General features: G+C 69.0%; 49 protein-coding genes, 1 tRNA gene and 1 pseudogene (1 of these 51 running past the window's edge). 33 read left to right on the top strand and 18 right to left on the bottom strand.

Annotated features, from left to right (window positions below; genetic code table 11):
- The 3 genes from BM066_RS06725 to BM066_RS06715 form a co-directional block, all read left to right on the top strand.
- On the top strand, window positions 1-938 hold the end of the coding sequence (locus tag BM066_RS06725; protein WP_255367502.1) for a TonB-dependent receptor. The gene continues 2188 nt to the left of window position 1, outside the view; only the last 938 of its 3126 coding nucleotides appear in the window; its start codon lies off the left edge, out of view; its stop codon occupies window positions 936-938.
- A gap of 201 nt (window positions 939-1139) precedes the next feature.
- Entirely contained in the window at window positions 1140-2234 is a 1095-nt protein-coding gene (locus tag BM066_RS06720; RefSeq protein ID WP_255367501.1) for an endo-1,4-beta-xylanase, read from the top strand.
- Window positions 2235-2334: 100 nt separating this feature from the next.
- Window positions 2335-3345 (top strand): cupin-like domain-containing protein, encoded by a 1011-nt coding sequence (locus BM066_RS06715; protein ID WP_089925694.1) that lies wholly within the window; start codon window positions 2335-2337, stop codon window positions 3343-3345.
- A 14-nt stretch (window positions 3346-3359) separates the two neighbouring features.
- Here the strand turns inward: BM066_RS06715 and tpiA are convergent, their stop codons facing one another.
- Together tpiA and BM066_RS06705 are read right to left on the bottom strand one after the other, a co-directional pair.
- On the bottom strand, window positions 3360-4115 hold the full coding sequence (tpiA, locus tag BM066_RS06710; RefSeq protein ID WP_255367500.1) for a triose-phosphate isomerase: 756 nt from the start codon (window positions 4113-4115) through the stop codon (window positions 3360-3362).
- 47 nt (window positions 4116-4162) lie between these two features.
- Window positions 4163-6013, bottom strand: a complete 1851-nt coding sequence (locus BM066_RS06705) for a phosphoenolpyruvate carboxykinase (GTP) (RefSeq protein WP_089925890.1) — start codon at window positions 6011-6013, stop codon at window positions 4163-4165.
- Window positions 6014-6403: 390 nt separating this feature from the next.
- Here BM066_RS06705 and BM066_RS06700 point away from each other — a divergent pair, with 390 nt between their 5' ends.
- Window positions 6404-7162: a 3-keto-disaccharide hydrolase gene (locus BM066_RS06700; protein WP_089925887.1), complete on the top strand. Its 759-nt coding sequence runs from the start codon at window positions 6404-6406 to the stop codon at window positions 7160-7162.
- A 93-nt stretch (window positions 7163-7255) separates the two neighbouring features.
- Here the strand turns inward: BM066_RS06700 and BM066_RS06695 are convergent, their stop codons facing one another.
- Entirely contained in the window at window positions 7256-8269 is a 1014-nt protein-coding gene (locus BM066_RS06695) for a LacI family DNA-binding transcriptional regulator (RefSeq protein ID WP_089925691.1), read from the bottom strand.
- 181 nt (window positions 8270-8450) lie between these two features.
- On the opposite strand from BM066_RS06695, the gene BM066_RS06690 reads away from it, so the two are divergent.
- From BM066_RS06690 to BM066_RS06670, 5 genes are read left to right on the top strand one after another with little or no spacing between them, the layout of a single operon-like run.
- On the top strand, window positions 8451-9719 hold the full coding sequence (locus BM066_RS06690; RefSeq protein ID WP_089925689.1) for an MFS transporter: 1269 nt from the start codon (window positions 8451-8453) through the stop codon (window positions 9717-9719).
- A 29-nt stretch (window positions 9720-9748) separates the two neighbouring features.
- Window positions 9749-10711 carry a sugar phosphate isomerase/epimerase family protein gene (locus BM066_RS06685; RefSeq protein ID WP_369823230.1) on the top strand — a complete coding sequence of 321 codons (963 nt, stop codon included), beginning with the start codon at window positions 9749-9751 and terminating at the stop codon, window positions 10709-10711.
- Window positions 10711-11892, top strand: a complete 1182-nt coding sequence (locus tag BM066_RS06680) for a Gfo/Idh/MocA family protein (protein ID WP_089925683.1) — start codon at window positions 10711-10713, stop codon at window positions 11890-11892. Before BM066_RS06685 ends, BM066_RS06680 begins: the two co-directional genes overlap by 1 nt.
- Window positions 11889-12944: a sugar phosphate isomerase/epimerase family protein gene (locus BM066_RS06675; RefSeq protein ID WP_089925680.1), complete on the top strand. Its 1056-nt coding sequence runs from the start codon at window positions 11889-11891 to the stop codon at window positions 12942-12944. Before BM066_RS06680 ends, BM066_RS06675 begins: the two co-directional genes overlap by 4 nt.
- A 21-nt stretch (window positions 12945-12965) precedes the next feature.
- Complete coding sequence (locus BM066_RS06670) at window positions 12966-13328, top strand: c-type cytochrome (RefSeq protein WP_089925678.1); 363 nt, start codon at window positions 12966-12968, stop codon at window positions 13326-13328.
- Between the two features lie 24 nt (window positions 13329-13352).
- On the opposite strand, the gene BM066_RS06665 is transcribed toward BM066_RS06670, so the two are convergent.
- Window positions 13353-14213 (bottom strand): 3-keto-disaccharide hydrolase, encoded by an 861-nt coding sequence (locus BM066_RS06665; protein ID WP_089925884.1) that lies wholly within the window; start codon window positions 14211-14213, stop codon window positions 13353-13355.
- 185 nt (window positions 14214-14398) lie between these two features.
- Here BM066_RS06665 and BM066_RS06660 point away from each other — a divergent pair, with 185 nt between their 5' ends.
- The 3 genes from BM066_RS06660 (at window position 14399) to BM066_RS06650 (ending at window position 17773) form a co-directional block, all read left to right on the top strand.
- Window positions 14399-16156, top strand: coding sequence for a GMC oxidoreductase (locus BM066_RS06660; protein WP_089925675.1), 1758 nt, complete (start codon window positions 14399-14401; stop codon window positions 16154-16156).
- Window positions 16156-16722 (top strand): gluconate 2-dehydrogenase subunit 3 family protein, encoded by a 567-nt coding sequence (locus tag BM066_RS06655; protein ID WP_304441204.1) that lies wholly within the window; start codon window positions 16156-16158, stop codon window positions 16720-16722. The genes BM066_RS06660 and BM066_RS06655 overlap by 1 nt, the downstream gene beginning before the upstream one ends.
- Window positions 16723-16816: 94 nt before the next feature.
- Window positions 16817-17773, top strand: coding sequence for a 2-hydroxyacid dehydrogenase (locus BM066_RS06650; RefSeq protein ID WP_089925879.1), 957 nt, complete (start codon window positions 16817-16819; stop codon window positions 17771-17773).
- A 46-nt stretch (window positions 17774-17819) separates the two neighbouring features.
- Here the strand turns inward: BM066_RS06650 and BM066_RS06645 are convergent, their stop codons facing one another.
- Entirely contained in the window at window positions 17820-18662 is an 843-nt protein-coding gene (locus tag BM066_RS06645) for a fumarylacetoacetate hydrolase family protein (RefSeq protein ID WP_089925672.1), read from the bottom strand.
- 351 nt (window positions 18663-19013) lie between these two features.
- Between BM066_RS06645 and dusA the strand changes: the two genes are divergently transcribed.
- Complete coding sequence (gene dusA, locus BM066_RS06640) at window positions 19014-20018, top strand: tRNA dihydrouridine(20/20a) synthase DusA (RefSeq protein WP_089925670.1); 1005 nt, start codon at window positions 19014-19016, stop codon at window positions 20016-20018.
- Window positions 20019-20021: 3 nt separating this feature from the next.
- Here the strand turns inward: dusA and BM066_RS06635 are convergent, their stop codons facing one another.
- Window positions 20022-20522, bottom strand: a complete 501-nt coding sequence (locus BM066_RS06635) for a TIGR02281 family clan AA aspartic protease (protein ID WP_089925667.1) — start codon at window positions 20520-20522, stop codon at window positions 20022-20024.
- A 280-nt stretch (window positions 20523-20802) separates the two neighbouring features.
- Here BM066_RS06635 and BM066_RS06630 point away from each other — a divergent pair, with 280 nt between their 5' ends.
- Window positions 20803-21162, top strand: coding sequence for a hypothetical protein (locus BM066_RS06630; RefSeq protein ID WP_089925664.1), 360 nt, complete (start codon window positions 20803-20805; stop codon window positions 21160-21162).
- Here BM066_RS06630 and BM066_RS06625 read toward each other — a convergent pair.
- A complete protein-coding gene (locus BM066_RS06625; RefSeq protein WP_369823229.1) occupies window positions 21159-21422 on the bottom strand; it encodes a DUF1289 domain-containing protein in 264 nt (87 codons plus the stop codon). The genes BM066_RS06630 and BM066_RS06625 overlap by 4 nt on opposite strands.
- A gap of 103 nt (window positions 21423-21525) precedes the next feature.
- Here BM066_RS06625 and BM066_RS06620 point away from each other — a divergent pair, with 103 nt between their 5' ends.
- The 5 genes and pseudogenes from BM066_RS06620 to BM066_RS25880 all read left to right on the top strand — a co-directional run bounded on the left by BM066_RS06620 (window position 21526) and on the right by BM066_RS25880 (window position 25948).
- Window positions 21526-21891, top strand: a complete 366-nt coding sequence (locus BM066_RS06620) for a hypothetical protein (RefSeq protein ID WP_089925661.1) — start codon at window positions 21526-21528, stop codon at window positions 21889-21891.
- 61 nt (window positions 21892-21952) lie between these two features.
- The gene (locus BM066_RS06615) at window positions 21953-22834 is read left to right on the top strand and encodes a nicotinate-nucleotide--dimethylbenzimidazole phosphoribosyltransferase (protein WP_089925658.1); all 882 of its coding nucleotides are present in this window, start codon (window positions 21953-21955) and stop codon (window positions 22832-22834) included.
- Between the two features lie 136 nt (window positions 22835-22970).
- Complete coding sequence (locus tag BM066_RS06610; protein ID WP_089925655.1) at window positions 22971-24185, top strand: acyl-CoA dehydrogenase family protein; 1215 nt, start codon at window positions 22971-22973, stop codon at window positions 24183-24185.
- A gap of 207 nt (window positions 24186-24392) precedes the next feature.
- Entirely contained in the window at window positions 24393-25550 is a 1158-nt protein-coding gene (locus BM066_RS06605; protein WP_089925652.1) for an acyl-CoA dehydrogenase family protein, read from the top strand.
- Between the two features lie 253 nt (window positions 25551-25803).
- Window positions 25804-25948: pseudogene (locus BM066_RS25880) on the top strand (hypothetical protein).
- A 63-nt stretch (window positions 25949-26011) separates the two neighbouring features.
- On the opposite strand, the gene BM066_RS06600 reads toward BM066_RS25880, so the two are convergent.
- Together BM066_RS06600 and BM066_RS06595 are read right to left on the bottom strand one after the other, a co-directional pair.
- Window positions 26012-26326, bottom strand: a complete 315-nt coding sequence (locus BM066_RS06600) for a CC_3452 family protein (RefSeq protein ID WP_089925649.1) — start codon at window positions 26324-26326, stop codon at window positions 26012-26014.
- A 72-nt stretch (window positions 26327-26398) separates the two neighbouring features.
- Complete coding sequence (locus tag BM066_RS06595; RefSeq protein ID WP_089925873.1) at window positions 26399-27028, bottom strand: LOG family protein; 630 nt, start codon at window positions 27026-27028, stop codon at window positions 26399-26401.
- Between the two features lie 115 nt (window positions 27029-27143).
- On the opposite strand from BM066_RS06595, the gene BM066_RS06590 reads away from it, so the two are divergent.
- The 5 genes from BM066_RS06590 to BM066_RS06570 all read left to right on the top strand — a co-directional run bounded on the left by BM066_RS06590 (window position 27144) and on the right by BM066_RS06570 (window position 31095).
- Window positions 27144-27962, top strand: coding sequence for a hypothetical protein (locus BM066_RS06590; RefSeq protein ID WP_089925646.1), 819 nt, complete (start codon window positions 27144-27146; stop codon window positions 27960-27962).
- Window positions 27963-27967: 5 nt separating this feature from the next.
- Window positions 27968-29848: an ABCB family ABC transporter ATP-binding protein/permease gene (locus BM066_RS06585; RefSeq protein WP_089925643.1), complete on the top strand. Its 1881-nt coding sequence runs from the start codon at window positions 27968-27970 to the stop codon at window positions 29846-29848.
- Window positions 29849-29918: 70 nt separating this feature from the next.
- Window positions 29919-30245: a hypothetical protein gene (locus BM066_RS06580; protein ID WP_089925640.1), complete on the top strand. Its 327-nt coding sequence runs from the start codon at window positions 29919-29921 to the stop codon at window positions 30243-30245.
- Window positions 30246-30382: 137 nt separating this feature from the next.
- Entirely contained in the window at window positions 30383-30565 is a 183-nt protein-coding gene (locus tag BM066_RS06575; RefSeq protein WP_089925636.1) for a hypothetical protein, read from the top strand.
- A 92-nt stretch (window positions 30566-30657) separates the two neighbouring features.
- A complete protein-coding gene (locus BM066_RS06570; protein WP_089925633.1) occupies window positions 30658-31095 on the top strand; it encodes a VOC family protein in 438 nt (145 codons plus the stop codon).
- A 170-nt stretch (window positions 31096-31265) separates the two neighbouring features.
- On the opposite strand, the gene BM066_RS06565 is transcribed toward BM066_RS06570, so the two are convergent.
- Together BM066_RS06565 and BM066_RS06560 are read right to left on the bottom strand one after the other, a co-directional pair.
- The gene (locus tag BM066_RS06565) at window positions 31266-31700 is read right to left on the bottom strand and encodes a hypothetical protein (protein WP_089925630.1); all 435 of its coding nucleotides are present in this window, start codon (window positions 31698-31700) and stop codon (window positions 31266-31268) included.
- Window positions 31701-31788: 88 nt separating this feature from the next.
- Window positions 31789-32865 carry an alkene reductase gene (locus BM066_RS06560; RefSeq protein ID WP_089925627.1) on the bottom strand — a complete coding sequence of 359 codons (1077 nt, stop codon included), beginning with the start codon at window positions 32863-32865 and terminating at the stop codon, window positions 31789-31791.
- Window positions 32866-33092: 227 nt separating this feature from the next.
- On the opposite strand from BM066_RS06560, the gene BM066_RS06555 reads away from it, so the two are divergent.
- On the top strand, window positions 33093-34037 hold the full coding sequence (locus BM066_RS06555; RefSeq protein ID WP_089925624.1) for a DUF808 domain-containing protein: 945 nt from the start codon (window positions 33093-33095) through the stop codon (window positions 34035-34037).
- Between the two features lie 82 nt (window positions 34038-34119).
- Here BM066_RS06555 and BM066_RS06550 read toward each other — a convergent pair whose 3' ends face one another.
- The 5 genes from BM066_RS06550 to BM066_RS06525 all read right to left on the bottom strand — a co-directional run bounded on the left by BM066_RS06550 (window position 34120) and on the right by BM066_RS06525 (window position 39423).
- Window positions 34120-34725, bottom strand: coding sequence for a sigma-70 family RNA polymerase sigma factor (locus BM066_RS06550; RefSeq protein ID WP_089925622.1), 606 nt, complete (start codon window positions 34723-34725; stop codon window positions 34120-34122).
- A gap of 81 nt (window positions 34726-34806) precedes the next feature.
- Window positions 34807-35454, bottom strand: coding sequence for a DsbA family oxidoreductase (locus tag BM066_RS06545; RefSeq protein ID WP_089925870.1), 648 nt, complete (start codon window positions 35452-35454; stop codon window positions 34807-34809).
- Window positions 35455-35806: 352 nt separating this feature from the next.
- Window positions 35807-35881, bottom strand: a tRNA-Asn gene (locus tag BM066_RS06535).
- 207 nt (window positions 35882-36088) lie between these two features.
- The gene (locus BM066_RS06530; protein WP_089925619.1) at window positions 36089-38338 is read right to left on the bottom strand and encodes a beta-glucosidase; all 2250 of its coding nucleotides are present in this window, start codon (window positions 38336-38338) and stop codon (window positions 36089-36091) included.
- A gap of 62 nt (window positions 38339-38400) precedes the next feature.
- Window positions 38401-39423: a LacI family DNA-binding transcriptional regulator gene (locus tag BM066_RS06525; RefSeq protein ID WP_089925617.1), complete on the bottom strand. Its 1023-nt coding sequence runs from the start codon at window positions 39421-39423 to the stop codon at window positions 38401-38403.
- A 677-nt stretch (window positions 39424-40100) separates the two neighbouring features.
- On the opposite strand from BM066_RS06525, the gene BM066_RS06520 reads away from it, so the two are divergent.
- From BM066_RS06520 to BM066_RS06485, 8 genes are all read left to right on the top strand, one after another.
- Entirely contained in the window at window positions 40101-43178 is a 3078-nt protein-coding gene (locus tag BM066_RS06520) for a TonB-dependent receptor (protein ID WP_089925614.1), read from the top strand.
- A gap of 152 nt (window positions 43179-43330) precedes the next feature.
- Window positions 43331-44869: a tryptophan halogenase family protein gene (locus BM066_RS06515; protein WP_089925611.1), complete on the top strand. Its 1539-nt coding sequence runs from the start codon at window positions 43331-43333 to the stop codon at window positions 44867-44869.
- A 10-nt stretch (window positions 44870-44879) separates the two neighbouring features.
- Window positions 44880-46394, top strand: a complete 1515-nt coding sequence (locus BM066_RS06510; RefSeq protein ID WP_089925609.1) for a tryptophan halogenase family protein — start codon at window positions 44880-44882, stop codon at window positions 46392-46394.
- 336 nt (window positions 46395-46730) lie between these two features.
- Entirely contained in the window at window positions 46731-48110 is a 1380-nt protein-coding gene (locus tag BM066_RS06505) for a DUF6880 family protein (RefSeq protein WP_089925606.1), read from the top strand.
- 115 nt (window positions 48111-48225) lie between these two features.
- Window positions 48226-48798 carry a protein-L-isoaspartate O-methyltransferase family protein gene (locus BM066_RS06500; protein WP_089925603.1) on the top strand — a complete coding sequence of 191 codons (573 nt, stop codon included), beginning with the start codon at window positions 48226-48228 and terminating at the stop codon, window positions 48796-48798.
- 142 nt (window positions 48799-48940) lie between these two features.
- Complete coding sequence (locus BM066_RS06495; protein ID WP_089925867.1) at window positions 48941-50449, top strand: TolC family outer membrane protein; 1509 nt, start codon at window positions 48941-48943, stop codon at window positions 50447-50449.
- Between the two features lie 118 nt (window positions 50450-50567).
- Window positions 50568-51098, top strand: coding sequence for a pole-organizing protein PopZ (locus tag BM066_RS06490; protein WP_089925600.1), 531 nt, complete (start codon window positions 50568-50570; stop codon window positions 51096-51098).
- Window positions 51099-51248: 150 nt separating this feature from the next.
- Window positions 51249-53975 (top strand): valine--tRNA ligase, encoded by a 2727-nt coding sequence (locus BM066_RS06485; protein ID WP_089925597.1) that lies wholly within the window; start codon window positions 51249-51251, stop codon window positions 53973-53975.
- 302 nt (window positions 53976-54277) lie between these two features.
- Here the strand turns inward: BM066_RS06485 and BM066_RS06480 are convergent, their stop codons facing one another.
- Window positions 54278-54679: a hypothetical protein gene (locus BM066_RS06480; protein ID WP_089925594.1), complete on the bottom strand. Its 402-nt coding sequence runs from the start codon at window positions 54677-54679 to the stop codon at window positions 54278-54280.
- A gap of 125 nt (window positions 54680-54804) precedes the next feature.
- Window positions 54805-56037 (bottom strand): serine hydrolase domain-containing protein, encoded by a 1233-nt coding sequence (locus BM066_RS06475; RefSeq protein WP_089925591.1) that lies wholly within the window; start codon window positions 56035-56037, stop codon window positions 54805-54807.
- Between the last annotated feature and the right edge of the window lie 509 nt (window positions 56038-56546).

Genomic DNA, 56546 nt, shown 5'->3' with positions numbered 1-56546 from the left:
CGGCTCACGCCAAGTTCGAATACTGGCTGCCCAGCTTCAACCTGAAGGTGGCCATGCAGCACGGGGTCCAGCTGCGCTTCGGCCTGTCCAAGACCCTGACCCCGCCCGAGATCGGCCTGACCCGCAACTACTACAACCTGGCGCTCAATACGAACGCCGACGGGATCAGCAACGGCATGCCCACGGGCAACGTCACGGTCGGCAATCCCTTCCTCAAGCCCACCCAGGCCAAGAACATCGACGCCTCGGTGGAATGGTACTTCGCGCCAGTCGGCTCGCTGACCTTCGCGGCGTTCTGGAAGGAACTGACCGACGTCGCCACCAACACGACCGCCCGCGTGCCGTTCACCAACAACGGCGCCACCTTCGATGTCCTGGTCACCACGCCCGGCAACGCCGAGCAGAAGGCCCACGTCAAGGGCTTCGAAGTCGCCTACCAGCAGTTCTACGACTTCCTGCCCAAGCCGCTGGACGGGTTCGGCATCAACGCCAACTACAGCTACATCGACAGCAAGGGCGTGCCGCAAAGCACGCTGTCGGCGACCGATCCCGACGTGGCCGCCGGCCGCGTCTCGACGGTCAACACCGCGCTGCTGCCGCTGCAGGGCCTGTCCAAGCACAACGCCAACCTCGCGGCCATCTACGAGAAGGGTCCGATCTCGGCTCGCCTGGCCTACAACTGGCGTTCGGACTTCCTGCTGACGGTCCGCGACGTGATCGTGCCCTTCGCGCCGATCATGAACGAGGCCACCGGCCAGCTGGACGGTTCGCTGTTCTACACCCTCAACCCGAAGGTGAAGATCGGCGTGCAGGGCGTGAACCTGACCAACGAGGTCACCAAGACCACCCAGGTCCTGAACGACCAGCTGCTCAAGGCCGGGCGGTCGTGGTTCATGAACGACCGGCGCTACACCTTCGTGGTCCGCGCCAGCTTCTAGATCCCGAGGCGACCCGGCCGGACCTCGTCCGGTCGGGTCGTCCAGGGCGCATGTCCTTCGACCGTCCGCGGGCGAGGGCTTCTATCCCAAAACTCGCCGCGCAACGTTCCTGACGTTGCGCGGCGTTCTTGAGAGGGCTTCGCCGTGACGTCTCGCCGTTCATCGTTTTCCAGGCGCGGCTTCATCGGGAGCGGCGCCGCCGTGGCGGCCGTCAGCGCGGTTCCGGGCCTGGGCCTGGCCGCCGATCGGTCCTTTAGCCCGTCTCTCGCCGCCCTGGCCCGCGCCAAGGGCCTGCGGTTCGGTAGCGCGGTCGGGATGGGCACGTTCAACGATCCCCGCTATCGCCAGGTGCTGATCGACGAGTGCGGCGTGCTGGTCCCCGAGAACGAGCTGAAATGGTACGTCCTGCGTCCCGACGCCAAGACCTTCGCTTTCGGGCGGGCCGACCGGATCGCCGCCTTCGCCAAGGCCCACGACATCGCTCTGCGCGGCCACACCCTGCTGTGGCATCACCCGAAATGGTTCCCGGCCTGGCTCAACGCCTACGACTTCGGCCAGGGTCCCGCCGCCGCCAAGAACGCCCAGGCCTTGCTGGTCGATCACATCGACAAGGTCGTGGCGCACTATCCGCAGATCGCCTCCTGGGACGTGGTCAACGAGACCATCGACCCTAAGGACGGCTCGATCCGCCGCACCGTCTTTTCCGACGCCATGGGCCAGGAACAGACCCTGGACGTCGCCTTCCACGCCGCCCGCGCCGCCGCGCCCAAGGCCCGGCTGGTCTATAACGACTACATGGGCTGGGAGGCCGGCAACGAGGCGCACCGGGCCGGTGTGCTGAAGCTGCTGGAAGGCTTCCGCAAGCGCGGGACGCCGGTCGACGCCCTGGGCGTGCAGAGCCATCTGGGCACGGAAGATCCGGCCGCGCCCGGCAGCCTGGGCCGGCCCCAGGAAAAGGCCTGGCGCGCCTTCATCGATGAGGCGACCGGCATGGGTTACGACCTGCTGATCACCGAGTTCGACGTCAATGACCAGAACCTGCCGGCCGACATCGCCGTCCGCGACGCGGACACGGCCGCCGTGGCCAAGGCCTATCTCGACCTGATGCTGGACTACCGTCAGACCAAGGAGGTTCTGGCCTGGGGCATGGTCGACAAATATTCCTGGCTGCAGGGCTTCACGCCGCGCAAGGACGGCCTAGCCATGCGCGTGACGCTCTATGACGACGCCTACCGGCCCAAGCCGTTGCGTGAGGCGGTGGCGGCCGCCTTGCGGTCGGCGCCGGCGCGGGCTTGATCCGCCGGGCGACGAACCGGCCTACCGTCTCGACTTCGCTTCGCGCTATCTTGGGCGCCCATGAGCGGTCGATCCGCCAACTGTTGCTCCTAGGCGCCGCATGAGCCTGTCCTTTCCGCCCCTGGAAGAGCGTTCGAACGTCACGCGGGAGGCGCTGCGGGGCGAGATCGTCCCCGCCTACCGGCCCGTGGTGCTGCGCGGCTTCGCGGCGGACTGGCCGGCGGTCCGGGCCGGCCTGGAGGGCCCCGAGGCCGTGGCGGCCTATTTGAAGGGCTTCGACGCGGGCGCGACGGTCGAGGCCTTCGTCGGACCGCCGGAGATCGACGGCCGCTTCTTCTACGGCGACGCCGAGCGGGCGTTGAATTTCGAGCGGCGACCGGGCGGGATCTCGGCCATCCTCGACGACCTGCTGGCCCTGGGCCAGGAGGCGCGGCCGCCGTCGGTCTATGTCGGTTCGACCCTGACGTCCGGGGTGCTGCCCGGCTTCGCCGAGGCCAACCGTCACGATCTGCTGGCCGTGCCGGTCGAGCCGCGCATCTGGTTTGGCAACGCGGCCACGGCGCAGACCCATTACGACATGGCCGACAACATCGCCGTGGTGGTGGCTGGGCGCCGGCGCTTTACCCTGTTTCCACCCGAGCAGACGGCCAACCTCTATGTCGGGCCGCTGGACTTCACCCTGGCCGGCCAGCCGATCAGCATGGTCCGGCTCGACGACCCCGATCTAGACCGCTATCCGCGCTTCGCCGAGGCGGCTCGGCGGGGCCTCGCGGCCGAGCTGGAGCCCGGTGACGCCCTCTACATCCCCACCGCCTGGTGGCACCACGTCCAGTCGCTCGACAGCCTCAATGTGCTGGTCAACTACTGGTGGCGCGACCTGCCGCCCGAGGCGGGCTCGGCGTTCGAGGTGCTGGTCCATGGCCTGCTGGCGGTGCGCCACCTGCCCAAGTCGCGGCGCGACGCCTGGCGGGCGATCTTCGATCACTACTGGTTCGAGGCCGACGGCGATCCCGCCGCCCACCTGCCCGAAGAGCGCAAGGGCGTGCTGGGGCCGTTGACGCCGCGCCTGGCCCAGAGCATCCGCGCCTATCTCAAGCAGGCCCTCAAGTGAGGTGAGGCCGCGCCTCAGGCGTGGGCGATGATCGGCAGGAAGGTCTCGGCCGTCAGGCTGGCGCCGCCCACCAGCACGCCGTCGACGTTCGGAGTGGTCAGGATCTGCGCCGCATTGGCCGGGGTCACCGAGCCGCCGTATAGCAGCCGGACGCGGTCGCCGGCCGGGCCCAGGGCCGCGCGGCAGGCCTGGCGCAGCACCGCGTGCATGGCGGCGATGTCGTCCCCCGTGGCCGAGCGGCCCGTGCCGATCGCCCAGATCGGCTCGTAGGCCACCGACAGCCAGTCGCCGTCGGCGTCGGCCGGCAGGCAGTTCTCCAACTGGGCGCGGACCACCGCCTCGGCCTGGCCGGCCTCGCGGACGTCCAGCGCTTCGCCCACGCAGAGGATCACCGACAGGCCATGCCGGCGCGCGGCCTGCGCCTTGCCGCGCACCTCGGCGTCGGTCTCGCGGCGGCCGGCCCGGCACTCGCTGTGGCCGACGATGGTGAAGGCCGCGCCGGCGTCCTTGACCATCGGCGCCGACAGGCAGCCGGTGTGGGCGCCCTTGTCGGCCGCATGGATGTCCTGGGCCCCGACGTGGATCGCGCCGGCCGCCTGCCAGGCGGCGGTGATCAGGGTCGCGGGGACGGCCACCCCGACATCGACGGCGGGCGTATCGCGCGCCGCCGCGTCGATCGCGCTCAGGACGGGCAGGGCGGCCAGGTTGCCGTGCATCTTCCAGTTTCCGACCACGAACTTGCGGGCGGGCTTATCCATGGCGACGTGCATTCGGTCTCCATGCGCCGGAGCGCTTGTGTCTTGAAGGGGACGGGTGGTCAGGCCTGCTCGAGCACCCTGGCGGGATGGTCCACGCGGGCCAGCCGTTCGCCCAGGGCGTCCAGCTGGGCCCACAGGGCGGGCGGCAGGCGATCGCCGAACTGGGCGTAGGCCTCGGGGATCAGAGCGGCCTCGGCGCGCCAGATCTGCGGATCGACGGTCAGCAGCAGGTCCAGCTGGGCGTCGGTCAGGTCCAGGCCCGTCAGGTCCAGGCCGTCGCGGGCGGGCAGGCGGCCGATCGGGCTGTCGACCGCGCCGGCCTGACCCTCCAGGCGGTCGACGATCCACTTCAGCACGCGACTGTTCTCGCCGTAGCCCGGCCAGACGAACCTGCCGCGCTCGTCCTTGCGGAACCAGTTGACGAAGTAGATGCGCGGCAGCTTGGCCGGATCGGCCGAGGCCCCGACCTTCAGCCAGTGGTCGAAATAGTCGCCCATGTTGTAGCCGCAGAACGGCAGCATGGCGAAGGGATCGCGGCGCAGCGCGCCGATGCTGTTCTCGGCCGCGGCCGTGCCTTCCGAGGCGACGTTGGAGGCCAGGAACACGCCGTGCTCCCAGTCGAAGGCCTCGGTGACCAGCGGCACGGCCGAGGCGCGGCGGCCGCCGAACAGGATGGCCGAGATCGGCACGCCGGCCGGGTCCTCCCACTCGTCGGCGATGACCGGGCACTGGCCGGCGGGGACGGCGAAGCGGGCGTTCGGATGGGCGGCGGGCTCGCCCAGCTCCGGCGTCCAGGCCTGGCCCTTCCAGTCGGTCAAGCCTTCGGGCGGGTGCTCGGTCAGGCCCTCCCACCAGACGTCGCCGTCAGCGGTCAGGGCGACATTGGTGTAGATGCAGTTGGCGTGCAGGGTGTCGACGGCGTTGCGGTTGGTCTTGACCCCGGTGCCCGGCGCGACGCCGAAGAAGCCGGCCTCGGGATTGATCGCGTACAGCCGGCCGTCGGCCCCGAACCGCATCCAGCAGATGTCGTCGCCGATTGTCTCGGCCTTCCAGCCGGGCAGGGTGGGCTGCAGCATGGCCATGTTGGTCTTGCCGCAGGCGCTGGGGAAGGCGGCGGCCACATAGCGCGCCTGGCCGGCCGGCGAGGTCAGCTTGAGGATCAGCATGTGCTCGGCCAGCCAGCCCTCGTCGCGGGCCATCACCGAGGCGATGCGCAGGGCGTAGCACTTCTTGCCCAGCAGGGCGTTGCCGCCGTAGCCCGAGCCGTAGGACCAGATCTCGCGGCTTTCGGGGAAGTGCACGATGTACTTGTCGTCGTTGCACGGCCAGGCGACATCGGCTTGGCCCTCGGCCAGCGGCGCGCCCAGGGTGTGCAGGGCCGGCACGAAGAAGCCGTCCTCGCCCAGGGCGTCCAGCGCCGCCTGGCCCATGCGGGTCATCACCCGCATCGAGACGGCGACATAGGCGCTGTCGGTGATCTCGACGCCCAGGGCGCTGATCGGCGACCCCACCGGGCCCATCGAGAACGGCACGACATACATCGTGCGGCCCCGCATGCAGCCGTCGAACAGGCCGTTCAGGGTCTGGCGCATCTCGACGGGATCGCGCCAGTTGTTGGTCGGGCCGGCCTCGGCGGGGTCCTGCGAGCAGATGAAGGTGCGGCTCTCGACGCGGGCGACGTCGCGCGGGTCCGAGGCGGCGTGGAACGAGTTGGGGCGGAGGTTCGGGTTGAGGCGCTTCAGCGTGCCCAGGGCGACCAGTTCGTCGGTCAGGGCGGTCCATTCCGCGTCGGAGCCGTCGCACCAGTGGACGGCCTTGGGCTTGGTCAGGGCGGCGACCTCGTCGACCCAAGCCAATAGACGCGCGTGTTTCGTCGGGGGCGCGTTGGCGCCCGGCCCTAGGTTCTGCATGATTCCGTCCTGCTGCAAGCTGGCGAGACTGTCGCTCGCCTTGGCGCGCACCATAGCGTCGCGGACCGGATGGAAAAGCCCAATGTTTTCAATGACAACGTTGTCGGCGAAAATTGAGGCGCAATTGGCTGCTCGCGCGGCATGTTTTCACGCCTGGCGCCCGATTATGAGGAAGATGATCCATTGGTGAAGCTTCGTGGCGTCGAAATGCTCACGCTTCAAGCCTGTCCAGGGGAGAATCGAAGCGCCGGAAATTCAGTCGGGCCAGCGTCGTGAACTCCGGCGGCCCGGGCCTCTGGCGGACTTGGTCCGGGCGTCTATGGTGGCGGCGCCTTTCCCATGGAGCGACGACCGGACATGAAGCCGAAGCCTCTCATTCTCACCGCCGCGATGCTGGGCCTTGGCGCGCTCTTCGCCGGTTCGCCGGCCCTGGCCCAGGCCAAACCGGAAGACACCGAACTGTGGACGCCGACGCCGGCGGTGGTCACCCCGGCCAAGGAGCCCGGCGGCGCGCCGTCGGACGCCATCGTGCTGTTCGACGGCGGCGACCTGAAGGAATGGGTCGCGACCCAGGACAAGTCGCCGGCCGGCTGGGCCGTGGCGGACGGGGTGCTGACCGTCGACAAGACGCGGGGCAACATCGAGACCCGACGCAGCTTCCGCGACTATCAGCTGCATCTGGAATGGCGTATTCCGGCCGACATCACCGGCTCGGGCCAGGCGCGGGGCAACAGCGGCGTCTTCCTGGCCTCCACCGGCCCCGGCGATCGCGGTTACGAGCTCCAGATCCTCGACCCCTACCAGAACCCGACCTATGTGAACGGCCAGGCCGCCAGCCTCTACAAGCAGCATCCGCCGCTGGTGAACGCGGGGCGCAAGCCGGGCGAGTGGCAGGTCTATGACGTGGTCTGGCGGGCGCCGGTGTTCGGACCCGACGGCGCGCTCGTCACGCCGGCCAGCGCGACCGTGCTGCACAACGGAGTGCTGGTGCAGGACGGGGCCGTCTTCGCGGGCGAGACCGTCTATATCGGCAAGCCGCCGTCCCAGCCCTTCGCCGCCGCGCCGATCAAGCTGCAGGCCCACGGCGACCCCAGCGCGCCGATCAGCTTCCGCAACATTTGGGTTCGCGAACTGCCGCCCAGGCCCTAGAACGCTGACCTGATGCAATCAGGTCGGCGTTCTAGATCTTTGTTTTAACGCATTTTCTTCACGCGAACCGGCGCCCACTTCGCTCGAAATGCCCTAGCCAGGGCTGGCCGGCGGAGCCGTGCTGGACCGCACGACGAGGCGGTGGGGCAGAGTGACGTTCTGCAGGCTGCTGGTGCGGTCGGCCAGGATGTCGAGCAGCAGCCGGACCACCTCGTGGCCGATCTGCTCCATCGGCTGGCTGACCGTGGTCAGTTGCGGGCTGAGATACTGCGCGAAGCGGATGTCGTCGAAGCCGACCAGCGACACGTCCCGGGGACAACTCAGGCCGCGCCGGCGGATGGCTTCGATCGCGCCCATGGCCATCTCGTCGCTGAAGCAGAAGATGGCCGTGGGCGGCCCGGGCTGGTCGAGCAGTTCGCCGGCCTGGCGCACGCCCGATTCGATCGAGAAGTCGCCGATGGCCATGCGCAGCGCGCTGGCCCGGCCCCGACGCTGGGCCGCCGCCAGGACCCCGGCCAGGCGGTCGCTGCTGATCGGGCTGACCAGCGGACCTGTGACGACGCCGACCCGCGTATGGCCCAGGCCGTAGAGGTGCTCCATGACCTCCGCGGCGGCGCCCTCGTTGTCGATATGGGCGCTGGAGACCGCCAGGCCGGGACGAAACTCGCAGCCGTTGACGATCGGCGTCCGCGGGCCCTTGGCGGCGACCATTTCGGCCAGGACGTCCGGCAGGCGGTGGCCCAGGAAGATCAGGCCGTCGGCTTCCTTGCGCCGGAACATCGACGCGTACTGCTCCTCGCGCGCCTCTTCGTGGCGGGTGTCGCCCAGCAGCACCGAATAGCCGGCCGCCAGCGCGGCCTCCTCCACGCCCCGGATGACCTGCGAGAAGAACGGGTTGGAGATGTCCGGCACGGTGACCAGGATTTTCTCGGTCCGCAGGGTCCGCAGACTCTTGGCGGCGAAGTTGGGCTCGTAGCCGAGGCGGGTGACCGCCTCCATCACCTTCTTGCGCGTGGCTTCCAGCACCAGTTCGGGCGCGCTGAACACCCTCGAAACCGTCGCGGTCGAGACTCCAGCGTCCAGAGCGACATCTTGAATGGTGGCCATCGGCTCGACACTGGCGGCAAGCCAGGCCCTTGGCAAGGCGCAGCTCTCCCGCTTCGGGGCGCCGTTGGGCAGTTGCCGCCTTGACGGACCCCTGTTATCGATGATTTCGATTACATGAGCGCGAGGGCGGCCCAAACGGGTCGAAACCCCGCCGCCAATCCTGGTCGGGGAGGCCAGAACCATGACGACGCGCCTGCGGCTCTTCCTGATGATGGTGCTCCAGCTGGCGATCTGGGGCGCCTGGGCGCCGAAGATCTTTCCCTACATGGGAATGCTGGGCTTCGCGCCCTGGCAGCAGTCGCTGGTCGGCAGCGCCTGGGGCGTGGCCGCCGTGGTCGGGATCTTCTTCTCCAACCAGTTCGCCGATCGCAATTTCGCGGCCGAGCGCTTCCTGGCGGTCAGCCACCTGATCGGCGGCTTGGCCCTGGTCGGGACGGCGCTGTCGACCAGCTTCTGGCCGTTCTTCGCCTGCTACCTGATCTTCAGCCTGGTCTATGTGCCGACGTTGTCGGTGACCAACTCGATCGCCTTCGCCAACCTGCGCGACCCGGCGGCGGACTTCGGCGCGGTGCGCATGGGCGGGACGGTGGGCTGGGTGCTGGTCAGCTGGCCCTTCGTCTTTCTGCTGGGCGCCCACGCCGGCGCCGAGCAGGTGCGGTGGATCTTCCTGGTCGCGGCGATCCTATCGTTCGCCTTCGCCGGCTATGCCCTGACCCTGCCGCACACGCCGGCCCGCAAGGACGCGCCGGGGATCGACAACCTAGCCTGGCGACGGGCCCTGAAGCTGCTGGCGGCGCCATTCGTGCTGGTGCTGTTCCTGGTCACCTTCATCGATTCTGTGATCCACAACGGCTACTTCGTGATGGCCGACGCCTTCCTGACCAACCGGGTCGGGATCGCCGGCAATCTCAGCATGGTGGTGCTGAGCCTGGGCCAGGTGGCCGAGATCCTGACCATGTTCCTGCTGGGCCGCGTGCTGGCGAAGCTAGGCTGGAAGATCACCATGATCGTCGGCGTGCTGGGCCACGCCGCCCGCTTCGCGGTCTTCGCCTTCTTCGCCGACAGCGTCCCGGTGATCGTGGCCGTGCAACTGCTGCACGGGATCTGCTACGCCTTCTTCTTCGCCACCGTGTACATCTTCGTCGACGCGGTGTTCCCCAAGGACGTCCGCTCCAGCGCCCAGGGCCTGTTCAACCTGCTGATCCTGGGCGTCGGCAATGTGGTGGCCAGCTTCCTGTTCCCGACCCTGGTCAGCCGCCTCAGCCATGCCGGCGCCGACGGGGCCGCGGTGGTCGACTACACCAGCCTGTTCCTGGTTCCCACCGGCATGGCCCTGGCGGCCGTGCTGCTGCTGGCCCTGTTCTTCAAGCCGCCGACCCGGGCCCCGGTGGCCGAGGGCGAGGCCGAAGACGACGCGCCCGTCGCCGCGGCCAGCCCGGCCCAGCCCTAGCCATGCTCCTCCAGAAAAAGGAAAGCCTCGTGCGCTCAACAGCTTGCGAAACCCGAGCCTCGGCCGCCGATCTTTCGCGGCGCAGCCTGCTGGCGGTCGGCGCGGCCAGCCTGGGCGCGGCCTATGGCGGTCTGGCCGGCGCGGCGGAGAAGCCGTTCTTCCAGCGTCGCGACCTGCCGCTCGGCATCCAGCTCTACACCCTGGGTCCGGACCTGCAGAAGGACCTGGACGCCCAGCTCGCCACCGTGGCCAGGATCGGCTTCAAGTCGGTGGAGCTGGCCGGCTATCTGGGCCGCACCCCGGCCGAGCTGCGGGCCGCCTTCGACAAGGCCGGCCTGGTCTGCCGCAGCGCCCACATCTCGCCCAAGGGCGCCAGCGGCCCCAGCTTCAGCGGCGACCTGGCCAAGCTGGCCGACGACCTGCACGTGATCGGCGTGAAGGCGGCGATCATGCCGATCCTCTACATCCCGGACCGCCTGGGCGGCGCCGATCTGCGCCAGGCCGGCGCCCAGATGACGGCCGACGACTGGAAATGGAACGCCGACTTCCTGAACGAGAAGGCCGCCGTCCTGAAGAAGGCGGGCGTCGCGACGGGCTATCACAACCACAATTTCGAGTTCGCGCCGCTCGGCGAGACCAACGGCATGGAGATCCTGCTGAAGGGCACGGATCCCAGCCTCGTCACCTTCGAGATGGACGCCGGCTGGGTGACGGCGGCCGGCCAGGATCCGTTCGCCCTGCTGAAGGCGCACCCCGGCCGCTTCACCCAGATGCACGTCAAGGACATCAAGGCCACGACCAAGGCCAATTTCGAGCTGCGGCAGGATCCAACCGAGGTTGGCGGCGGCATGATCCCTTGGCCCAAGCTGCTGCCCGCCGCCTACGCCGCCGGGGTCCGGGGCTTCTATGTCGAGCAGGAGCCGCCGTTCGCCCATAGCCGGCTGGAATCGGCGAAGATCAGCTTCGACTACCTGGCGAAAGTGACGGCCTGATGAGCGGACGGACGCCCTTGCGGCTGGCCATGGTCGGCGGCGGTCCCGGGTCGTTCATCGGGCCGGTACACCGCATGGCCGCCGAGCTGGACGGCCGGATCCGGCTGGTGGCCGGCGTGTTCAGCCGCGATCCGGCGAAGAACGCGGCGGCCGCCGACGGCTGGGGCGTGGCGCGCGATCGGGTCTATCCCGACCATCATGCGATGATCGCCGCCGAGCGGGCGCGTGACGATGGCGTGGACCTTGTCGCCGTCGTCACGCCCAACCACCTGCACTTCGACGTCGCCGCCGCCGCCCTGCGCGGCGGCCTGCATGTGATCAGCGACAAGCCGGCGACCCTGAACCTGGCCCAGGCCCGGGAGCTGGCCGACATCGTTGCGGCGTCGGGCAAGCTCTACGGCCTGACCTACACCTATACGGGCTATCCGATGGTCCGCGAGGCGCGCGAGATCGTGGCGCGCGGCGACCTGGGCGCGGTGCGCAAGGTGGTCGTCGAATATTCGCAAGGCTGGCTGTCGCGGCCCCTCGAGCGCGAGGACAACAAGCAGGCCAGCTGGCGCTCGGACCCGGCCCAGTCGGGCGTCGGCGGCTGCATCGGCGACATCGGCGTCCACGCCTTCAACATCGCCGAGTTCATCACCGGCGACCGCGTCGAGCGCCTGTGCGCCGACGTCGCCACCGTGGTCCCGGGCCGGGGCCTGGACGACGACTGCAACGTGCTGCTGCGCTTTGCGGGCGGCGCGCGCGGCGTGCTGATCGCCTCGCAGATCTCGGCGGGCGCGCGCAACGGCCTGAAGATCAGCGTCTATGGCGAAACGGGCGGCCTGACCTGGTCGCACGAGCGGCCCAATGAACTGACGCTGGACTGGCTGGACGGACCCAGCCAGGTGCTGCACGCCGGCTCGGCCTATCTGGGCGCGGGCGCCCGGGCGGTCACGCGGCTGCCGACCGGTCACCCGGAAGGCTTCATCGAGGCCTTCGCCAACATCTATCGCGACTTCGCCGACGCGATCGCCGGACAGGGCGACGGCCGGCTCGTGCCGGACATCGCCGAGGGCGTGCGCGGCATGGCGTTCGTCGAGCGCGCCGTGGCGGCCAGCCAGGCCGAGGCCGGCTGGGTGTCTCTGGCCGCCCGCCCGGCCGAGCCCGGCGGGGTCATGCAGGAAGGAGAGGGGCGATGAAGACGCTCAAGGGACCGGCGATTTTCCTCGCCCAGTTCATCGGCGACAAGCCGCCGTTCGACAAGCTGGAGACGATGGCCGCCTGGGTCGCCGATCTCGGCTATGTTGGCGTGCAGATGCCGACAGGCGGGGCGGACTCGTTCTTCGACCTGGCCCTGGCCGCCGAAAGCCAGGCCTATTGCGACGACATCGCCGGGATGCTGGCGGGCCACGGTCTGCAGATCACCGAGCTGTCGACCCATCTGCAAGGCCAACTGGTCGCCGTGCATCCGGCCTATGACGAGCTGTTCGACGGCTTCGCCCCGCCGGAGCTGCGCGGCAAGCCGGCGGAACGCCAGGCCTGGGCGGTGGGGCAGATGAAAGCCGCCGCCGTGGCCAGCCGGCGCCTGGGCCTGAACGCCCACGCCACCTTCTCCGGCGCCTTGGCCTGGCCATACTTCTACCCCTGGCCGCAGCGCCCGGCGGGCCTGATCGAGGAGGCCTTCGCCGAGCTGGGCCGCCGCTGGAAGCCGATCCTCGACGCGTTCGAGGAGGAAGGCGTCGACGTCTGCTACGAGATCCATCCGGGCGAGGACCTGCACGACGGGGCCACGTTCGAGCGTTTCCTGGACGAGGTGGGCGGCCATGCGCGGGCCAACATCCTCTACGATCCCAGCCACTTCGTGCTGCAGCAGCTGGACTATCTGGGCTATATCGACCGCTATCACGAGCGGATCCGCGCCTTCCACGTCAAGGACGCCGAATTTCGTCCTTCGGCCCGATCCGGCGTCTATGGCGGTTACCAGGGCTGGGTCGACCGGCCGGGCCGCTTCCGGTCGCTGGGCGACGGGCAGGTGGACTTCAAGGCGATCTTCTCCAAGCTGGCCCAGTACGACTTTCCCGGCTGGGCGGTGCTGGAATGGGAATGCGCCCTCAAGCACCCCGAGCAGGGGGCCCGCGAGGGCGCGCCGTTCATCCGCGACCACATCATCCGGGTCACGGACAAGGCGTTCGACGACTTCGCCGGCAGCGCGCCCGACGCCGGTCGCAATCGCCGGCTAATAGGTCTCTAACCTCCCGAGGAACACGTTCCGATGAAGTATCCGCTTATCCTCGCCGCCGCCTTCGTCGCGACGGCGACCAGCGCCGCCGCCGCGCCGCCTTCGGGCCAGCAGGTGTTCGAGCAGCGCTGCTCGGTCTGCCATTCGCTCCAGCCGGCTCCGGGCAAGATGGGGCCGCCCCTGGCCGGGGTGGTCGGCCGCAAGGCGGGCACGGCCCCGGGCTACGCCTACAGCAACGCGCTGAAGGCCTCGAACATCACCTGGACCCCCGAGCAGTTGGACGCCTTCGTCAAGGCGCCGGGCAAGACCGTTCCCGGCACCAAGATGCTGCTGGGCGCGCCGGACGCCGAACAGCGCGCCGCCGTGATCCAGTATCTGGGCTCCCTCAAGAAGTAGTCCTTAAGGGAGCCCAGGACGGCTTCAGCGGGCCGTCAGTTCCTGGATCTCGATGTCCTTGAACTCGATCGGGTGGCCCTCGCTCTGCAGGGCGATGTAGCCCTCGGTCACCGGCTGCGCGCCCCGGGCGAGGATGTAGGGCTTGGCTCCGCCGGCGACCGTGTCGTCAGGATCCAGGGTGACGTCCGCATAGCGGTGGATGGTCACGCCGTTGATCTTCTCGGTGATCGCGCCGCTGGGCAGGACTTCCAGCTCGGCCTTGACCCAGGTTCCGTTGGGAACCGTCGGGGCGTTGGCCGGCGGCGTGCAGTGCTCTTTGACCTTGGCGCCGTCCATGGTGATGGTGGTGCCCGGCGTGCAGACCGCGCCGGTGGGGCGGGGCGCGTCGCCTTCCTTGCCCAGCAACTGGAACTCGACCGAGACGGGGAAGGGCTGCTCCACCGTCATGCTCTGGGGGCTCTGGCTGGCGAACATGATCCCGCTGTTGCTGCGCGCCCAGGCCGGCGTGTCCGGCAGGCCGCCCTCGGTCAGGAAGCGGTAGGTCAGGCGCAGGCGATAGGCCTTGAACGGCGTCTTGTAGAACAGGTGCCCGAACTGCCCGTCCAGCTTGTCGTAGCCGGCGTAGGAGACCCGGATCGCGCCATGGTCGACCACGAAGGTCTGGCGATAGTTCTCGCCCGAGGGATGTTTCGCGACCTTCGGCGTCCAGCCGTCCAGGCTTCGCCCGTCGAAGAGCGAGCGCCACGGCCCGGCCTTCACCTCTTCGGCGCTGGCATGGACGCCGGCGCCAAGGGCCAGGCAACCCAACAACGCCCCCGCGGCGAGACCCGGCGCCGAGGCGCGGCGCTTTCGAACGGACTGGCGAACGGACTGGCTCGGTTTCATCATGGCTCTTCCTGTTGCTCCCTCATTCGGCTTCGACGGTTTTCGCATGAAACCGCGAGCTTTCTTGCAATGTAACCCATTTCATGGAAGCCTCCAGGCAACAATGAAGGGTCGCCGAAGTCGGCGCGCCGCGCTGCGAGGGCAGCGGGCGCGAGTCCGTCAGGCGCGCCAAGCGGGGAGTAAACATGGCCAATCTCAACGGTCGCGCGCGCAAGAAGAACACCTATGATGCGATCGTCGTCGGCAGCGGCATCACCGGCGGTTGGGCGGCCAAGGAGCTGACCCAGAAGGGGCTCAAGACCCTGGTCTTGGAGCGTGGCCCGATGGTCCGCCACCTGGAGGATTATCCCACCGCCACGATGGATCCTTGGCAGGCCAAGTACCCGCAGGGGCAGCTGCCGCCGGACGAACTGGCCGCCCACTACCCCGTCCAGCGCCGCACCGGCTACACGCTGACCGAATACACCAAGCACTTCTTCGTCCGCGACGACCAGAACCCCTACACCGAGGAAAGCCGCTACGACTGGATCCGCGGCTACCAGGTGGGCGGGCGGTCGCTGACCTGGGGGCGCCAGAGCTATCGCCACAGCCCGATCGACTTCGAAGCCAACGCCCGCGAGGGAATCGGCGTCGACTGGCCGATCCGCTACGAGGAGCTGGCGCCCTGGTACGACCATGTCGAGCGGTTCATCGGCGTCTCGGGCCAGCGCGAGGGCCTGCCCCAGCTGCCCGACGGCCAGTACCAGCCGCCGATGGAGATGAACTGCGTCGAGAAGGCCTTCAAGGCCAAGTCCGAGGCGCGATTCCCCGAGCGTCGAATCACCATGGGCCGGACCGCCCACCTGACCGAGCCTACCGAGGAGCAGCTCAGCCTCGGCCGGACCAAGTGCCAGTACCGCAACATGTGCATCCGCGGCTGCCCGTTCGGCGGCTATTACAGCTCCAACTCCGGAGGGCTGGTGGCGGCCGAGCGCACCGGCAACCTGGTGATCCGCCCCGGCTCGATCGTCACCTCGCTGATCTATGACGAGAAGGCGGGCAAGGCGACCGGCGTGCGCATCCTGGACGCGACGACGCGCCAGGAGGAGGAGTTCTACGCCGACGTCGTGTTCCTGTGCGCCTCGGCCTTCAACTCGGCCTGGATCATGATGAACTCGACCAGTTCGCGGTTCCCCAACGGCTTCGGCAACGGCAGCGACCAGCTGGGCCGCAACGTCATGGACCATCACCTGGGCGTCGGGGCCAGCGCGGAGGCTCCCGAGTTCGCCGACATGTACTATTCGGGCCGCCGGCCCAACGGGATCTACGTGCCGCGTTTCCGCAACCTGGGCGACGCGGCCACCAAGCGCAGCGACTATCTGCGCGGCTTCGGCTACCAGGGCGGCGCCAGCCGGCCGGGATGGGACCGCGACCTAGTCAGGCCCGGCGGCGAGGTCGCGGGGCCCCGGGGCTTCGGGGCGGCGCGCAAGGCGGCCCTGAGCCAGCCCGGCCCGTGGTACATGGGGTTGGGCGGGTTCGGCGAGATCCTGCCCTACGAAGACAACCGGATCACCCTGAACCACGACAAGACCGACGAGTTCGGCCTGCCGACCCTGTCGATGAACGTCACGATCCGCGAGAACGAACTGGCCATGCGCCGCGACATGCAGACCGCCGCGGCGGAGATGCTGGAGGCGGCGGGCTTCAAGAACGTCCGGGGGTACGACGGAGGCTATGCGCCGGGGCTGGGCATCCACGAGATGGGCACCGCGCGGATGGGCCGCGACCCGAAGACCTCGGTGCTCAACGCCCACAACCAGGTTCACGAGTGCAAGAACGTCTATGTCACCGACGGGGCGGCGATGACCTCGGCGTCCTGCGTGAACCCGTCCCTGACCTATATGGCGCTGACGGCCCGGGCCGCCGACCACGCGGTCAAGGCGCGCAAGCGGGGAGAACTGTGATGCTGCTGAGCCGACGCGACGCGATCCGCGGCCTGACCTTCACCTTCGGGATGGCGGCGACGGGCTTCGCCGGGCAAGCCATGGCGGACGCGCCCGCCCTGGCCTGGACCCCCACGGCCCTGACGCCGGACCAGGCCCGCCTGGTCGACGTGGTGGCCGAGCTGATCATCCCCAAGACCGATACGCCGGGCGCGCGGGAGGCCGGGGTGCCGCAGTTCATCGACCGCGCCCTGGCCGACTATTTCGACAAGGCCCAGGCCGAGCGCCTGCGGGCGGGGCTTGACCGCATGGACGCCGACGCCCGCGCCGCCCACGGCGACGTCTTCGTGGCGCTGACGCCGCAGCAGCAGGTCGAGCTTCTGACCGGCTATGACCGCGAAGCCTCGACCCAGAGCCAAGCGCCGGGCGAGCGCCACTTCTTCCCGCTGCTGGAGGATCTGGTGACCGTCGGCTACTTCACCTCCGAGCCCGGCGCGACGGTGGCCTTGAGGTACGACCCCGTCCCCGGCGCCTATCACGGTTGTGTGCCGCTGGCGGAGCTCGGCCGCGGCTGGGCGACCCGCTAGACGGCGACGTCCCGCCGTGCGCGGCGGGCTGTTCGCGCCGGCCGGAGCTCGCTACGAAGGACGCTCCAGCCTGCGGCCCGATCTGAGCGAGGACATGAAACCCAGGATCCTGATCAGCCGCCGCTGGCCCGAGGCGGTCGAGGCGCGGCTGCGCCAGCGTTACGACGTGACGCTGAACGAGACCGACACGCCGCTGACCGTTGACCAGGTACGGGCGGCGATGGGCGCGTATGACGCCCTGTGCCCGACGGTTTCGGACCAGGTGACCGCCGAGGTCCTGGCCGCGCCCGGCGCGCGGGTGAGAATCATCGCCAACTACGGCGCGGGTTACGAGCACATCGACCTGGCGGCGGCGAAGGCGGCCGGGATCGTGGTGACCAACACGCCGGACGTGCTGACCGACGCCACCGCCGAGCTGGCGTTGCTGCTGATGCTGATGACCAGCCGTCGGGCCGGCGAGGGCGAACGCGAGCTGCGGGCCGGCCGGTGGATCGGCTGGCGGCCCACCCACCTGCTGGGCCAGTCCCTGGCGGGCAAGACCCTGGGCCTGGTCGGCTATGGCCGCATCGCCAAGGCCACCGCCCGGCGGGCGCGCGCCGCCCTGGGCATGGAGATCGCCTATTACAGCCGCCGGCGCGCGGCCGATGAGGACGGCGCGACCTATCACGACACGCTGGAGAGCCTGGCGGCGACGGCCGACGTGCTGTCGCTGCACACCCCCGGCGGTCCCGAGACCCGTCATCTGGTCGACGCGGCCCTGCTGGCGCGGATGAAGCCGACGGCGATCCTGATCAACACCGCGCGCGGCTCGGTGGTGGCCGAGGCCGACCTGGCCCAGGCCCTGGCCGACGGGACGATCGCCGGCGCGGGGCTGGATGTCTACCAGGGCGAGCCCAGGGTCGATCCCGTCTTGCTGGCCGCGCCCAACACCGTGCTGCTGCCGCACCTGGGCAGCGCGACCCTGGAGACCCGCATCGCCATGGGCCAGCGCGTGGCCGACAACCTGGACCGGTTCTTCGACGGCGAGCCGCCGCTGGACCGGGTGGCCTGAAACAGACTGGCGCCTGGACCACCGCGCGGCGGCCCAGGCGAGGACCTCAGGCCTGGCCGACGACCTGCCGCTGCTGGCCCAGGCCGTCGATGCCCAGTTCCATCACGTCGCCGACGTCCAGATAGACCTCCGGCCGCTGTCCCAGGCCCACGCCGGGCGGGGTGCCGGTCGAGATGACGTCGCCGGGATGCAGGGTCATGAACTGCGAGACGTAGGCGACGATGAAGGCGGGCTTGAAGATCATCGTGGCGGTGGAGCCGTTCTGGAACGTCTTGCCGTTGACGGTCAGCCACATCTTCAGGTTCGCCGGGTCGGGGACCTCGTCGCGCGTCACCAGCCAGGGGCCGATGGGGCCGAAGGTGTCGCAGCCCTTGCCCTTGTCCCAGGTGCCGCCGCGCTCGATCTGGAAGGCGCGCTCGGAAACGTCGTTGATCACGCAGTAGCCGGCGATGTGGGCCTCGGCGTCCTTTTCCTCGACATAGCTGGCGGTCTTGCCGATCACCACGCCCAGCTCGACCTCCCAATCCAGCTTGGTCGAGCCGCGCGGCTTCAGCACCGTGTCGTCGGGGCCGGTGATCGCCGAGATGGCCTTGGTGAACAGCACCGGCTCGTCCGGGATCGGCAGGCCGGATTCGGCGGCATGGTCGGCGTAGTTCAGGCCGATGCACAGGAACTTGCCGACCTTGCCCACGCAGGGGCCGTAGCGGACATCCGCCGGCGCCAGGGGCAGGGCGCCGAGGTCCAGGGCGCGCAGCCGGGCCAGCGACTCGTCGGACAGGGCTGCGCCGTCGATGTCGGCGACCACGCCGCTGAGGTCGCGCACCCGGCCCTGGGCGTCCAGAACGCCGGGCTTTTCCTGGCCGGCCGTGCCGAAGCGGAGCAGTTTCATGAAGTATCCTCTTGCCTGGGACGAGTTGACCCAGCCGCCGTCGATGACGTTAACGGCGCCTGTTGTAAAGCCGGACTCGTCGCAGGCTGGGTGAACCGCCAGGGCGGCTCGGCGATGAAGGTGCGGCGTCGTTGTTGTCGAACAGGCGCGGCGGCGCGGCGGCCATTGATCCGAGCGCGCGATGCGGAGGACCTGGTGGCGCAAGCGGCGTCCTTGACCGGCCTACGCATACACAAGTGACCTGGGGCGTGTTATTGCGCACGACATCCCTGACGCCTTGATATCCATCGACGACCGCCCCAGCTCCGCAGTGGCCGGCCCAGTGAAGATCGCGAACTAAGTCAACGCCCTATGTCCAAGCTTTCCGTTGCGCCGATGATGGATTGGAGCGACCGCCATTGCCGGTCACTGCACCGGGTGCTGTCGCGCCGGGCGCTGCTGTATTCCGAGATGGTGACCAGCGGCGCGGTGCTGAACGGCGATCGCGAGAAGCTGCTGGGGTTTGACGCCGGCCAGCATCCGGTGGCGCTGCAACTGGGCGGGTCCGAGCCAGCCGACCTGGCCGCCGCCGCCAGGATCGGCGAGGACTGGGGTTATGACGAGATCAATCTGAACGTCGGCTGCCCCTCCGACCGGGTGCAGAGCGGCCGGTTCGGGGCCTGTCTGATGCGCGAACCGCAACTGGTGGCCGACTGCATGGCGGCCATGGCCGCGGCGGTGTCCGTGCCGGTGACGGTCAAGTGCCGGATCGGCGTCGACGACCAGGACCCGGAAGAGAGTCTGTTCGAACTGGTCGACCTGTCGGCCCAGGCCGGCGTCACCGGCTTCGTGGTCCACGCCCGCAAGGCCTGGCTGAAGGGCCTGTCGCCGAAGGAAAACCGCGACGTGCCGCCGCTGGACTATCCGCTGGTCCACCGGCTCAAGCGCGAACGTCCGAACCTGACCATCGTGATCAACGGTGGGATTCCGGACCTCGACGTGGCGCTGGCCCAGCTGGAGCATGTGGACGGGGCGATGCTGGGCCGGGCGGCCTATCACGAGCCGGGCCTGCTGGGCCAGGTCGACCGCCGCGTGTTCGGCGAGGACGTCGCCGATGTCGACGCGTTCGAGGCGGTCGAGCTCTACAAGCCCTACATGGCCGCCCAGCTGGCGGCGGGCGTGCACCTGGCGGCGATGAGCCGTCACATGCTGGGCCTGTTCCACGGCCTGCCGGGCGCGCGCGCCTGGCGCCGGATCCTGACCGTCGAGGGCGTGAAGCACGGCGCCGGGCTGGAGGTCGTCGACCGCGCCCTGGCCGCCGTCCGTCAGGCGGTCGACGCGCGCGAGGTCCGGGCGCTGGATGCGGTCGCCAGCTAGACCCTACGAACGCAGGACCAGGGCGCGGGGCGTGGCCTGGAAGCTGGACAGCCGGCCCAGATAGCTCATGCCCAGCAGCGAGGTCTCCAGGCCCTTCTCGACGACCAGGGCCTCGACGTCGCGCACCTGGGCGCCGGCCACCGAGACGCTGGCCAGCTTGACCGAGGCGGCGCGAGTCTCGCCCGAGGCGGTCATGACCTTGTAGCTGTAGTCCAGCGCCCGGGTGTCGATGCCCAGCCGCTTGGCGTCGGTCTGGCTGAGGGCGACGGCGGTGGCGCCGGTGTCGATCAGGAAGCGCACGGCGCGGCCGTCGACCTTGGCCTCGGCCCAGAAGTGGCCGTCGGCGGCCTTGACGATCTGGGCGGCGCCGTCGTCGGCGGTCGCCACGGCGGGGGCGGGGCCGCGCAGGTCCGGCTGGCGCAGCGCGTCCAGCGACACGACGGCCTTCGCCGCCCCAACCGCCGAGAGCGCGCCTACGATCACGATGGCCGCGAACTTGAACATCGAAGTCACCCCGCCATACAGGCTGTCTGGCCGTTTCTACGGCCGTTGCGGGGAGAATAGCCGCGAATGGGTTTTCAACCGGTGAATCGGCGACCTGTAGCGAATGGTCAAGGTTAATCAATCAATAATACATTGGCAAATTAAAAAGTTGTAATACTGTCGTTGATCAATATTACACTTGCGTAATGTGCAATATAACTTCGATTTAACTTAAAAAGTACGCTGTAACGGCACATACCGTTTCTCAACGGGAAAGCCCGCTTTGTCGAGGGAATGTGCCATGAAGAAGATCGTTGTCGCCGCCACCGTCGCCGTTTCGGCTCTGGCGTTCGCCGCTCAGGCCTCCGCCGCCGTCAGCAACCTGGACCTGCTGAAAGCTGCACGCTGCCGCGGCCTGGCCGGATCGGAAACGCTTGGCAAGCTGGACACCACCAAGATCGACGCCCTTCTGAAGACCGAGTCTTCCGCCCGCGAACTGGCCGTCCGCACGTCGATGGTCAACAAGATGAACTCGGCCCTGAAGGAAGCCAACGCAGCCGACGGCGCCAAGAAGGAAAAGCTGCTGGCCGAACGTTCCGGCGCCTGCACGGCCTGGCTGAGCGAGGCGACGACCGGCGCGGCCGTCAATACGTCGAACTAGGTTGCGCCCAGGTCGGTCGTGAGGCTGGCCATCGGGTCCGGGCGGTGAGGCAGGGCGGCCATGATCGCCGCCCGTTCCTCGTCGCTCAGGCGGGCCCAGCCGGCGATCTCCGGAAGGGTTCGTCGGCAGCCCAGGCAAAAGCCGCTCCGCCCGTCCACCGCGCAGACCTTCACGCAAGGCGTCGCGATCGGGCGGGGAGGGCGGGGCGCCGAATTCAACGTGTCGCCATCCAGGACTTTCGGGGGCGTGGCCGAGCTCATGCCCCGTATGTCGCCGTTCTGGGCGGGCCGCGCAAGGGCGGCTCGTGGCGCGGCCCCATGCGTCGACAGCGTCTGCCATCCCTCTCAAGACAAGGAGCCACCCATGCGTATCCTCGGTCTCACCCTCGCCACCGTGCTCGCCGCCTCGGCGGCCGCCCCGGCCTTCGCCGCCGACCGGGTCAGCGACAGCGAGCTCGTGCGCGCCTCACGCTGCCTCGGCCTGGCCAAGGCCGCCAATCTGGGCCCCTCGGACGCGACCGCCCTGCAAGCCTTCGTGAAGACCCAGGGCCGCGGCCGCGACCCGCTGGTCCAGAACCGCGCCGAGAACGCCGAACAGGCCGCCAGGTCCCAGGCCGGCAAGGCCAAGAACAATCTCAAGGCCGCGCTGATCGCCGAGCGCGACGGGGTCTGCAAGGCGTTGGTCGAGACGTCGTCGACCGCCTCGGCGGCCACGCCCGCCGGGGCCTGACGGCGTCGGCGCGTCGAAGCGGACTTTGCATCGGGCGCGGCCTGGCTTAAGTCCGCGCCTCATGACCGCAGCTTCTCCCTTCGACGACATCCGCAAGCTGGCCGCCGACGCGCCCGCCGTTCCGGCCTCGACCTTCGAGGGCGGGGATCGCTTGGCCGAGATCTCGGGCTGGCTGACGGCCTGGACCGGCAAGACGCCGCCGGTGGTGTTGCGTCCGGTGGTCGCCCTCTATGCCGGGGCGCGCCAAGGCGTGGGGCCGCGCGGCTGGGCCCGCGAGCGCCTGGAGGCCGTGGCCGCCGGCGGGGCCAATGTCTGCCGCATCGCCGGCGCCCAGGGCGCGGGGCTGGAAGCCTTCGACCTGGCCATCGACCGCCCGACGCCGGACGCGGTCCAGAAGGCGTCGATGAGCGAAAAGGAATGCGCCGCGACCATGGCCTTCGGCATGGAGGCCCTGGCCAAGCAGCCCGACCTGCTGATCCCCGGCGTGATCGCCGCCGAGACCGACCGCGCCGCCGGCGCCATCGCCCTGGCTCTGTTCGGCGGCGAGGCTTCGGACTGGAGCGCGGCGCCCGAACCGATCGCCGCCGCCGTAGCTCGCACCGCGGCCGAGGACGACCTGTCCGACCCGCTGCAGGCCCTGCGCCAGCTGGGCGGCCGCGAGACCGCCGCCCTGGTCGGGGCGATCCTGGCCGCCCGCGTCCAGAAGATACCGGTGCTGCTGGACGGCTACGCCGCCGCCGCCGCCGCCGCTGTGCTGCACGCGATCGATCCGGCCCTGATCGCCCACTGCGAGGCCGGCCATGTCGGGATCGCCAAAGGCCACGCCCGCCTGCTGGAGGCGCTGGGAAAACGGCCGCTGATCGCCCTGGACATCCGCGAGGAAGAGGGCGTCGGCGGGGTGACCGCCCTGGCCCTGGTCCGGCTGGCCTGCGAGGTGCGCTAGAGGTCTCGCCGGCGTAACCTGAACATTGTTTACGTTGACGCTAAGGTCATCTTTCCAAACGCTCGTTCGAACTCTAAGGTGACTCCCCGAAAGCCAAAGACGGCCCCCGCAGAGGGCCGGTTTCCGGGAGTCCGCCATGAACCTCGATTTCTCGCCTGAAGACGTCGCGTTCCGCGACGAGGTCCGCGCCTTCATCGCCGAGAACTACCCCGCCGGCCTGCGCGAGAAGCAGGAGGAGGGCGAGGAGATGGCCAAGGAAGACTTCCTGTCCTGGCACCGCATCCTGGCCAAGAAGGGCTGGGTGGCTCCGGCCTGGCCTGAGAAGTACGGCGGCCCGGGCTGGACCTCGGTGCAGCGCTACATCTGGTCGGAGGAGACCGCCCGCGCCGACTGCGTGCCGATCCTGCCGTTCGGCATCAACATGGTCGGGCCGGTGATCTACACCTTCGCCACGCCCGAGCAGAAGGAACGCTTTCTGCCGCCGACCCTGTCGGGCGACATCTGGTGGGCCCAGGGCTATTCCGAGCCGGGCGCGGGTTCGGACCTGGCCAGTCTGAAGACCAAGGCCGAGCGCTTCACCGGCGATGACGGCAAGGAGTACTACCTGGTCAACGGTCAGAAGACCTGGACCACCCTGGCCCAACACGGCGACTGGATCTTCTGCCTGGTCCGCACCGACCCGACCGCCAAGATCCAGGAAGGCATCTCGTTCCTGCTGATCGACATGAAGTCGCCGGGCGTGACCGTGCGGCCGATCATCACCCTGGGCGGCGAGCACGAGGTCAACGAGGTCTGGCTCGAGAACGTCAAGGTGCCGGTCGAGAACCGCATCTACGAGGAGAACAAGGGCTGGACCTGCGCCAAGTTCCTGCTGGCCCACGAGCGCAGCGGCATCGCCGGCGTGGCGCGCTCCAAGCGCGGCATCGAGCGCATCCGCCAGATCGCGTCCGCCGAACTGGGCGACGACGGCCAGCCGCTGCTGGCCGACCCGGCGTTCAAGCGCAAGGTCGCCGACCTGGAGATCGACCTGACCGCCCTGGAATATACCGAGCTGCGCACCCTGGCGGGTGAAGCGGCCGGCAAGGGCCCCGGTCCGGAATCCTCGTTGCTGAAGATCAAGGGCACCGAGATCCAGCAGCGGATCACCGAGCTGGTGCTGGAGGCGGCCGGGCACTATGGCGCGCCGTATTTCCGCGGCTTCCCGAACGACGGCGACAACGCCCACCCGATCGGCCCCGACTTCGCCCACCGCGCCGCCCCGACCTATTTCAACGTCCGCAAGACCTCGATCTACGGCGGCTCCAACGAAATCCAGCGCAACATCATCGCCAAGATGGTGCTGGGGCTTTGACGACCTTCCCTTCTCCCCTTGCGGGAGAAGGTGTCGCGAAGCGACGGATGAGGGGTTGGAGGTGCGTTCAGCCGCGTAGGATCGAAGCCGAAAAGCCGGCGTGACCCCTCATCCGACGTCCTTCGGACGCCACCTTCTCCCGCAAGGGGAGAAGGAACCAACAACGAGCGGCCCAGCGCCGAAGAACGAGATCCGGAGACTTCAGGGATGGACTTCAACTTCACCGAAGAGCAGTCGATGGTCCGCGACACGGTCGCGAGCTTCCTGCAGGACAAGTACGACTTCGAGACCCGCCGCAAGATCGTGGCCTCCGAGAGCGGCTGGCGGGCCGATTACTGGAAGGCCTTCGCCGAGGAATTGGGCATCCTGGGGGCTTCGTTCAGCGAGGATCTGGGCGGCCTGGGCGGCGGCGCGATCGACAACATGATCATCATGGAGGAGTTCGGCAAAGCCCTGGTTATCGAGCCCTATCTGGGCACGGTGGTGATCGGCGGCGGCTTCATGAAGCACTCGGGCTACGCCGGCGCGGCGTCGGTGATCGAGGGGATCGTGGCCGGCGCGACCACCATCGCCTTCGCCTATGCCGAGCCGCAGGCCCGCTACACCTGGCGCGACCTGAAGACCACGGCCAAGAAGGAAGGCTCGGGCTATGTCCTGAACGGCCACAAGGCCGTGGTGGTCGGCGCGCCGTTCGCCAGTCACCTAGTGGTCACCGCCCGCACCGGCGGGGCCCAGCGCGACACGGGCGGCGTCTCGGTGTTCCTGGTCGACAAGAGCCTGAAGGGGATCGTCACCCGTGACTATCCCACCGTCGACGGCGGTCGCGCCTCGGAGGTCTATTTCGAGAACGTCTCCATCCCGGCCGACGCCCTGATCGGCGAGGAGGGCGGCGGCCTGCCCCTGGTCGACAAGGTGATCGACGAGGCCACGGCGGCCGTCGGCGCCGAGGCCGTGGGCGTGCTGCGCAAGCTGCACGAGGGCACCCTGGACTACGCCAGGCAGCGCAAGCAGTTCGGCACGGCCATCAGCAATTTCCAGGTGCTGCAGCACCGGATGGTCGACATGTTCATCGAGGTCGAGCAGGCCGTGTCGATGACCTACATGGCCACCATCAAGCTGGACGAGGGCGACGACGAGCGCGCCAAGGCGGTTTCTGCCGCCAAGGTCCGCATCGGCCGGGCCTGCAAGTTCGTGGGCCAGAACGCCATCCAGATCCACGGCGGCATGGGCATGACCGACGAACTGGCGATCGGCCACTACTTCAAGCGCGCTTCGCTGATCGAGGGCCTGTTCGGCTCGGTCGACCATCACCTGAAGCGCTACGAATCGCTGTCGTTCGGACCCGTGAGCGGCAAGGCGGCCTGACGCCGTCCACGGACAACCGCTGATTGAAGCTCAAGCCGTCCGCGACACGCCGTCGCGGGCGGCGTTTTCTTTCCGGCGCAAGGCTTTGCGCGCCAAGGAAAACAAGGATTGTCCGTGCACTGAATTCGTCAGGGTTCGGATGATTTTTGTTGCAAGCCGGCCAAGCTGGCGCATGCTTTGCGTCGACGCGCTGACGACTAGGAGGGTGGGAGCCCCTGTAAGCCGCGCGCGTCTCCTGGTCCAACGGCCAAGTCTGGGAGACGCCGCCAATGAACGTATCGAAGATGAACCACGCCATGCTGTCCTTCGCCCTGATGGGCGGGATGCTGGTCGGGGGACGGCAAGCGCCGAAGCCGCCGGTCACCGAGCCCAAGCCCTCCGGCCGCAAACAGGCATGAACGAGAAAAAGGGGCGGCCCGCCTGGCGGTCCGCCCCTGTTCGTCATTTCGAGAGATGCGAGCCTACGGCTTGGCGGCCGTGTTGCAATCGGCGATGCCGGCGTCGTCCAGGTCCGCGCCGCGATAGTTGAAGCTGACGACCGCGCCGAGTTCGGCGGCGACCTTGCGGCAGGCCCGGCCGATCGGCAGCGACTTGACCTGGGGGGCGGCGCAGACGTCGCCGTTGCAGCGCCACATGGCGCCGTCCTGGATCAGGGTAGGCGCCTTGCTGGGCGCCTTCAGCTTGAGGACAGCGCCTTCGGCGGCGAAAGCGCCGGTCGCCATACCAAGAGTGGACAGGGCGGAGGCCGCGACCAGCGCGGTCATGAAGATACGCATGCTTGTTTCCTATCATCCCCTAAGGCCGACACTGGGAGGCCGGCTGTGGACACAATTGGTTGCGTTTCGCAACTAAGTCAACAAACGAACGTTTGATGTCGCCTCTTCCTGCCCGGTTTCCGCCAGCCACGCCAGCAGGATGGGCGTGATGTCGCCGGCCTGGTCCGCCACCCGCCAGCAGTCGGCCAGGGAGGGCGGGGTCAGGCCCTGGTCGATGGTGTGCCGCAGCAGCGCGAACAGCGGGTCCCAGAAGCCGGTCGGATTGTGGAAGACGATCGGCTTGCGGTGCAGGTCCAGGCGCCGCCAGGACAGGAGCTCGATGATCTCCTCCAGGGTGCCGATGCCGCCGGGCAGCACGACGAACGCGTCCGAGCGCTCGAACATCATCATCTTGCGCTCGTGCATCGAGGTGACGATCACCGTCTCGACGTCGTCGAACGGCTGCTCGCGGCCGCGCAGGAACTCGGGAATGATGCCCAGGACCTGGCCGCCGGCCGCGTGGGCTCCGCGCGCCGTGGCGCCCATCAGCCCCACGCCGCCGCCGCCATAGACCAGCTTCAGCCCGGCCCTGGCGAAATCCCTGCCGATCTCGAACGCCGCCTCGATGAAGGCCGGGTCGGCCGTGTTCGACGAGCCGCAATAGACGCAGACGGCTTTGGCGGCCTCCGCGACGGCGGCTTGGCCGCTGGACAGGTCGGGCATCGTCGTCCACTCCAGAAAATAAACAGCGCGCCGGTCCTTGTACCCAAGGGCGGCGCGCCGCACGTGAACAGCCAGGAAACGGGCCGTCGGGGCGTCGTCGGCCGTTGGATACGCCATGATCAGGATTCGCGAGATCGGTTTCAAGTCGACCTGCGCCGTCGCGGCGCTGGCCCTGCTGGCGCTGGGCGGCTGCGGACGCGAGGACAAGGGCTGGCGCCACGATCCGGCGACGGCCAAGACCGAGCCGGTTTCGTTGCTGGACAGCTATCTGAAGCCGCCGAGCGTGGCGGGAGCGGTGCGCCAGGGCGACGTCGTGGCGCTGTCGGGCCTGGCCGAGCCGCTGGCCAGCGTGAGGCTGGGCGCGCCGACCGGCGAGGCGCTGGTGGGCAAGGCCGACGCGGCCGGCGCCTGGCGGCTGGTGGCGCCCCTGGCCGCCGAGCCCCGGCTCTACGGCCTGTCGATGACGATGAACGGGCGCACCGTCCAGGCCCAGGGCTATCTGATGGTCGCGCCCAACGGCGCCGCGGTGCTGCTGCGCGCCGGGACCGGGGCCGAGGTGATGGGCCAGAGCTCGCCGTCGCCGCGCGTGCTGGCGATCGACTACGACCGCGGCGGCGGGAGCGTGGTCTCCGGCGTGGGCGCGCCCGGCGCCGGCCTGGGCGTGCGCGTCGACCGCGTCACGCGCGGCGAAGGCAAGGTCGGCGAGGACGGCCGCTTCTCGATCTCGCTCGACCAGCCGCTGGCGGGCGGAACCCACGTGATCCAGGTGGCGGGCGAGGGCGGCGAGCAACAGGTGGTCGTCGATATCAGTCCGCCCATGCCGCCCAAGGGCGGACCGGCCTCCTCGACGCTCACCGCCGCGGGCTGGCGCGTCGACTGGATGACGCCGGGCGGCGGCCTGCAGACCACCCAACTGCTGGGCGGCGCCCGGTGAGGGGCATGGCGTCGCGATCGGGGGCCGTGGCGGGCGCGGTCGCGTCCCCCGAGGTCAAGGCCAACGGCTGGAAGGCCCTGGCCGACCTGTTCAGCCTGGTGATGCGCTCCAAGGCCCCCGGCCTGCGCTGGCGCGTAACCCTGGCCCTGGTCTTCACCTTCGCCGGCAAGTTCCTGGGCGTCGTGGCGCCGTTGCTGCTGGGCAAGGCGGTCAATGCGCTGAGCGCGGGGCAGGGGGCGGCGGTGCAGGTCGGCCTGACCTTCGCCGCCCTGGCCGGCGGCTGGGCCCTGATCCGCTTCATCGCCGCCGTCGCCCCGCAGGCGCGCGACGCGGTGTTCACCCCCGTGGCCCAGGCGGCCCAGACCCGCGCGGCGGTCGAGACCTTCGCCCACGCCCTGTCGCTGTCGATCGACTTCCACCAGACCAAGCGCACCGGTTCGCTGTCGCGGGTGATCGACCGGGGCGCGCGGTCGATGGACTTCCTGCTGCGCGGCCTGGTGTTCAACATCGCGCCGACCGCGGTCGAGCTGGTCATGGCCGCCGTCGTGCTGGCCAAGGCCTACGACTGGCGGTTCGCCCTGACGGCGGTGGTCACGGTGGTGATCTACGGCGTGGTGACCTTCGCCATCTCCGACTGGCGGATCGGCCACCGGCGGGTGATGAACGAGGCCGACGCCGAGGCCGCCGGCCGCGCCGTGGACGCGCTCCTGAACTACGAGACGGTCAAGGCTTTCGGGGCCGAGGAACGGGCGGTCGACGGCTACGACGCCGCCCTGACGGCCTATGGCGCGGCCAATATCAAGGCGACCAACTCCCTGACCCTGCTCAACAGCGTGCAGTCGGCGGTGATGAGCCTGGGGTTGGGCGTGATGGCCATCCTGGCGGGCGGGGAGGCGGCCGCGGGGCGGATCGGGCCCGGCGACGTCACCGCCGCCGTGCTGATCCTGGTCAATCTGTACGGACCGCTGAACATCCTGGGCTTCGCCTATCGCGAGATCCGCCAGTCGTTCATCGACATGGAGGCCATGCTCGACCTGCGCCGGGCCAGGCCGGACGTCGCCGACGCGGTCGACGCCATCGACCTGCCGCCGGCCGCCGACCGGCGCGGCGGGGCCGTGGCCTTCGAGGGCGTGGCGTTCCGGCACGGCGCGCGCTCGGAAGGCCTGCTGGGCGTGACCTTCGCGGCCCGGCCCGGAACCACCGTGGCCATCGTCGGCCCCTCGGGCGCCGGCAAGACCACCCTGGTGCGCCTGGCCCTGCGGATGATCGATCCCCAGGCCGGCCGGGTCACCCTGGACGGCCACGACCTGAAGGCCCTCAAGCAGGCCTCCCTGCGCCGGGCGGTGGCCCTGGTGCCGCAGGACGTGGCGCTGTTCAACGACTCCCTGATGGCCAACATCGCCTTCGCCCGCCCCGACGCTTCAGAGGCCGAGGTCTGGGCCGCGGCCGAGGCGGCGGAACTGGGCGAGTTCATCCGCAACCTTCCCGAGGGCATGGCCACCAAGGTCGGCGAGCGCGGGCTGAAGCTGTCGGGCGGCGAGCGCCAGCGCGTGGGCATCGCCCGGGCCCTGCTGGCCGACCCCCGCGTGCTGATCCTGGACGAGGCGACCAGCGCCCTGGACAGCCGCACCGAGGCGGCCATCCAGGCCACCTTGCGCAAGGCGAGGGCCGGGCGCACGACCCTGGTCGTGGCCCACCGCCTGTCGACCATCGCCGACGCCGACGAGATCATCGTGCTGCGCCGTGGAAAGGTCGTGGAGCGCGGCGCCCACGCGGCGCTTTTAGACGCCGGCGGCGAATACGCGGCGTTGTGGCGACGACAGACTCGGGAGAAACCTGACAATCAGAGCGTCAGCCTGGCGGCCCGGATCGCCGACATGCCCTGATCGCGACTTAACCGTCGTGAACTGGGGCGTCGTCGATCTGTCGGCCATGGCGGTAAACAGGGGGATCCGAATGTTTGGCAAGAAACTGCTGCTGGGCGCCGTGGCGCTCATGTTGTCCGCGACGACGGCGCACGCCGCCCAGTACTGCTGGTCGGAAAAGATCAATCAGGTCGTTCTGGTGGGCGACAACATCTATTTCAGCACCGACCAGAGCTGTCTGAGTTGGTGCTCGGTTCCGACGACCTGGTCGGCCGGCGCCCGGGACCGGGCCTATTCGATGCTGCTGACGGCCAAGGCGTCCAACCGTCCCTTGAGTTTCTATTGGTCCACCGCGGCGACGGCCTGTGCCAGCCTGCCGGCCTATTCGTCTCCGGATCAGATCCTGTTCGCGTCCTAACGGCGCGCGAAAGGTTCGAACGTCCGGTCTTGTAGGGAACGGCAGACTCGCGAGAAGCCGTCCGTCGGAGCGGATGGAGCGTTGACTCCGTCGGTCGGGTGAATAGAACGAAGTAAGAACAAGAGGCGCTTGCTGTCATGCTGACGCGAAAGATCGATCGGGCCCTGGACGCCATGGCCGCCTGCAAGGACCGGGTGCCGGCCCTGCGCGAGATCTACCGCGCCGACAGCCCGGAAGGCCTTGCCCTGGGCAACCTGATGGAGGCGGTCGAGCGGGCCCAGCAGGTGCTGCAAGGCCAGGCCGCGCGGGCCGGCGAATAGGGCTTCGAGACCGTCCCCGCCGACGAATGTGGGGTGCGGCGGGGCGGTCCGCCGCTGTATCCTGCGCCCGATCCGACCTCAGGAGCCCGCCCATGCGCTATCTGCACACCATGGTCCGCGTGAAGGACCTCGACGCCTCGCTGCGCTTCTATTGCGAAGGCCTGGGCCTGACCGAGATGTACCGGATGGAGAACGACAAGGGTCGTTTCACCCTCGTGTTCCTGGCCGCGCCCGAGGACGTCGAGCTGGCCAGGGAGCGCAAGGCGCCGATGGTCGAGCTGACCTACAACTGGGATCCCGAGGACTATCAGGGCGGCCGCAATTTCGGCCACCTGGCCTATCGGGTCGACGACATCTACGAGACCTGCCGGCGGCTGATGGACATGGGCGTGACGATCAACCGCCCGCCGCGCGACGGCCACATGGCCTTCGTCCGCTCGCCCGACGACATCTCGGTCGAACTGCTGCAGGACGGCAATCTGGAGCCGGCCGAACCGTGGGCCTCGATGCCGAACACGGGGGCGTGGTAGGGGCGGGCTTCTCGCTCTCAGAACGCGCCCTTAAATCCGCTCATCCCGGCGAATGCCGGGACCCAGATGGAATGGCTCTATAGCTGACGCCAGGAGCGCCAAGCTCTTCCAATCCACCACGCCGCTTTGGGATCTGGGTCCCGGCATTCGCCGGGATGAGCGGATCGAAGCTAAACCAGCTTCACCCACGGCTCCGGCGGCTGGTACGCCGCCGCCAGGGCCTCCAGGCGGTGGGCCGGATCGTCGATGATCGCCAGCCAGGCCAGCCGCGCCAGCTCCAGCCGGTAGTCGGCCGCGTAGCCGGTCGAGAACGGGGACTGGGCGCTGCCCGGCGGCTCGGCGGCCTTGGCGTTGACCAGCTTCTGGCGGGCCAGGACGGCGGGGCGGTCGATCAGGATCTCGCCTTCGCCCGCCGCCACCCAGCCGTCGACCAAGGCGCAGGCGGCCACCGCGTGATAGACCATGACCGGCAGGACGCGCTTCTGCGGCGCCGGCTCGGCCGCCATGGTCGGCTTGACGGCGTTGGCCGGGCTGGTGATCCGGAAGGCCAGGGCGTTGGCGCCGCGCTGCAGGATGGTCTTCCAGTGATCGTTGGTCGCGCTCATGGTTAAGCCTGTATCCGCTACGCGCCGCGTGGTGAAGACCCAACGCGGCAAATGGCGCGGCGGATACAGGCTTGAACGGAAATCCCGCCTATTCGGCCGCGGCCGCGACGGGCGTCCTCAGGGCCGGATAGTCGGTATAGCCGCGACCGTCGCCGCCGTAGAAGGTGGTCGGGTCCGGGTCGTTCAGCGGCGCGCCCAGGCGCAGGCGCTCCACCAGGTCCGGATTGGCGATATAGGCCTTGCCGAAGGCGACCGCGTCGGCCCTGCCCGCGTCAAGGGCCGCCTGGGCGGTGGCGGCGGTGAACTTCTCGTTGGCGATGTAGACGCCGCCGAACGCCGCTTTCAGCGCGGCGCCCAGGCTGTCGGGGCCGTCGTATTCGCGGGCGCACAGGAAGGCGACGCCGCGCTGGCCCAGTTCCCGGGCCACGTAGCCGAAGGTGGCGGCCAGGTCGCTGTCGCCCATCGAGTGGCTGTCGGCGCGCGGCGCCAGGTGCACGCCGACTCGGCCCGGGCCGAACACCGAGGCGGCGGCGTCGGCGACCTCCAGCATCAGGCGGGCGCGGTTCTCGATCGAGCCGCCGTAGCGGTCGGTGCGCTGGTTGGAGCCGTCCTGCAGGAACTGGTCGAGCAGATAGCCGTTGGCGCCGTGGATCTCGACGCCGTCGAAGCCGGCCGCCTTGGCGTTTTCGGCCCCCTTGCGGAAGGCCTCGACCACCCCGACCACCTCCTCGGTTGTCAGGGCGCGGGGCGTGGGGTAGGGGCGTTCGGGGCGCAGCAGGCTGACATGGCCCTTGGCCGCGATGGCGCTGGGGGCGACCGGGAGTTCGCCGCCATGGAACGACGGGTCGGAGACCCGGCCCACGTGCCAGATCTGCATGAAGATGCGGCCGCCCTTGTCGTGCACGGCCTGGGTGACCTGCTTCCAGCCCTCGACCTGCTCCTGGGACCAAATGCCCGGCACGCCGGGATAGCCGACGCCCTGCGGCACGACCGGCACGCCCTCGGTGATCAGCAGGCCCGCCGAGGCGCGCTGGGCGTAGTAGTCGGCCATCAGGGCGTTGGGGATCTGGGTCGGGCCGGCCCGCAGGCGGGTCAGCGGCGCCATGACGACACGGTTGGGCAGCTCGAGATCGCCGAGGCGAAGCGGATCGAACAGAGTGGGCATGAAACGGTCCCTGAAACGGTCGCCGACCCCGCGTCGGCGTCCCGCATATCTGGTCCGCCGCTCTCAAATCGCAACTGACACAGGATCTGATTTTATTCTGACGATCATTGCAGGGAATCTGAGGGAACGCGCCGCCGGGGGCGTCCCGGGCGAGGGTTAGGGCTCGACCGGAGCGAGCGGTCCGGTCTATTCGCCTGACTTGATCCTTCGCCAAAAGAGAATCCGCCATGCCCTCCGGCCTCGCCGCCCTTCTCGACGACATCGCCGGCATCACCAAGCTGGCGGCCGCCTCGCTGGACGACGTGGGCGCCGCCGCCGGCAAGGCGGGGGTCAAGGCCGCCGGGGTGGTTGTCGACGACACCGCCGTCACGCCCGGCTACGCCATGGGCTTCACGCCCGATCGCGAACTGCCGATCGTCTGGAAGATCGCGGTCGGCTCGTTCCGCAACAAGCTGCTGTTCCTGCTGCCCGGCGCCCTGATCCTCAGCGCCTTCGCGCCGTGGGCGGTGACGCCGATCCTGATGGTCGGCGGCGCCTATCTGGCGTTCGAGGCCACCGAGAAGATCATCGAGGCCTTCGCGCACCACGAGATCGCCGGCGAGGAGACCGAGGACCTGGCGCTGAGCAGCGCCGAGCTCGAGGCGCAGAAGGTCAATGGCGCGATCCGCACCGACCTGATCCTGTCGGGCGAGATCATGGCCATCGCCCTGGCCGACGTCGCCGACAAGCCCCTGGCCGTCCAGGCCGCGGCCCTGGCGGTGATCGGGGTGGCGCTGACGGTCGCCGTCTATGGCGTGGTGGCGCTGATCGTGAAGATGGACGACATCGGGTTGCACCTGGCCCAGCGGTCCAACGCCGGAACCCGGGCCCTGGGACGCGGCCTGGTCAAGGCCATGCCGGTGACCATGGAGGCCCTGACCGTGATCGGCACGGCGGCCATGCTGTGGGTCGGTGGCGGCATCATCGTTCACGGCCTGGAGCATTTCCACCTGACCCCCGTGCCGCACTGGGTCGAGGGCGCGTCGCACTGGGCCGGCGGGGCTCCGGTGGTCGGCCCGGTGACCGGCTGGCTGGCCATGGCGGCGGGTTCGGCGGTGGTGGGGCTCATCGTCGGCGGCGCGATCGTCGGCGTTCTGCACCTGATCCCGCGCAAGAAGGCGGCGCACTCCTGAGGGGCGCTTCACGCGTTCGCCCCAGATCGTTGTCATCCCGGAGAGCGCGCGGCGCTTGTCCGGGATGACAATTATTTTTGAGCTAAGCCGCGCGGGACGCCGCTCGATAGTCGTCGATACGCCGGAGGATCGCGGCCATGGCGGCGTGGGCCGGCTGGTGGTCCTCGGTGATTCTGCCCTCGGCGAAGATCAGGGCCAGGCGGTCGCGCGCCCGGCTGACGCGGCTCTTGATGGTGCCCAGCGCCGCGCCGGTGATGTCGCTGACCTCCTCGTAGGACATGCCGGCCGCGCCGACCAGGATCAGCGCCTCGCGCTGGTCGGCCGGCAGCATGTCCAGCGCCCGGCGCAGTTCGTCCAGCTCCAGGCCCGCTGTCGGGTTGGACGTCGACACCAGGGTTCGCTCGGCCAGCTCCGGATCGAGGGCGCACGAGCGCCAGGAGCGGCGCTTTTCCGAATAGAAGACGTTGCGCAGGATCATGAAGGTCCAGGCCTTCATGTTGGTGCCCGGCTGGTAGGAGTTTCGCGAGGCCAGGGCCTTGGCCAGGGCGTCCTGGGCCAGGTCGTCGCCGTGGCTGGCGTTGCCGGTCAGCGAGCGGCCGAAGGCGCGCAGGTGTGGGATCAGGCTGACGAGCTCGCGCTCGAACGTCATGTCTTTCGCGGTGATCTGGGCCGAGGTCGGATGGGTCATGCGGTGTTCCCGTTCAGGGAATGAACGCGCTCGACCGGGTAAGGCTCCGCTTCGCGGTAAATATATTTGACCAACCGCCGGTCAAGCCTCGGCGGCGATCTGGCGCAGGGCCTGCTCGAAATACTCGGCCGGCTGTCCGCCCGAGATCAGGTAGCGGTCGTTGATCACCACGGCCGGCACCGAGCTGATGCCCGCCGCCTGCCACCGGCGCTCGGCGTCGCGGACCTCCTGGGCGTAGCGGCCCGAGGTCAGCACGTCGTGGGCGGCGTGCGGGTCCAGCCCCGCCTTCATGGCGGCGGTGACCAGCACCTCGTGGTCGGCCGGGCTCTGGCCGTCGGTGAAATAGGCGTCGAACAGGGCGCGTTTCAGGGCCTTCTGGTCGCCGACCAGGCCGGCCCAGTGCAGCAGGCGATGGGCGTCGAAGGTGTTGTAGATCCGGCTGTTCTCGTCGGTGACCATGGAGAAGCCCACGGCGGCGGCCCGGTCGTGGATGGCCTGGCGGTTGGCCGCCGACTGCTCGCGCGTCGCGCCGTACTTCTCGGCGATATGCTCGACGATGTTCTGGCCCTCGGGCGGCATGTTCGGGTTGAGCTCGAAGGGCTGGAAATGGATCTCGGCTTCGACCATGTCGCCGACCCGCTCCAGCGCCGCCTCCAGCCCGCCCAGGCCGACGACGCACCAGGGGCAGGAGACGTCGGAGACGAAATCGATCTTCAGGGGCTTGGTCATGGCGCGGTCCGTGGCGGCGAGATCCGACATATAGGCGTCAGGGCCAAGATTGCATCGGCGTGCGGGGGGCTCGGGTCCTCCTCCATAATCCGTCATTCCCGCCCTTGTGGCGGGAACCCCTCTGCCCGCCGCAGGTGCGGGAGTGTGGCGCGCCAGCGCGCCAAGGCGCTTGCCCGTCGGCTGAATCAGGGATTCCCGCCAGAAGGGCGGGAATGACGATTTCATGGGAGAGCGGCCTTACGCGCATTCGGCGAGATCGCGAACCTGGCCGCCGGAGGCCAGACATCGATCAACGTTTCTCGGAAGGGGAGAAGCTTCGAGTGCGCCTTCGCGCTCGTCGCGCGAAAGGAGGTGGCTCCGCGGGTAGGATTCGAACCTACGACCAGCCGGTTAACAGCCGGCTGCTCTACCACTGAGCTACCGCGGAACAGGTCGCCTCAGGAAGAGGCCGGGTGATAGCCGCCGATTTGACTCGGTGCAAGCGCATTCGGACAAAAAAACAGCCCGGTCGACGACCGGGCTGTGGAAAGTCAGTGATGTGGGGTGTCTTCAAGAAAGACCAGTCGAAATTCGGCTTTTATGGTTAATCAGATCTTAATTTCACCTGCGACCAAATGGCCTCCGAAGCGGCGGCTCAGGGCTTGATCGGGCCGACGGGCAGGGACCGGGCGGCCAGCGTGACGTCGGCCTTGGCGGCCGTGTCGCGCGACGAGGCGCCGAGGGCGACGGTGTAGGCGCCGGCCGCCACCGACCAGCCGTGGGCCTTGGCGTCCCAGGTGGCCAGCAGGCGCGGATCGACCGTCAGGCTGACCTTGGTGGTCGCGCCGGGCGCCAGTTCGACCTTGCTGAAGCCGGCCAGGCGCTGCGGCGCCTCCCATCCACCCGCCTTGGGCGAGACATAGACCTGCGGCACGGCCTTGCCGGTCCGCTTGCCGGTGTTGCGCACGTCGAAGCTGACGGTCAGGGCGCCGCCCTTGGCCTCGGCCTTGAGGTTGTCATAGGCGAAGGTCGTGTAGGACAGGCCGTGGCCGAAGGCGAACAGCGGCTGGTGGCCCTTCTTGTCGAACCACTTGTAGCCGACCGCCGCCCCCTCGATCGTGTAGTCGACCGCGAACAGGTCGTCGGGCTTCTTCGGGTCGCCGTCCAGCACCGGGCGGGGCAGCTGGTCCAGGGCGGCCGGGAAGGTGACGGGCAGGCGGCCCGAGGCGTCGACCGCGCCGGTCAGCACGCTGGCGACGGCCTCGCCGCCCTCCGAGCCCGGATACCAGGCCTCGACCACGGCGCCGACCTTGGGCAGCCACGGCATCAGCACCGGGCCGCCGGTCTCCAGCACCACCACGGTCCTGGCGTTGGCCGAGGCGACGGCGTCGATCAGGGCGTCCTGATCGTTCTCCAGCGTCAGGGGGCTGTCGAAGGCCTCGCCGTTCCACTGGGTGGCGAACACCAGCACCACGTCGCTGGCGGCCGCCAGCTTGGCGGCGGCGGCCCTGTCCTTGCCGTCGGCGTACTGGATGTCGGCCCCGGGCAGCCGGGCCTTCAGCGCCTTCAGGGGCGAGGAGGGGAAGTAGATCATCGGACCGGGCCAACTGGCCGGACCCTCGCCCTGCACGGCGCGGCCGCCGATCGGATAGACCTGCGACGAGCCGCCGCCCGACAGCACGCCGACGTCGGCATGGCCGCCGATCACGGCGATCTTCCTGGCCGTCGACAGCAGGGGCAGCAGGCCCTTGTCGTTCTTCAACAGCACGACGCCTTCCTCGGCGTCGGCGCGGGTGACCTTGGCGTGGGCGGCGTAGTCGATCGGGGCGATCTTGACCGGCTTTTCGACCACGCCGCTGGCGAACAGGCCGCGCAGAACGCGGCGGGCCATGTCGTCGACGCGCGCCTGGCTGATCTCGCCCTTGGCCAGGGCCTCCTTCAGCGGGCCCTTGAAGAAGGGCTGGGTGTCGAAGGCGTCGCCGGCCGATTCCTGGTCGAGGCCGGCGTTGATGGCCTTGGCGCCGGAGTGCGTCGCGCCCCAGTCGGACATCACGTAGCTCTTGTAGCCCCAGTCCTGCTTGAGGACCTTGTTGAGCAGGAAGTCGTTCTCGCAGGCGTAGTCGCCGTTGACGCGGTTATAGGCGCACATCACCGAATGCGGGTCGGAGTCCTCGATCGCGAACTGGAAGGCCAGCAGGTCGGAAGTGCGCAGGTCGGCCTCGCCGATCCTGGCGTCCAGCACGAAGCGGCCGGTCTCCTGGGCGTTCAGGGCGTAGTGCTTGATGGTCGAGACGATGGCGTTGGACTGGATGCCCTTGATCTGGGCCCCGACCATCTGACCGGCCAGCCAGGGGTCCTCGCCGCCATATTCGAAGTTGCGGCCGTTGCGCGGCTCGCGGACCAGGTTGACGCCGCCGGCCAGCATGACGTTGAAGCCCGAGGCGCGGGCCTCGGCGCCGATCATCGCCCCGCCGGCCTGGGCCAGCTTCGGGTTCCAGGTGGCGGTGGTGGCCATGCCGGAGGGCAGGGCGGTGCGCTCGCGCTTGTTGGGCTCGCCGCCCTGGGTGGCCACGCCGACGCCGGCGTCGGTCTGGAACTGGGCGGGGATGCCCAGGCGCGCGACGCCGGGCACATAGCCGGCCGAGCCGGGCAGAGCCTCGGCCACGCGCTTGTACTTGGCGCCCATGTCGGCGCCGAAGAAGCCGAAGATGACCGTCAGCTTCTCGTCCTGGGTCATGGCCTTGAGCGCCAGGTCGGCGCGCGTGTCGGCGTCCAGTTTCGGATCGAGCCAGGGACGGGCGGCGGGCGCGGCCGGCGCCTGGGCGCAGGCGGTGGAGGCCAGGACGCCGGCGGATGCGCCGAGCATGAGGGCCAGGGCCGGACCCCGCCAGGACTGTCGGTTCATAGTACCTCCCATTTGGTTGGCGCGGGCGAAGAGGGCTCGGCCGCGCGGATCGGATTTCTGCTCTAGCCGGCGCGGACCGGGCCGGTGGATTCGCGGATCACCAGGCTGTGCTGGGTCAGGATGGTCGCCGCCGCCTTGCCGAGCGCCGCGTTGGCGCTCCAGGCGTTGAGGGCGGTGATGGCCCGCTGGGTCATCTGGTCGAAGGGCTGGCGGATCGTGGTCAGGGAGGGCCAGATCGCGGCGGCGATCGGCGCGTCGTCGAAGCCGACCACCGACAGGTCGTCGGGCAGCTTCAGGCCGCGACGCTGGGCCTCCATGCAGGTGGCGGCGGCCATGTCGTCATTGGCCGCGAAGATGGCGGTCGGCGGATCGTCCATGTCCAGCAGGGCCTGGGCGCCGGCCAGGCCGCCCTTGAAGCTGAAGTCGCCGGGAACAATCAGGGCGGGATCGGGTCGCGGCTTGCCGGCGGCGGCGTAGGCCTCGTTGAAGCCGTTGCGGCGCAGGGTGCTGGCGGCGTGGTCGGGATGGCCGGCGATGTGGCCGATCCGTTCGTGGCCCAGGCTGAACAGGTGCTCGACCACCTCGCGGGCGGCGGCGCGGTCGTCCATCACGATGCTGGGCGACAGAGAATCGGGGCTGGTCGGCGAGATCAGCACGCAGCGCACATCGTGCTCGCGCAGCAACGCCTTCAGCGGCGCGAAATCGCATTCGGGCGGCAGCAGCACCATCTCGCGAATGCCGCCCTCCGTCACGAAGGCGCGGATGCGGTCCTGCCAGCCGGCCAGGTCGCCCTCGACCAGCTCGGCCGACAGGTGGCGGCCGTTCTGCAGGCACGCGACCATCAGGGCATGGTGGATGCGGGTCTGGTAGCCGCCGCTGGGGTCTCCCATCAGGATGCCGACAGCCGGGGCGGCTTGGGCGCGCAGGCCCCGGGCCACGGCGTTGGGATGGTAGTCCAGCGCCTGCATGGCGAGGCGCACGCGCTCGCGGGTTTTGGCGCTGACGCTCTCGTGGTCGTTCATCACCCGCGAGACGGTCTTGGGCGACACGCCCGCCCGCAGCGCCACATCGTGGATCGTCGCCATGACCTTGTCGCACCCAGACTCAAGTAGTCGCCACGCGTTCAACCATCCTGGTCGCCGCCCGCCCCGTGGCCAAGCCATAGCTCAGTCCGACAGCGATGTCATGCGGTGGGACATAATTTGTCTAGCATGGACATTGATTGGGACACCATCGGTCAAAACTGGACATTTCAGATCGAGGGTTTGGCTTCCGTAAGGGAAGCTTTCCGACCGAATCTCAGCGTGTCGGGCATAACTTTGGCTTGCATAGCTTGGCCTTGCATCTTTCAGAGATGGCGGTGTTCTGCGGCAGAGCGATAAAAATACTTAGAAAATCCAATACATAAATGAACTCTGGTCGGGTTCCGCCCTGCGTCGACGAGCCTCCGGGCGGGGCCTGTTTCGCGTGGTCCGATCGTGGAATGACAACGTTGACATTTCGATTGACACGAACGGGACATTTGTCGATCTTGAGTCACGGCTGGGGAGGGCGTGAGCCAGCGTGGGCGTCGAGGGGCGCCGGGTCGCCAACGGACTTTCGCTTGAAAACGGGGCTCGCCGGGCAGGCTGGGGATCCCCGACGGCAGGCGAAGCGAAGACGCAGCCCGCGCCGAAACAGGCCGGGTCAAGAACGGCCATAAAAACCTTGGGGAGCGAAGACCTTGTCCAATCCACCAAATCCGTCCGCATGGACCCGGGGCATGACCCTGGCGCTGCTGGCCGGCGCCTCGTCCATGGCCCTGGCCACGGGCGCCCACGCCCAGGCCGCGGCGGACGAGCCCTCGCAGGTCGAGGAAATCGTCGTCACCGGCATCCGCGGCTCGCAGATGCGCTCGGTCGACGTCAAGCGGCGCGAAACCGCCCTCGTCGATGCGATCTCCTCGGAAGACATCGGCAAGCTGCCCGACACCACCATCGCCGACTCGCTGCAGCGCATCCCGGGCATCCAGATCAAGCGGGACGCCGGCGAAGGCGCGACGATCAACATCCGCGGCCTGGCCCAGGTGATCACCCTGCTGAACGGCGAGCAGTATCTGAGCGCCGGCAACATGGGCTCGGCCCAGCCGAACCTGCTGGACGTGCCCGCCCAGCTGATGAACTCGGTCGTCGTCTACAAGTCGACCGATCCTCGCAACGCCCTGTCGGGCATCAGCGGCACCGTCGACCTGCGCACCCGTCGTCCGTTCCAGATGGAGGAGGGCCTGCACTTCGCCGGCGGTCTCGAGGGCCAGCGCGGCGAGCGCACCAAGGATGACGACTACCTGATCAACGGCCTGGTCAGCTGGCGCAACGACCGCGTCGGCCTGATGATCGCCGCCGCCAAGAGCGAGGCCAACCTCGGCAACAACTCTTCGGGCGTCGTCGGCCTGTCGGGCAACAACGACTGGGGTGGCTCGGCCGCCAACAACTTCATCTCGCCACACGGCTTCGAAAGCTTCCACCGCGAGCAGGAACGCAAGCGCCTGGGCGTCAACGTGGCCTTCGAGGCCGACCTGGGCGAGGGCTTCACCCTGGTGGCCGAGGGCTTCTACGCCAAGCTCGACGAATACAACCGCGCCGCCGGCATCAACATCTCCAACCGCTGGGACGGCGGCGCCTTCGGCGTCTGGACCACCCCGACCGTGTTCGAGAACGCCGGCGTCAGCAGCCCGCCGCCTCCGGCCGGCAACGGCCGTCCTTGGCTGGCGGTCGATGAGTACGACATCAACGCCTGGTGGGTGAACAGCTTCTCGGTGAACCGCACCACCAAGTCGGAAACCAAGAACTACAACCTCGAACTGAAATACGACAACGGCGGCGCCTTCACGAGCGAAGTGCGAGCCGTGCGGGCCAGCGGCAACCGTCTGAGCATGAACGGCCAGGCCCAGGGCGACCTGAGCAACTGGCAATACGCGGACGGCCGGTTCAACCTGTTCCGCAATGCGGCCGACCGCACGCGCGGTCCGTTCTATCCGGCCGCCATCTGCGCCCAGTATCCGGCGTCGCAGCGCAGCAACGCCGTCGTCGGCAGCGCCGGCGGCTGCTACCTGAACCCGAACCCGCAAGGCTACGGCGCCAACCCGCAGCTGCACTACAACATCGGGGGCAACAAGGCGATCTGGAGCGGCTTCGACCGCCCGCTGGTCGGTGGTCTGGGCGCGGGCAAGACGCTCAAGGACTACATGGCCAACAAGGACAGCTACGCGATCGGCGCCTTCTCCTCGGAAGGCAACAACGAGGTCGACTCGGACATGAACGTGTTCAGCGCCGCTGGACACTACCAGTTCGACGACAAGTTCCTGGGCTTCATCACCAAGATCGACGCGGGCGTTCGCCAGAGCGATCGAACGGTCAATGTGGAAGCCTTCCACCTGTTCTCGCCGTTCTATGGCGGCACGCCGGGGGCGGTTCAGGCCAACGGCACGCCCGTGCCGGCCGCGGGCTGCTTCGCCCAGTGGAAGGCCATCGACGTGGTCATGGACCAGAACCAGTGCCAGGCGGGCGAGTTCGTGCCGAACCCGGCCGGCGGCGCGCCGGTCTTCCAGGGCTACACGGTCAACCGTCCGACCAAGATCGACGCCTACAACAACGTCATCTGGATGGACGACCTGGGCTCCATCACCCAGGGCATCCCGGGCTTCTGGGTCGTCGACCCGCATGACTTCGACGACGTGAAGTCGTTCCAGGAGAAGGTGTTCGGCGCGGCGGTCCGCTATCAGATCCCGGGCGTGACCTATGACGTGACCTTGAAGGAGCAGAGCGCCTACGGCTCGGCCAACTTCGAGATCGGCAAGCTGTCGGGCGATGTCGGTCTTCGCGTCATCCAGACCCACCTGCTGGTGAAGCAGAACCTGACCGGCGACACCCAGAACTACGGCGACACCAACCTGGATGTCGGCGACACGGTCACCAGCCGCAAGTACACCGACTGGCTGCCGTCGTTGAACGCGACCTACGACTTCGACGAGCACCTGAAGCTGCGCTTCGCCTATTCCAAGACGATGCAGCCCCTCGACCTGCAGAACTATGGCGGCGGCCTCAGCATCGCCACCGCCGACTGCGGCACCAAGCCGGGCCGCTGCGTGACGGGCGCCAGTTCGTCGGGCAACCCGCAACTGGATCCATGGCGGTCGACGAACTTCGACGCGGCGGTCGAGTATTATTTCGGCCGCGCGTCGATGGTGAACCTGTCGGTGTTCAAGCTGAAGATCGACAGCTTCGTCACCGGCGGCACGACCCGCGGCACCTTCAAGGACCAGGACGGCACGCCGCGTGAAGTGAACGTCACCCAGCCCATCCAGGGCGACGGCGGTTCGGTGAAGGGTCTGGAAGCCGGCACGAAACTGGCCTTCAGCGACCTGCTGCCCGATGGCGGTTTCTTCTCGAACTTCGGGGTCGACGCCAACGCCACCTACTCGCCGAGCTCGGAGTCGCGTCTTGGCTATGACGGCAAGAAGCTGCCGTTCACCGATAACTCCAAGTACCAGTACAATCTCGTGGGCTGGTATCAGGACGACAAGTGGCAGGCCCGCGTCGCCTACAACTATCGGACGGACCGCCTCAACAGCGTCACGGGCAGTGTCGGCGGCAATCTGGCGGTCTTCCAGGACGCCACCGGCTTCGTCGACGTGAACGTCAGCTACAACGTTCGCGACAACGTCACGGTCTACTTCAACGGCTCGAACGTGACCGGCGAGATCGAGAACTACTACGTGCGGTTCGCCGAGGGTAAGACCCAGTACTTCAGCCAGAACCAGTTCGAGCCGCGCTACACCCTCGGCGTCCGCGCCAAGTGGTGACCCGGACTTAAACCCTTTCCCTGGGCCGCTGCGATCCCCTGTCGCAGCGGCTTCTTTTTCCAGGCCGGGCGGTTAGCATGACGACCAAGACGGGCGCTGGAAGCCCGCGAGAAGAAGCCGGTCAGCGCTTCGATCAAAGGTAGGGAGCCAGGATGCAGCACCGTGCGCAGGATCGGCGTATCCGCGACATCGTCATCGTCGGCGGCGGCACGGCGGGCTGGATGGCGGCCGCCAGCCTGAAACAGCATTTCGGCGCCGCGCCGGTCAAGATCACCCTGATCGAGTCGTCCGAGATCGGCACGATCGGGGTGGGCGAGGCGACGATCCCGACCATCCGCCGCTTCTACCAGGCCCTGGGCCTGTCCGACATCGACGTGCTGCGGGCCACCGGTGGCACCTGCAAGCTGGGCATCCGCTTCAACGACTGGACCGCGCCGGGCGCGTCGTTCATCCACCCGTTCGGCCTCTACGGCCAGGACCTGAAGGGCGTGGCGTTCCATCACTACTGGATGCGGCTGCGCGCCCTGGGCGAGGACGTTCCGATCGGCGACTATTCGCTGGGCGCCAGCCTGGCCGCCGGCGGCAAGTTCACCACCCCCTCGCGCAATCCGCCCTCGACGCTGTCGGTGTTCGACTGGGCGCTGCATTTCGACGCCGGCCTGTTCGCCCGGCTGATGCGCCAGGTCGCCGAGCGGAACGGCGTGCGGCGCGTGGACGCCCGGATCGTCAAGGTCAACCTGCGCGGCGAGGACGGCTTCATCGAGTCCGTGTCCCTCGACAGCGGCGCGACGATCGCCGGCGACCTGTTCATCGACTGCTCGGGCTTTCGCGGCCTGCTGATCGAGGAGGCCCTGCACACCGGCTACGAGGACTGGAGCCAGTGGCTGCTGTGCGACAGCGCCTTGGCGGTTCAGAGCGAAGGGCAGGGGCCGCCGCCGCCCTATACCGACGTCACCGCCCGTCCGGCCGGCTGGCAGTGGCGCATCCCGCTGCAGCACCGCTGGGGCAACGGCTACGTCTATTCCAGCCGTCACACCACCGACGAGGCGGCGAGGGCGGTGCTGACCGGCGCGCTCGACGAGCGCCTGCTGCACGAACCGCGCAAGATCGGCTTCCATCCCGGCCGTCGCCGGAAGGCCTGGAACAGGAACTGCATCGCCCTGGGCCTGGCCTCGGGCTTCCTGGAGCCGCTGGAAAGCACCAGCATCGCCCTGATCGAGACCGGCATCGAGAAGATCAAGCAGCTGTTCCCGAGCCGCGACTTCGACCCGGCGGTGGTCGACGAGTTCAACGAAATGTCGCGCCTGGAGATGGAGCGCGTCCGCGACTTCGTCATCCTGCACTACAAGCTCAACCGGCGTCCGGATACGACCGGCTTCTGGACCCACTGCCGCGAGATGGCGGTTCCCGACACCCTGCAAAGGAAGATCGACCTGTGGCGCGCCCAGGGCCACTTCGTCCGCTATCGCTGGGAGATGTTCTCCCCGCCCAGCTGGCTGGCGATCTACGCCGGCTTTGGCCTGTTGCCCCAGACCTACGACCTCAGCGTCGACGGCTTCGACGCCGCCCAGCTTTCCGGAGCCCTGGCCGAGATGCGCAAGGCGGTGGCCGACACCGTGGCCGCGACCCGCAGCCACGGCGACTTCATCGAGCAGTACGCCCGACCCCAACAACCGGTCGCGGCCGAGTAGGACCCGTCAAATGGCTCACCTGAACAAGATCGTCATCGTCGGCGGCGGCTCGGCCGGCTGGATCTGCGCGGCCATGCTCAGCCACTATTTCCAGAACGGCCCGACGCAGGTCGAACTGGTCGAGTCCGAGGAGATCGGCACCATCGGGGTGGGGGAGTCGACCATCCCGCCGTTCCTCCAGCTGATCCGCACCCTGGGGATCAACGAGCAGGAGTTCATCCAGGAAACCCAGGCCGCCTTCAAGCTGGGCATCCGGTTCGAGAACTGGCGCGCCAAGGGCGACGTCTACTACCACCCGTTCGGCCAGATCGGCGGGCCGCTGGAGGTCAACGAGTTCTATCAGTGCTGGCTGCGGGCCAAGCAGAACGGCCATCCGTCCGGCCTGCAGGACTTCGCCCCGGCCACGGTGATGGCCGACGCCGGCAAGTTCATGCTGCCGTCCAAGGCCCAGCGCACGATGATCGCCAACGCCAACTACGCCCTGCACATCGACGCGCGGTTGGTGGCGCTGTACCTGCGCAGGTTCGCCGAGGCGCGGGGCGTCAAGCGCACCGAGGGCGTCGTCACCGACGTGGTCACCCGCCCCGACGGCGGGATCGCGAAGGTGATCCTGAGGGACGGCCGCGAGGCGGCCGGCGACTTCTTCATCGACTGCTCGGGCTTCCGCTCGCTGCTGATCGGCAAGACCCTGGGCGAGCCGTTCCGCGACTGGACGGACGTGCTGCTCTGCGACCGCGCCGTCGCCCTGCAGACCGAGAACGTCGGCGCGCCGCATCCCTACACCCTGGCCCAGGCCCAGGACTTCGGCTGGCGCTGGCGCATCCCGCTGCAGCACCGGTCGGGCAACGGCTACGTCTTCTGCAGCAAGTATCTCAGCGACGACGAGGCCGTCGCCGCCCTGGTCGGCCAGGTTCAGGGCGAAACGGTGCTGGGTCCGACGATCATCCCGTTCAAGACCGGCATGCGCCAGCGGCTGTGGGTCAGGAACTGCGTGGCCATCGGCCTGGCCGGCGGCTTCATCGAGCCGCTGGAGTCGACCGCCCTGCACCTGATCTACAAGGGCATGGACTATCTGCTGCGGTTCTTTCCGGACCTGGACGCCGACCCGACCCTGGCGGCCGAATACAATCGCCGCATGACGGTCGACTACGAGGAAATCCGCGACTTCATCGTCCTGCACTATGCGACCACCAAGCGCGACGACACGCCGTTTTGGCGCGCGTACCAGCAGGTGGAGATCCCCGAGAGCCTCAGGGAGCGCATCGCCTTGTTCAAGGCCGCCGGGGTGCTGCGCGACGGCGTCGACGACATGTTCCGCGCCCCCAGCTGGCAGTCGGTGATGGAGGGCATGGGCGTGCGGCCCGACCGCTACCAGCAGCTGGTCGACCGCATCCCGCTAAGCGTGATCATGAACCTGATGGACAAGTCCGCCCCCATGCTGGCCGACTTCGTGGCCACCTTGCCCAGCCACGAGGAGTTCCTGAGAACCCATTGTCCGGCCGCGCCTTTCAAACGTTCGGCTTAACCCTAAACCCGCTCATCCCGGCGAATGCCGGGACCCAGATCCTATAGCGGTGTGGCTGACTGGAAGGGCTCAGCGCTGTTGGCGTCAACCACACCGCCATTCCATCTGGGTCCCGGCATTCGCCGGGATGAGCGGATGAATGGGGCCGGGCCGGGGTGATCGCCACCGACAACATTTCCGGCGGAGCCCGTTGAAACTTCTGGCGTTCGAGGTTCTCCCCTGAGCCCGATCCAGCCGGTGCGGACCCCGTCCGGGCCGTCGTGCTAAACAGGCGAAAGGACCCGGCGACTCGCTCGTCGACGAACGGACACGGACGGGAGAACTCCGCTGGCGACGGTGAAGCGTACGGGCTCGAAGAAGACCCTGACGACGGCCAACCTGGCCGCCCTGGGCGCCGAGCGGCTGGCCGACCTGCTGATCGACGTCGCCGAGGGCCACGCCCAGATCAAGCGGCGCCTGCGCCTGGAGCTGGCCGCGGCCATTGGGGCCGACGACCTGGTCTCCGAGCTGGTCAAGCGCCTCGAGGCCGTGAACGACAGCCGCGCCCGCATCCACTGGCGCAAGCACAAGGAGTTCGTGCGCGAACTGGACATGCTGCGAGGCCTGATCGCTGGGCGGCTGACCGCGCTGGACCCGACCCCGGCCCTGCCGATGATGCTGGGCTTCGTGGCCCTGGCCGAGGGCGTGTCCCACCGCACCGCCGACGCCAAGGGCGAGATCGAGGCGGTGTTCGACGCCGCCATCGACGACCTGGCGGCGATCGCGCCCCTGGCCTTGCCCGACCCGCGAGCGTTGGGCGACCAACTCCTGGACCTGCTGCTGCACGGCCGGGCGGGCCTTGGGCCTCGCGCCTTGAAGAACGCCCTGCCGGCCCTGGGCGCCGAGGGCGTGGCCCGGCTGCGGGCTCAGATCGAGACGACCATGGCCTCGCAGAAGCGGGTCAGCGGCGCGCTGAAGGCCGCGATCCAGGTGCTGGCCGACGCCCAGGGCGACGTCGACGGCTACATCGCCCAGTTCACCGACTCCCAGGCCGTGCTGCCGCCGATCGGGGCCCAGATCGCCCGGCGGCTGGCCGCGGCGGGCCGACTGGACGAGGCCGTGGCGGCGCTGGACCGCTCGACGCCCGGCTCGTTCGTCCAACTGGTCGGGACCGTGCTGGGCCGCCCGAGCCTGCCGGGCCCCGGGGCCCTGGATTGGGAGGACGCCTATATCGAGGTGCTGGAGGCGCGCGGGCAGGGCGACCTGGCCCAGGACATGCGCTGGACCAGCTTCGAGCGCGGCCTGTCGGTCGAGCGGCTGCGCGACCACCTCAAGCGTTTGCCCGACTTCGACGACGTCGAGGCCGAGGACAGGGCCCTGGCCCATGCCGAGGACTTCCACGACGTCCACGCCGCCCTGGATTTCCTGATCCGCTGGCCGGCCTGGGACCGCGCCGCGCGGCTGGTGCTGCGGCGGTCCGGCGACCTGGACGGCGACCGGCCGGAGCTGCTGGAGCCGGCCGCCCGGGCCATCGAGGGCCGCCACCCCCTGGCCGCCACCCTGCTGCTGCGGGCGATGATCCTGGACACCGCCCGCTACGCCCGCACGGCCCGCTACAAGGACGCCCAGCGCCAGTTGCTGGAAGCCGCGTCCCTGGCCCCCGCCATCGCCGACTGGAACGGCCACGAGGACGCCGACGCCTTCGCCGCGCGGGTGGCGGGGTTTCGACGGTGGTGAATGTCGCCCCCGGGACTTCGCCTCCTACGGTCGCCTTAGTACAAACCCTCGATTGCCTAGACGGGAGCGGCGGACCTATAAGCGGGCTGAAAATTCCAGCCCTTCGAGGGATTCCATGAGCTCCGATTTCGCGGCCGCGCGCCTGAACATGGTCGAAAGCCAGATCCGCACGGCCGACGTCACCGACCTGCCCCTGCAGGACGCCCTGCGGGTGGTGCCGCGCGAGGCCTGCGTCCCGGCCGGCAAGGGCTATCTGGCCTATGCCGACGCCGACGTCGAATACGCCCCCGGCCGCTGGCTGCTGCGCCCGCGCGAGGTGGGCAAGCTGCTGCAGCACCTGCGGCCGCGCGAGGGCGACAAGGCCCTGGCCATCGCCGCGCCGTACGCCGCCGCCGTGCTGGAGCAAATGGGCCTTGCGGTCACCCGCCTCGACGGCGACGACCTGACCACCGTGCCGGGTTCAGGCTATGACCTGATCATTTGCGAAGGCGCCGTGCCGCGGGCTCCGGCCAGCTGGACCAAGGCCCTGGCCCAAGGCGGCCGCCTGGCGGTGATCGAGCGCGACGGTCCGGTCGGGCGAGCCGTGATCTATGTCCGGGCCGAGGACGGCGTGGGCCGCCGCGCGGTTTTCGACGCCACTCCGCCGATGCTGGCCGGCTTCGCCGTCGAACAGGGCTTTGCGTTCTGACGACTTCGGTTCAGAAACTAAAGCGCAACGCCTGCGTGAAAAAAGCTTAACTAGCGGCCTGGGGTCTCTCGTCTTACAGCCGATCCTGTAGGGCGCGGGCGTCGCGCCGGGTCTGGCGAGAGTTTCGAGGGGAATGAAGTTGATGTCGAACAGCCGTCGGGCCGCTTTGCTGGCCGCAGCTTGCAGCATGGGCCTGATGGCGGGCCTGGCTTCCGCCGCCCGGGCCGAGACCCTGGTCGACGCCCTGACCCTGGCCTACCAGACCAACCCCACCCTTCAGGGCCAGCGCGCCAACCAGCGCGTCACCGACGAGGGCGTGGTCCAGGCCAAGACGGCGTTCCGGCCGAGCGTCAGCGGCTCGGCCAGCATCAACGGCACCCACACTAACTATGCCGATCCGCTGGTGACGCGGAACGTCTTCGGCCAGGTCACCAGCACGCGGGGCCACGCCGACTCCGCCGGCAGCGGGGCCTCGCTGAGCCTGGGCCAGGCGCTCTATACGGGCGGTCGCGCCACTGCCAACCTGACCGCCGCCGAGGCCGACGTCCTGGCCGGCCGCGAGGATCTGCGCAGCGTCGAGCAGTCGGTGCTGGGCAGCGTGATCCAGAGCTATGTCGACGTCCGGCGCGACCAGGAACGCCTGCGCATCGCCCAGGAGAACGTCACCGTCCTGACCCGCCAGCTGGAAGAATCCAAGGCGCGCTTCGAGGTCGGCGAGATCACCCGCACCGACGTGGCCCAGTCTGAAGCCCGCCTGGCCGCCGCCCAGGCCAGCCTGTCCTCGGCCCAGGCCATCCTGGCCGCCAGCCGCGCGGCCTACGCCGCCGTGGTCGGCCAGAACCCGACCGACCTGGCCCCCGAGCCGTCCCTGGCCGCCCTGCTGCCGGCCAGCGTCGAACAGGCCTTCGACCTGGTCGACAAGAACAACCCGCAGATCCAGGCCGCCCGCTACGCCCAGCAGGCGGCCGCGGCCCGCGTCGCCGCCGCCAAGGCCGTCTATCGCCCCACCGTCTCGGCTCGCGCGGGCCTGGGCTGGGACACCGGCGAGGTCAACAGCGTCGGCCGCCAGTACGGCGACTACGACCGCACGCTCAGCGGCTCGGTCACCGCCTCGGTGCCGCTGTTCACCGGCGGCCTGAACGCCTCGGAGATCCGCGCCGCCAAGGAACGCGAGAACGCCGCCCGCGTCGCGGTGGAAAGCGCCCAGCGCCAGGCCCTGCAGCAGATCTCCACCGCCTGGAACAACCTGCTGGCCTCGCGCGCCAACCTCGTCTCCAACGAGGAGCAGGTCCGCGCCACCCGCATCGCCTTCGAAGGCGTGCGCCAGGAGCAGCAGGTCGGCCTGCGCACCACCCTGGACGTGCTGAACGCCCAGCTGGAGCTGGCCAACGCCGAGGTCGCCCTGGTGGTGGCTCGCCGCGACGAATACGTGGCCAGCGCCAGCGTCCTGCAGGCCATGGGCGTGCTGAACGTCGCCAACCTGGCCCCCGAGGTCGAGCGCTACGATCCGGTCAAGTCGTACAACAAGGTCAACCACGCCTTCGGCTGGGTGCCGTGGGAGCCCGTCGTGCAGGTGATCGACAAGGTCGGCGCCCCCTCGACGGCCGTGAAAAGCGCCCCCGCGCCCTCCGCCCAGACCGGCGCCAAATAGGGCGAAATGGCGCGCCTCCCATCCTTGAGCTTGCTTAAGGCGCGCAAGTCTGCACCATCGCCGTAAGCGCCCACCAGGGCGCTCCAGGATTCGTACCCTCTTCGAGACGGCCCCGCACATGTCCGACCAGAGCCCCCAAGAACCGACGATGGAGGAAATCCTCGCCTCCATCCGACGCATCATCTCGGAAGATGACGCGCCGGCGGAGGCCGCTCCGGCGCCCGAACCGGAACCCGCGCCCGTCGCCGAGGAGGCCCCGGCCGAGGACGACGTCCTGGAGCTGACCGATCCGATCGAGCCGCCCGCGCCGGTCGAATCCATGGGCGACATCGACGTCTATTCGCCGGAACCCGAGCCGGAGCCCGCGCCGCCGCCTCCGCCGCCCGAACCGGCCCCCACGCCGGTGTTCTCGCGCGAGGAAGTGGCCGACAACCTGGTGGGCGACCACGCCGCCGGCCTGGCCGCCAGCGCCTTCGGCAGCCTGAGCTCGGCCCTGCTGATGCCCAAGGACGGCCGCACCCTGGAGGACGTGGTGCGCGAACTGCTGCGCCCGCTGCTCAAGGAGTGGCTGGACCAGAACCTGCCGCGCATCGTCGAGGCCAAGGTCGAGGAAGAAGTCCACCGCATCGCCCGCGGTCGCGGGGTGTAGCGACGCGTCCCCGCCCGGCCGGTCCGGGCGGCGGCGCCTGAAAATTCAAAGGCGGTCGCTCCGGCGGCCGCCTTTTTCCGTCCAAATATCCCTGTTGAACCAAGGCCCCCGGTTTCGCCGAGCGGCCGCAGATGGCATACCCACCGCGCCATGCTTGAAAAGACCTTCGATCCCAAATCCGTCGAGCCCCGCCTGTACGCCGCCTGGGAGGCCTCCGGGGCCTTCAAGCCCAGCCAGGCGCCGGGCGCCGAGGCGTTCACAATCGTCATCCCGCCGCCGAACGTCACGGGCAGCCTGCACATCGGCCACGCGCTGAACAACACGCTGCAGGACGTGCTGACCCGCTTCCACCGCATGCGCGGCAAGTCGGCCCTGTGGCTGCCGGGCACCGACCACGCCGGCATCGCCACCCAGATGGTCGTCGAGCGCCAGCTGGCCGCCGCCGGCAATATCGGCCGCCGCGAGATGGGCCGCGAGGCCTTCGTCGAGAAGGTCTGGGAATGGAAGGCCGAAAGCGGCGGGGCGATCACCCACCAGCTGCGCCGCCTGGGCGCCAGCTGCGACTGGTCGCGCGAGCGCTTCACCCTGGACGAGGGCCTGTCGGCCGCGGTCCGCAAGGTGTTCGTCCAGCTGTACAAGCAGAACCTGCTCTATCGCGACAAGCGCCTGGTCAACTGGGACCCGCAGTTCCAGACCGCCATCTCCGACCTCGAGGTCGAGCAGCGCGAGGTCGACGGCCACTACTGGCACTTCGCCTATCCGCTGGCCGACGGCGTGACCTTCCAATATCCGGTCGTCTTCGACGACGAGGGCAAGGCGACCGAATTCGAGACCCGCGACTTCATCGTCGTGGCCACCACCCGTCCGGAGACGATGCTGGGCGACACCGCCGTGGCCGTCCATCCGGCGGACGAACGCTACAGGGACCTGGTCGGCAAGGACGTGATCCTGCCGATCGTCGGCCGCCGCATCCCGATCGTCGCCGACGACTACGCCGACCCGACCAAGGGCTCGGGCGCGGTCAAGATCACCCCGGCCCACGACTTCAACGACTTCGGCGTGGGCAAGCGCCACGGCCTGCCGGCGATCAACGTCCTGACGCCCGACGCGCGGCTGAACGAAAACGCTCCGGCCGAGTACCAGAACCTGGACCGCTTCGTGGCCCGCAAGGCCATCGTCGCCCGGGCCGAGGACGAGGGCTGGCTGCGCGAGATCGAGAAGACCCGCCACATGGTCCCGCACGGCGACCGCTCGGGCGTGGTCATCGAGCCCTACCTGACCGACCAGTGGTACGTCGACGCCAAGACCCTGGCCCAGCCCGCCCTGAAGGCGGTGGAGGAGGGGGCGACGGTCTTCGAGCCGAAGCACTGGGAAAAGACCTATTTCGAGTGGCTGCGCAACATCGAGCCCTGGTGCGTCTCGCGCCAGCTCTGGTGGGGCCATCGCATCCCGGCCTGGTTCGGTCCCGACGGCCACATCTTCGTCGAGGAGACGGAGGAGGAGGCTCTGGCCGCCGCCATCCTGCACTACGGCGACGAGGCCCCGGTCCTCAAGCGCGACGAGGACGTCCTCGACACCTGGTTCAGCTCGGCCCTGTGGCCGTTCTCGACCCTGGGCTGGCCCGAGAAGACCGACGACCTGGCGCGGTTCTATCCGACCAGCACCCTGGTCACCGGCTTTGACATCATCTTCTTCTGGGTGGCCCGGATGATGATGATGGGCATCCACTTCATGGACGGGCAGGTCCCGTTCCGCCAGGTGTTCATCAACGCCCTCGTCCGCGACGAGAAGGGCGCCAAGATGAGCAAGTCCAAGGGCAATGTGATGGACCCGCTGGTCCTGATCGACGAGCTGGGCTGCGACGCGGTGCGCTTCACCCTGACGGCGATGTCGGGCCAGGCCCGCGACATCAAGCTCTCCAAGCAGCGCATCGAGGGCTACCGCAACTTCGGCACCAAGCTGTGGAACGCCTCGCGCTTCGCCCAGATGAACGAGTGCGTCCGCGTCGAGGGTTTCGATCCCGGCTCGGTCAAGCAGCCGATCAACAAGTGGATCCGCGGCGAGACGGTCAAGACCGTCGCCGAGGTGACGCGGGCCCTGGAGGCCCCGGCCTTCAGCGACGCCGCCGACGCGCTCTACAGGTTCATCTGGAACGTGTTCTGCGACTGGTACGTCGAGCTGGCCAAGCCGATCCTCAACGGCGACGACGCCGAGGCCAAGGCCGAGACCCGCGCCACGGCCGCCTGGGCGCTGGACGTGATCCTCAAGCTGCTGCACCCGGTCATGCCGTTCATCACCGAGGAGCTGTGGGACAAGACCGCCGAGTTCGGCGCGCCGCGCGAGGGCATGCTGATCGTCGAGCCGTGGCCCGATCTGCCGGCAAGCTGGATCGACGCCGACGCCGAGGCCGAGATCGGCTGGCTGGTCGACACGGTCGGCGAGATCCGCTCGCTGCGGAAGGAAGTCAACGTGCCGCCCGCCGCCAAGCCGCCGCTGAGCGTGATCGGGGCGGGCGCCGAGACCAAGGCGCGCCTGGCGCGGCATCGCGACCTGCTGCTGAGCCTGGCGCGACTGGACAGCGCGCGCGAAGCGGAAGCCGCGCCGGCCGGCGCGGTGCCTTTCGTGATGGGCGAGGCGACCGGCGCGCTGGCGGTCGCCGAGTTCATAGATTTGGCCGCCGAGAAGGCGCGGTTGATCAAGGAGATCGCGGCGCTCGACAGCGAGATCGAGAAGACGACCAAGAAGCTGAACAATCCCGACTTCCTGGCCCGGGCCAAGGAAGAGGTCGTCGAGGAGAACCGCGAGCGCCTGGCCGACGCGGAAGCCGCCAAGACCAAGCTGGAAGCGGCCTTGGCGCGGCTGGAGGCGGTGGGCTGATCTAATGTTTTCCCTCCCCTTTTAGGGGAGGGGGACCAGCGAAGCTGGTGGGTGGGGGCCTGACTCAGCAAGCCCCCACCCGACCTCCCCACAAAGGGGGGTTATCGCATATGCCCAAATACGATCGTCATCCCGGACGAGCGCGCAGCGCGAAGATCCGGGACCGGGGCCTGAACGCATGCGCTTGCGGCGGTCCCGGATCAGCGCCCGGCTTCGCCGGGCTTGTCCGGGATGACAGCTCTTTTCTCAGCCAGTCCAGATGCGATCGCCCTCCCCACAAAGGGGGAGGGAAGCAGACCTGCCTACTTCTTCACGCCGCCCAGCATGCCTTCGATCTCGGCCTTGCTGGCGTTGATCAGGGTGGCGCCGTCGCGGACGGCCAGGTTGGCGACGGCCACGGCGAAGGTCTTGTCGTCCATCTTGATGGTGGCCATCGCCTTGCCGGTGGCGTCCGGCTTGACCTCGGCGACCGAGCCGATGATGGCGCCGGAGCTGTCCTTGACCGGCTGGCCGGCCGTCACCGGAGCGGTGGCGGTCGCGGCGGTGGGCGCCGAGGTTCCGGTCGGGGCCGTGGTGGAATCCTGAGCGGGGGTCGCCGCGGCCGGGTCCTGAGCCGGGGCGGTCGGAGTCGTGGTCTGGGCCAGGGCCGGGGCGGCGATGGCGAGGGCTACGGCGGCGGCGCCGAGGGTCAGAAATGAACGCATGCGGTTTCCCATTCTGTTACGTCCCCCGACCTTCCGTTACGCTGACGCGACAATGGGGCGTCGGCTGGACGATGATGCGGTCAAAATGGGTCGGCGTTCGAACGCGGTTCGTTCAACGACTCCGATCAGCGCCCGTAGACCGCATCCCGCACCTGGGTCGTGAAGGGCCCGTTCATGCCCTCGAAGGCGGTGTTGGTCATGATCACCACGGTCAGACCGGCCTTGCCGTCCACGAACCAGTTGTGGCCGTAGACCCCGCCCCAGGCGATCGTGCCGGCCGCCTGCGGGGTCTTGGCGACCGCCGGGTCGTCCAGCACCGCCCAGCCATAGCCGAAGCCCCAGCCGGGGCCTTGCGTCGCCGCCTGGGGCCCGACCTGGTCCTTGGTCATCTCGGCGACGGTCGAGGCCTTCAGGATCGGCGCGCCGCCCTTGCGCACGGTCTCCAGCAGGGCCAGCACGTCGCCGGCCGTGCCGACCATGCCCGCGCCGCCGGACGGGAAGGCGGTCTTGTCGGTGGCGCGGCTGGGGGCGAAGCGCACGGCCGTGGCCCCTAGCGAGACGTCCTGGTTGTCGGTCATCCGGGTCGGCGCGGGCTGGGCGTTGACATAGGGCGTCGCCAGCCGGGCCGGGTCGCGGGCCACGAAGCCGGCGTCGGCCAGGCCCAGCGGCGCGGTGACGGTCTCGGCCACGACCTGGGGCAGGGGCTTGCCCGTCGCCTTCTCGACCACCGAGCCCAGCACGTCGATGGCCAGCGAATAGCGCCAGGCCGAGCCGGGCGGGAAGGCCAGGGGCGCCTGGCCCAGGCGGCGCATGTTCTCGTCCAGGCTGATCCCCGACAGGTCGATGCCGTCCGAGACGCCCAGCGTGTGGTAGGGGTGCGACGGCGCCTCGGCCAGGCCGTAGGTCAGGCCGCTGGTGTGGTTCAGCAATTGGCGCAGGGTGATGACCGGCGTGGTCCCGTCGGCCAGCTTCGGCTTGAAGTCCGGCAGCCATTTCGTCACCGGATCGTCGAGCTTCAGCTTGCCGTCCTCGACCAGCTTCATCACCGCCACGCTGACGAACGGCTTGGTCACCGAGGACAGGCGGAAGACGGCGTTCTCGCCCATCGGCCGGTTCGCCTCGCGGTCGGCCAGGCCGGCGGCGCGGTGGTAGACCACCTTGCCGTCGCGGGCGACCAGCACGACGGTCCCAACCAGCCGGTGCTCGGCCAGGGCGGTGTCGACCACCTTGTCCAGCCGGGCGGCCAGGGCCGCGTCGGGCGCGGTCGCCACGGCCGGGGCGAGGGGCGTCGCCGCGAGGCCGGGAGAGGCCACCACCAGGCTGGCGGCGATGGCGAAGCTCGAAATCCACGGACGCATGCGGCGACTCCCTTTTTGCGGAACCTGAGGTAGGGCGATCCCCGGGAGGCGACAAGTCGCACATGCCGCCGGGGCCACGCACTCACGACGATGCGCTGGCCGGTTTGCGGGGTTTCGTGTGAGCGCGTGTCCCCGGCTGGGTGGCTTGTCCTCGGTGGATAGCGAACAGAGTTCAGCAATTCAGCAGCTTGAACTTTCTCGACCCGATCTGTCCTCACCCCCTCAGACCGGCCGCATACTGCTTGCACCTGAGGCATGGGGAGGGCGCACGTACGGCGACCGATGCGGCCTTCGGGGGTGGACGAGCGGGAAGGCTTGTCCGTCGTGTCCCACAAGGACGTTCCAGGTCGGTTCGGAGCAGGTTCGCCTTGGTCGCGACGAAACTCCGGCGCCGGGGATAGACGGATCGAGCCAGCAGGCCTGGGCTGAAATCGCCCAGGCGGTCCGGGGCGCGCCAACGCCCCGCCCGTCGGGGGCCTCCATCGGAGCGGGTTAAAAATCCGCGATCC

This window comes from Caulobacter sp. UNC279MFTsu5.1, assembly GCF_900114015.1.
Taxonomy (GTDB): Bacteria; Pseudomonadota; Alphaproteobacteria; order Caulobacterales; family Caulobacteraceae; genus Caulobacter.
The sequence above is the reverse complement of the archived record's forward strand: the minus strand, read 5'-3'. Positions and strand labels throughout refer to the sequence as shown.

Bases quoted from the DNA above. Each gene is read 5' to 3' on its own strand.
- BM066_RS06580 (WP_089925640.1), top strand. From the start codon at position 29,919: ATGTTTGGCAAGAAACTGCTGCTGGGCGCCGTGGCGCTCATGTTGTCC.
- BM066_RS06660 (WP_089925675.1), top strand. From the start codon at position 14,399: ATGGCCAATCTCAACGGTCGCGCGCGCAAGAAGAACACCTATGATGCG.
- BM066_RS06560 (WP_089925627.1), bottom strand. From the start codon at position 32,865: ATGCCCACTCTGTTCGATCCGCTTCGCCTCGGCGATCTCGAGCTGCCC.
- BM066_RS06675 (WP_089925680.1), top strand. From the start codon at position 11,889: ATGAAGACGCTCAAGGGACCGGCGATTTTCCTCGCCCAGTTCATCGGC.
- BM066_RS06700 (WP_089925887.1), top strand. From the start codon at position 6,404: ATGCTGGGCCTTGGCGCGCTCTTCGCCGGTTCGCCGGCCCTGGCCCAG.
- BM066_RS06605 (WP_089925652.1), top strand. From the start codon at position 24,393: ATGGACTTCAACTTCACCGAAGAGCAGTCGATGGTCCGCGACACGGTC.
- BM066_RS06690 (WP_089925689.1), top strand. From the start codon at position 8,451: ATGACGACGCGCCTGCGGCTCTTCCTGATGATGGTGCTCCAGCTGGCG.
- tpiA (WP_255367500.1), bottom strand. From the start codon at position 4,115: ATGCACGTCGCCATGGATAAGCCCGCCCGCAAGTTCGTGGTCGGAAAC.
- BM066_RS06595 (WP_089925873.1), bottom strand. From the start codon at position 27,028: ATGCCCGACCTGTCCAGCGGCCAAGCCGCCGTCGCGGAGGCCGCCAAA.
- BM066_RS06515 (WP_089925611.1), top strand. From the start codon at position 43,331: ATGCAGCACCGTGCGCAGGATCGGCGTATCCGCGACATCGTCATCGTC.
- BM066_RS06670 (WP_089925678.1), top strand. From the start codon at position 12,966: ATGAAGTATCCGCTTATCCTCGCCGCCGCCTTCGTCGCGACGGCGACC.
- BM066_RS06625 (WP_369823229.1), bottom strand. From the start codon at position 21,422: ATGAGCTCGGCCACGCCCCCGAAAGTCCTGGATGGCGACACGTTGAAT.
- BM066_RS06585 (WP_089925643.1), top strand. From the start codon at position 27,968: ATGGCGTCGCGATCGGGGGCCGTGGCGGGCGCGGTCGCGTCCCCCGAG.
- BM066_RS06565 (WP_089925630.1), bottom strand. From the start codon at position 31,700: ATGAGCGCGACCAACGATCACTGGAAGACCATCCTGCAGCGCGGCGCC.
- BM066_RS06570 (WP_089925633.1), top strand. From the start codon at position 30,658: ATGCGCTATCTGCACACCATGGTCCGCGTGAAGGACCTCGACGCCTCG.
- BM066_RS06635 (WP_089925667.1), bottom strand. From the start codon at position 20,522: ATGTTCAAGTTCGCGGCCATCGTGATCGTAGGCGCGCTCTCGGCGGTT.
- BM066_RS06645 (WP_089925672.1), bottom strand. From the start codon at position 18,662: ATGAAACTGCTCCGCTTCGGCACGGCCGGCCAGGAAAAGCCCGGCGTT.
- BM066_RS06490 (WP_089925600.1), top strand. From the start codon at position 50,568: ATGTCCGACCAGAGCCCCCAAGAACCGACGATGGAGGAAATCCTCGCC.
- BM066_RS06520 (WP_089925614.1), top strand. From the start codon at position 40,101: ATGACCCTGGCGCTGCTGGCCGGCGCCTCGTCCATGGCCCTGGCCACG.
- BM066_RS06555 (WP_089925624.1), top strand. From the start codon at position 33,093: ATGCCCTCCGGCCTCGCCGCCCTTCTCGACGACATCGCCGGCATCACC.
- BM066_RS06680 (WP_089925683.1), top strand. From the start codon at position 10,711: ATGAGCGGACGGACGCCCTTGCGGCTGGCCATGGTCGGCGGCGGTCCC.
- BM066_RS06620 (WP_089925661.1), top strand. From the start codon at position 21,526: ATGCGTATCCTCGGTCTCACCCTCGCCACCGTGCTCGCCGCCTCGGCG.
- BM066_RS06545 (WP_089925870.1), bottom strand. From the start codon at position 35,454: ATGACCAAGCCCCTGAAGATCGATTTCGTCTCCGACGTCTCCTGCCCC.
- BM066_RS06650 (WP_089925879.1), top strand. From the start codon at position 16,817: ATGAAACCCAGGATCCTGATCAGCCGCCGCTGGCCCGAGGCGGTCGAG.
- BM066_RS06610 (WP_089925655.1), top strand. From the start codon at position 22,971: ATGAACCTCGATTTCTCGCCTGAAGACGTCGCGTTCCGCGACGAGGTC.
- BM066_RS06705 (WP_089925890.1), bottom strand. From the start codon at position 6,013: ATGCAGAACCTAGGGCCGGGCGCCAACGCGCCCCCGACGAAACACGCG.
- BM066_RS06590 (WP_089925646.1), top strand. From the start codon at position 27,144: ATGATCAGGATTCGCGAGATCGGTTTCAAGTCGACCTGCGCCGTCGCG.
- BM066_RS06495 (WP_089925867.1), top strand. From the start codon at position 48,941: ATGTCGAACAGCCGTCGGGCCGCTTTGCTGGCCGCAGCTTGCAGCATG.
- BM066_RS06510 (WP_089925609.1), top strand. From the start codon at position 44,880: ATGGCTCACCTGAACAAGATCGTCATCGTCGGCGGCGGCTCGGCCGGC.
- BM066_RS06655 (WP_304441204.1), top strand. From the start codon at position 16,156: ATGCTGCTGAGCCGACGCGACGCGATCCGCGGCCTGACCTTCACCTTC.
- BM066_RS06665 (WP_089925884.1), bottom strand. From the start codon at position 14,213: ATGAAACCGAGCCAGTCCGTTCGCCAGTCCGTTCGAAAGCGCCGCGCC.
- BM066_RS06475 (WP_089925591.1), bottom strand. From the start codon at position 56,037: ATGCGTCCGTGGATTTCGAGCTTCGCCATCGCCGCCAGCCTGGTGGTG.
- dusA (WP_089925670.1), top strand. From the start codon at position 19,014: ATGTCCAAGCTTTCCGTTGCGCCGATGATGGATTGGAGCGACCGCCAT.
- BM066_RS06550 (WP_089925622.1), bottom strand. From the start codon at position 34,725: ATGACCCATCCGACCTCGGCCCAGATCACCGCGAAAGACATGACGTTC.
- BM066_RS06480 (WP_089925594.1), bottom strand. From the start codon at position 54,679: ATGCGTTCATTTCTGACCCTCGGCGCCGCCGCCGTAGCCCTCGCCATC.
- BM066_RS06630 (WP_089925664.1), top strand. From the start codon at position 20,803: ATGAAGAAGATCGTTGTCGCCGCCACCGTCGCCGTTTCGGCTCTGGCG.
- BM066_RS06500 (WP_089925603.1), top strand. From the start codon at position 48,226: ATGAGCTCCGATTTCGCGGCCGCGCGCCTGAACATGGTCGAAAGCCAG.
- BM066_RS06695 (WP_089925691.1), bottom strand. From the start codon at position 8,269: ATGGCCACCATTCAAGATGTCGCTCTGGACGCTGGAGTCTCGACCGCG.
- BM066_RS06485 (WP_089925597.1), top strand. From the start codon at position 51,249: ATGCTTGAAAAGACCTTCGATCCCAAATCCGTCGAGCCCCGCCTGTAC.
- BM066_RS06525 (WP_089925617.1), bottom strand. From the start codon at position 39,423: ATGGCGACGATCCACGATGTGGCGCTGCGGGCGGGCGTGTCGCCCAAG.
- BM066_RS06600 (WP_089925649.1), bottom strand. From the start codon at position 26,326: ATGCGTATCTTCATGACCGCGCTGGTCGCGGCCTCCGCCCTGTCCACT.
- BM066_RS06715 (WP_089925694.1), top strand. From the start codon at position 2,335: ATGAGCCTGTCCTTTCCGCCCCTGGAAGAGCGTTCGAACGTCACGCGG.
- BM066_RS06575 (WP_089925636.1), top strand. From the start codon at position 30,383: ATGCTGACGCGAAAGATCGATCGGGCCCTGGACGCCATGGCCGCCTGC.
- BM066_RS06615 (WP_089925658.1), top strand. From the start codon at position 21,953: ATGACCGCAGCTTCTCCCTTCGACGACATCCGCAAGCTGGCCGCCGAC.
- BM066_RS06530 (WP_089925619.1), bottom strand. From the start codon at position 38,338: ATGAACCGACAGTCCTGGCGGGGTCCGGCCCTGGCCCTCATGCTCGGC.